Raw genomic sequence first — 49757 nt, forward strand, 5'->3', positions numbered from 1 at the left:
GCGACCACCCCCCCCACAAGAGCCCCCCTCCCCCCCCCCCCCCCCCCCCGCCCCTCCCCCCCCCCCCCCCCCCCCCCCGGGCAGGGCGCTGCGGGCGGACACATGGCTGCCCCCGTCCGGCGGGGGTCCTGGACGGGGGCAGCCGGCTCGGGGTGGCTCAGGCCAGGTCGTCGCGGGAGACCTGGCGGTCCTGCACGAGCCAGCCGTCGCCGTCGCGGACCAGCCGGTCCACGCACAGCGTGCTGACCCGGATCGCGGCCTGACCGCCACGCGGAGTCTCGATCACCAGGGCGTAGCAGCGGGCGTTGGCCGACCGCTCGTCGACCGGCTCGACGGAGACCATGCCGAGCCAGTGCCTGCGCTGTACCCCCTTGGCGGCGTACTCCTCGGTGGCCCGTGCCGCCGCCGCGGTGATGGCGGCGCGGCCCACGACCGGTTCGGGGTGGGCGTTGGCGGCGAACACGCCGTCCTCGGTGAAGGTCCCGGCCCACTCCTCGACCCGGCCGTCGTCCAGGAGCTGCATCTGCTGCGCATAGAACTGCTGGACTTCGTAATAGAGCGTGGCGGCGCTGACTGGGGTCGCCTCGTCCGTCGCGGTCATGGGGTCCTCTCTGCACACGGTGATCTGCACACGGTGAACTCGCTTGTCCTGTACCGATGATGGGCGCTCGGCTTCGTAGCGCTTTCGAGAACCGGTCGACCGGCGGGCGTCCATCGCTCCTCGAACCCGTTTCAAAGGCGTCGCGACATGCTCGGTCTCGATCATTTCTTCGGGAGGAGTACGAGCATGACAGGCACTGAGCAGAGGGTCGCCCTGATCACCGGGGCGACCAGCGGCATCGGCCTTGCGGCGGCGCGTGAGCTGGGCCGGGCCGGTCTGAAGGTCTTCATCTGCGCACGTGGCACCGAGGCCGTGGAGCTCACGGTGAAGGAGCTGCGGGCGGAGGGCTTCGACGCCGACGGCCGCACCGCGGACGTGCGCGATCCGGAGAGTGTGCGGGCCTTGGTGGGCACGGTCGTCGAGCGCCACGGCCGCGTCGATGTGCTGGTCAACAACGCCGGCCGCAGCGGCGGCGGCGTCACGGCCGACATCGAGGACGAGCTGTGGGACGACGTCATCGCCACCAACCTCACCAGCGTCTTCCAGGTCACCCGCGCCGTGCTGAAGCAGGGCGGGATACGGGAGCGCGGCTGGGGCCGGATCATCAACATCGCGTCCACGGCGGGCAAGCAGGGCGTGGTCCTCGGGGCCCCGTACTCCGCGTCGAAGCACGGCGTCGTGGGCTTCACCAAGGCACTCGGCAATGAGCTGGCCCCCACCGGGATCACCGTCAACGCCGTCTGCCCCGGCTATGTCGAGACACCCATGGCCCAGCGGGTGCGCGCCGGGTACGCGGCCGCGTACGACACGGACGAGGCGGCGATCCTCGAGAAGTTCCAGGCGAAGATCCCGCTCGGCCGCTACTCCACCCCCGAGGAGGTCGCCGGCCTGGTCGGCTACCTCGCCTCCGACACCGCCGCCTCCATCACCTCCCAGGCGCTGAACGTCTGCGGCGGACTTGGCAACTTCTGAGCCGAAGGGAATCACTTCATCATGACCGTTCGTGAGGTCGAGCACGAGATCACCGTGCGCGCACCCGCCGCCGAGGTCTACCGCCTGATAGCCGAGGTGGAGAACTGGCCCCGGATCTTCCCGCCGAGCGTGTACGTCGACCACGTCGAGCGCGGCGAGACCGAGGAGCGCATCCGGATCTGGGCCACCGCCAACGGCACGGCCAAGAACTGGACCTCCCGCCGCACACTGGACCCCGCGGCGCTGCGGATCGTCTTCCGGCAGGAGGTCCCGGCCCCGCCGGTCGCCGCGATGGGCGGGACCTGGATCATCGAGCCGCTGTCCGGGGAGGAGTCCAGGATCCGGCTGCTGCACGACTACCGGGCCGTCGGCGACGACCCGGAGAACCTGCGCTGGATCGACGAGGCCGTGGACCGCAACAGCCGTTCCGAGCTCGCGTCCCTGAAGGAGAACATCGAGCGCGTCACGGAATCGGCCGAGCTCACGTTCTCCTTCGAGGACACCGTGCGCATCGGCGGCTCGGCGAAGGACGTCTACGACTTCCTCAACGAGGCGCAGCTGTGGACCGACCGCCTGCCGCACGTCGGCCGTGTCGTCCTCACCGAGGACACGCCGGGCCTGCAGACCCTGGAGATGGACACCGTCGCCAAGGACGGCTCGCAGCACACCACGAAGTCGGTCCGGGTCTGCTTCCCCCACCGCCGCATCGCCTACAAACAGATCACCCTGCCCGCCCTGATGACCCTCCACACCGGCTACTGGGAGCTGGCCGAGGACGGCGACGACGTCCTGGCCACGTCCCAGCACACCGTCACCCTCAACACGGCGAACATCACGAAGATCCTCGGCGAGGCGGCCGGTGTCGCCGAGGCGCGGGAGTTCGTGCGCGGAGCGCTGAGCACCAACTCCCGGGCCACTCTGGGCCACGCCAAGGCATACGCGGAAGAGCGCCGCGGCTGAGCCCGACGGGTGCCGGCGGAGCGCTCACCGTCCAACGGCCCTCCAACACGCTTTGAACCTCACGGGCGATGCTCGCCCATCACACCCTTCAGTCCGCGAAAGGCGACAGCCATGGCCGACAAGCCCGCTGAGGAGCAGTCTCCCAGCAAGCTCTTCACCGTGATCAACACCTTCACCCTCAAGGACCCCGCAGGCGCACAGGAGTTCGAGCGCCGGTTCCTGGAGCACGTGGAGTGGATGCGCGCGCAGGAGGGCTTCCACGCGCACCAGGCCGTACGCGTCACCGAGCGCCCCGACGTCTATGTCAACCTCGGCTGGTGGCGGGAGCCCGAGGTGTTCCAGCAGGTGCTGCGCAGCGAGGTGTTCCAGTCGCACGCCAAGGAGTTCCACCAGCTCGTCGACGTCGCCGCCGACCCGTCCATGAACGTGCTCCGGATCGGGGCGGGAGACCTCACCGACGCGGTGATCGTCATCGAGCACCTGACCACCGAGGCGGGCGCGGAGGAGTTCGAGCGTACGTACAAGGAGTACGCCGAGGCCGCGCACGCCGCGACCGGCCTCGCCCGCCTCGACCTGGCCCGTGCCCTGACCCGGGCGGGCGCGTACACGGCCATCACCTGGTGGCGGTCGGAGGAGGACCGCCTCAAGGCCCGGGAGAGTGCGGAATTCGCCGCCGTCGGCAGGGTCGCGGAGGTGCGCTCCGAGCGCGCCGCTCACGTGGCACGGAACAGCGCCGCGGGGAAGTAACCGCCACTCACGGTGTCCATGGAAGAGGGCCAGGCGCACCGCCTGGCCCTCTTCCATGTGCGCGCCGGGTGCGGGCCGTCAGCCGCTGACCTCGTCCGCGAGGAAGGCGAACGACTCGGCGCCGTCGAGGGCGGCCGGCGCCGTGGCGAGCGCCGCGCGGAAGGCGTCCTCGTCCCGCCACCAGGTCAGCAGGTAGCGGCCGTCCTCCTCGTCAGGCTGTACGAGCTGGTCCGCCAGGAAGCCGTCCAGGCCGTGCAGGGCCTGGACGGGGTTCTCCTCGGTGGCGGGCAGCTCGGTCAGCGCCACGACCGCGTACGGCACGTCGGGGAGGCCGCCCGCGATCGAGTCGCCATTGACCTTGTCGTGCCGGGCCATGGTGAAGTACTTGATGCCCACGTTCCGGAAGAGGGCGGGGTCGCTCATCATGGCCTGCCGGGCCTCGGAGTCCCGCCACCAGGTCAGCTGGAGGTACCGCCCGGACGAGGCGGTGGAGGAGGCGAGGCCGGTGCGGAGCGTGCCCTCCGCCGCCTTGGCGGCGGCCACGTACGTGGGGAAGAGCGCCGCGAACTCGGCGCCCTTGGCCGCGAACTCGGTCTTGAGCGTGAAGCGGGCGATCGAGACGGCCTGGCCGCCGGTGGGGTGGGACATGATCAGTGGGACCTTTCGTAAGAAGGGGCGGTCTGCTCCGCGTAATTCCGTACGTACTTGTCGAGCACGGCGCGGTGATAGTCGGGGCCGAAGCCGATGTCCTGGACGGACGGCAGGAGCCGGCGGAGTTTGCCGATCGAGACCGGCTGGGCGGCGCCGGCGGCGTCCAGGAACTCGCGCTCGGCACGGACGCCGAGGCAGGTCTCGATGTGGCCGACGATCTCCTCGATCGGCGCCGCGCGGCCGGAGGCGACGTTCACCGCCTCACGGGCGATGCCCGTGCTCAGCAGCCCGTCGACGATGTGCACCACGTCGCTGACGTCGATCAGATCCCGTCTCGCGCCGCGGTGGATCCTGACCTTGCCCGAGGCGACCTGCCGGGTGAGCGACGGCAGGAGCTGGTGAGCCGGCTGGTGCGGACCGACCACGTGGGCGAGGCGCAGGATCAGATAGTCGAGACGTGAGGAGGCGAGGACCGCCTCCAGGGCGAGCTTGTGCCGGCCGTACGCCGTCGCCGGCCGGACCGGTCCGGATTCCCGTCCCGCCTCGCCCTGCAGCGAATACATGCCGGTGGCAGCGGTGGAGAACAGCACCAGCCGTTCGCCGCGCTCCTCGCAGCGGCCGATGGTCTCGTAGAGGAGATCGGCCTCCCGGCCGAACTCGGCCTGCGGGCTGTCCCCTGCCGCCGACACCCCGGCCGCCAGCAGAACAACCCCGGGGTGGGCGTCGGCTATCGGCCGCAGATGCCTGGCGAGGAAGCCACGTCCGATGATCTCCATGCAGTTTCACCTCCGTACTGGGCGCCCGTCACGCGGCGAGCGCTTCGAGGTCGGGAACGAGGTCCGCGGGCGCGGGCATGGCCTCCACCGCGTCCCGCAGCACCCTCGCGGCCTTGCGGTGGCGGTCGTCGCCCAGCAGATCGAGCGCCGCCTGCCGCACCAGGCGCGGATTGTCCTGATCCGCCGCGTCCTCCAGCGCGATCGCCGCCCCGGCCGCCACGATGCGGTCCGCGTGGAAGAACTGGTCGGCGATCTGGGGGAGTATCAGCTGCGGTATCCCCACCGTCGTGGCGGTCATGGCCGTCCCGGCACCGCCGTGGTGGACGAGCAGGTCGCAGTCGGCGAGGAAGAGGGACAGCGGGGCGGGATCCACCAGGCGTACGCTCGCCGGCGGTTCGCCGAGCGCCTCCCGGTACTCGGGGGCGACGGTGACCAGGACCTCCAGGTCGTCGAGGCCGTCGAAGGCATCGATCACGTGCCGGAACAAGGGCACGCCGTTGAGGAGCAGGGTCTGGTTGCCCAGGCTCACGCACACCCGCCGCCGCTCACCCCGTCGGGCCCAGGACGGCAGCCGCCCGTTGCCGTTGAAGGGAACCGGGCGGATCGGCACACCGGCCGCGGCCTCCGGCAGCTGGAGCTCGGGTGGGCAGGGGTCGAGGACCAGCGCCGACTCGGGCAGCCCGCCCAGACCGAGCTTCTCGCACAGGGGACCGAACAACTCCGCGGCCATCCCGCCCAGCGGTCCGCTCAGCGGGTCCACACCCCAGCGGTGCCGGACGTGCGGGACACCCAGCGCCCCGGCGACGACCGTACCGGCGAAGTCGATCTGTTCGGAGACGACGAGGTCCGGACGCCAGCGCCGGGCGAAGTCCAGGTACTCGGGCAGCACCACGAGGTCGTCGAGGAACCACTGCTCGCATCCTTGCTCGATGCGGTCGAAAAGGCCACGCCCGAAGGCCTGGACGGGGCGCATGCCCGCTGGCAGATAGCGGGCGAGCTGTTCGTTGAAGCCGACCGGCTCGCCCATGGTGACGGCGGACAGCCCCGCGGAGAGGGGCGCGGCCGCCATGTCGGGACGCCCCGCACCCAGCACCTCGTGCCCCGCCGCACGCAGCGCCCAGGCGAGGGGCACCATGGCGGCGAAGTGCGAGGCCAGCGGGGAACTCATCATCAGTACACGCACAGGGGGCTCCGTCTATCCGGCCAGGGCCTCGAGGTCGGGCACGAGCTCGGCGGGGGTGGGCAGGGACTTCATCGAATCGGCAAGCCCCATCGCCGCCTTGCGGTAGCCGTCCTCCTCCAGCAGGGCGAGCACCGCTTCCCGTACGAGCAGCGGATTGTCCTGGTCCGCCGCGTTCTCCAGGGTGCGCCCCGCGCCGAGTTCGGCCAGTCGGCTGCCCGTCTCGAAGTGGCCGATCCACTGCGGCAGGATGAGCTGGGGGATCCCCATTCCCAAGGCGGTGAGCATGGTGCCCGGACCGCCGTGGCTGATCAGCAGGTCGCAGCTGTCGAGGAACAGGCTGAGCGGTGTGGGCTCGACGATGCGCACGTGGTGCGGCACGTCGCCGATGGCCTCCAGGTACCGCGACTCGGCCGTGACCAGGACCTCCAGGTGGTCGAGACCCTCGAACGCCTCGATCACGTGCCTCAGCAGCGGAACGCCGTTGAGGAGCAGGGTCTGGTTGCCCAGGCTCACGCACACCCGCCGCCGCTCGCCCCGCCGGGCCCATGACGGCATCAGACCGGCGCCGTTGAACGGCACGTGGCGGACGGAGCGGCCCGGCTTGAGCCCCGGCATCTGCAGCTCCGGCGGACACGGATCGAGGATCAGCGACGCCTCCGGGTAGCCGTCGAGGCCCAGCCGCTCACAGGACATATGGAGGGAGTCGGACGCCGCCGCGAGCCCCGGATCGGTGTAGGCATCGACACCGAACCGGTGGTGGACGGAGGGGATGCCGAGCGCCTTCGCCACGATCGGGCCGGCGAACTCCAGCTTCTCGGACAGGATGAGGTCCGGCTTCCACTGCCGCGCGAACTCCAGGTAGCGGGGCAGCACATACCGGGCGTGCATCTGCCAGGTCTTCGCCGAGTCCTGGAGCGACCGGGGCGTGGTGGGATCGGTCAGCTCCAGGAGCCGTCGGCCGTCGTGCAGGTGGCGCAGCATCAGGTCGTCGGCGTAGTAGTGCCCGCCGACCTGGGCCATGCTCAGCCCGGCCGATGCCACCATCGGGGCGAGGTCCGGCTGGGCGGCGGCGATGACCTCGTGGCCTGAGGCGCGCAGGGCCCAGGCGAGCGGGACCATGTGGGCGAAATGAGAAGGTTTGGGAAAAGATGTCATGAGAACGCGCATTGAGGTCTCGCAATCTCGGAGGCGGAGGGGCTGGAGGGCGGACGACCGATCAGGTGCTGCGGTGTCCCTGCCGCTCAGCGGTCCTTGACCGCGATCAGGACGACGTCGTTGCCGATCGTGACGATGTTGTGGAGCCCGGTGACCCGGAAGCCGGCCTTCTCGACCCAGCTCCGGTATTCGTCGGTGGTGTATTCGGTACCGCCCGTCGTCAGGGCCACCGTGAAGCTGCCCAGCAGGCTGTGCAGGTCGGGGTGGTCGACGTCGAGCATCTGGTCGTAGATCACCAGCGCACCGCCGGGCCGTACGGCCGGGTAGGCCCGCTCGATCAGGGTCTGGGCTCGGTCCGCCGACCAGTCGTGCAGGACGTGCCCGAAGATCAGGACGTCCGCTTCGGGCAGCGGGTCGACGAAGAAGTCCCCGCCGTGGAAGCGGACCGAGGCGTCGGTGCCCAGGTGCTTCATGTGCTCGTCGAAGACCGTCTCCACGGCCGGGAGTTCGAAGACGCCGCCCCGCAGATGCGGGTGGGCCCGGACGATCTGCGCGGCCAGATTGCCCCGCGCGCCGCCCACGTCCACGAAGGACTCGTAGCCCTTCCAGTCGAGCAGGTCGGCGAGCTGGGGTCCCACCATGGCGTGCGCCGAGTCCATGTGGGCCAAGAACTTGCGGGCCAGCTCCGGGTTTTCGTACAGCTTCTTGAACGGATCGGGCCCGACCGCACGATCCGACTTGGGCTCGCCGTCGCGCAGTGCCTCCGTGAGCCGGCCCCACATGGGGTAGTGCCGCATCGCGGCGACCCGGCACAGGTCTCCCATGAAGTCCGGCCCACCCGACACCAGCAGCCGCTGGGCAGCGGTGCTGTTGGTGTAGGAGCCGTCCGACTTCACCAGGAGTCCGAGTGCCACGAGCGCGTCCAGGAACTGGCCGGACAGACGGGGGTGCAGTCCGATCTTGCTCCGGAGCAGCTGCTCGTCGGCCGGGCCCGCCGCGAGAGCCTCGAAGACACCCAGCTCCACAGCGCTGTGCAGAAGTTTGGACTGGGCATAGGCGTTGCTGAGCCGGCCGATCGCCACCGCTTCCGCGATTGCTTCCAGATCCGCTGTCACTTGGGGTGCCTTCCGGTCGATGGATCCTCGTCCACCCATCGTCACCACAATGGTTAGAGGATCCTTCAAGGCCGGATATCGGTCCGCTGGCGCGGCATTACGCCCGCCGCGGGTCGGCCCGTTACTTCTTCTTCCGGATGACGTTCCGATAGAAGCCGATAAGGAAGCAGATGACGCCGATGGCAATGATGAGGGTGTAGATCACTGCGGGGCTCCAAACGTTGATGTCCTTCTCTGGGTAACCATGCTGTCCGAGACGCCCGCACGCCGACAAGGGACATATATGCGGAGCTGGACAGTACAAATGTCTGGCTGACCAGGCGAGGCAAGGGCAACTGCACGGAGGAGAGGTCCCGTTGGCGGCGGTCCATCGCGCCTCGAAGTTCCCTCCAATTCCCGACGGGACGATAACGCAGTTGCTGTTCGGGAGTTGTTTCTTATCGCGAGAGGCGATCGGCCCATGCGGGATAATCGCGACGACATCGATTTCGGGCTCTTCTTCTTCGCCGCGGTCGGTGATGAATCGGCCGATACGTATCGGCTCATGCTGGACGCCGCGCGGGAAGCGGACCGGCTGGGTTTCTCCTTCGTCTCGACACCGGAGCGGCATTTCCACAGGTTCGGCGGCGCGTTCCCCAATCCGGCCGTGACCTGCGCCGCGATCGCCGCGGTGACCGATCGGGTCCAGGTCCGGGCGGGCAGCGTGGTCACCCCACTGCACCCGACCGCCCGGCTGATCGAGGACTTCGCGATGGTCGACGGTATCTCCGGGGGCCGGGTCGGGATCTCGGTCGGCTCCGGTTGGAACGTCAACGACTTCGTACTGGCCAAGGACGAGTACGAGACCCGCAGGGCCCGGATGCTCGACGACATCCACCGGATCCGTGAGGTGTGGTCCACCGGCAAGTGGCGTGCCGAGAACTCCCTCGGCGCCACGGTCGAGTTGGACGTCTACCCCCGCCCGGTCCAGTCCGACCTGGATCTGTGGATCACCGCATCCCGCAGTGAGGAGACCTTCCGGCACGCCGGCGAACTGGGCACCAACCTCCTCACCCACCTGGAGAACCAGGACGTCGAGGCCCTGGGCGCCAAGATCGCCACCTACCGCGAGGCCCGCAAGCTGGCCGGCTGGCCGGACGGGGGCAAGGTGACGCTCATGATGCACACCTTTGTCGCACCGACCGACGAGGAAGCCCGCGACTACGCCACCCCCTGGCTCAAGCGTTACCTGCTCTCCGCGATCGACCTGGAGGCGAAGGCTGTCGACTCCGGTGGACTGATGAGCGGGGGCAAAGAGGGCAGCGAGTTCATGTCGGTGGACCACGCCCGCGGCAGGCTGGCCGAACTCGGCGTCAATCGCTACCTCGACGGGCGGTCCCTCATCGGCTCCGTGGAGCACTGCCGCGAGGTCGTACGGCAGGTGAAGAGCATGGGAGTGGACGAGATTGCCTGCCTGATCGACTTCATCGGAGAACCGTGGCGGGTTCTCGACGGCCTTGCCTCGCTCGCCGAGGTGCGTGAACCGTCAGCCGCCGTCGGCGGCTGACGCCGCCGCTCCCGACCTTCGTCGGCCGACCCGGCGCCGGCTCATCGACAACCGCAGGAAACCCCATGGTGACCTGCGGTTTTTGCCGTTCGGAGCGAAGTCGCCCGAGTCGTCGTGCGGTTGCCGCCCGATCGGTCGCATGAGGGTGGCGCAGCGGGGCATGATAGGGGAGCGATCAGAGAGTCATGAAGGAGGAGAGTGGCCGAAAGAGACATTCGAGTGCGTCGGGAGTAGCAGGAGTGGCAGGCGGCGCGTCGCCCGCATGCTTCCATCGCCGCATCTTCGCCGCCGCCCCTTGAGGCCGAGTGAGGTCTGGACCTAGCGTCGAGCTGATCGAGACACACCGATTCAACAGGGGGAATACACGGTGCATTTCGACATTCTCGGCCCGCTCAAGGTCACGACCGACCAGCGTGACTACACGCCCAGCGCGGCCAAGACCCGACAGGTTCTGGCTCTTCTGCTGCTGCGTTCGGGGCAGACTCTGAGCCTCGACTCGATCGTCGAAGAGCTCTGGGGCGAAAACCCGCCCCGCAGTGCCGTCACCACGTCACAGACCTACATCTACCAGCTGCGCAAGGCCTTCGCCGGGCAGTCCTGGGGCGATTCCGACGGCCAGGTGATCAGCACCGTGTCGCCGGGGTACGTCCTGCGGACCGAGGGGTCCCGCATCGACGTCCGGGAATTCGAGCGGCTGGTCGCCGAGGGCCAGACGCTGCTGTCGCTGGGCCAGGCCACGCAGAGCGTCGAGGCGCTGAACCGCGCCCTCGCCCTGTGGAGGGGGCCCGCTCTGTCCAACGTGGACAAGGGACCTCTCCTGGGGGCGTACGTCGCCCACCTGGAGGAGCGGCGCATCGCCGCCCTGGAGCTCCGGGTGTCCGCCGAGATGGAACGCGGCAATCACCGGGGCGTCATCGCCGATCTCCGGAAGCTGGTGGCGGCGCACCCGTACAACGAGTGGTTCCACTCCCAGCTGATCGCCGCCCTCAACATGGCCGGTCGGCGGGTCGAGGCCCTGCAGGCGTACCAGACGATCCGGCTGCTGCTGAGCGAGGAACTGGGCCTGGACCCGTCCCCCGACCTCCAGCGGATCCACCACGAGGTGCTCTCCGGCAGCGCCGTGATGTCCTCCCGGGCCGCGTGACCCGGCCGCTATGACAGTCCTCGAATAGCGTTCGAACGGCGTCGCGAATCATCGGCATACCGATTCGTGAGGAGACGTCGTTGCGCTGGGACAGCGTCTTTGTCGCAGGGTTGGGCACCTGTCCGGCGGAGCCCACCCCGATCCGCTCGGGCTTGGCTCCCTCGGACTTCTCGCTGCTGTTGCACGGCAGCCTGGTTCCAGGGGCTGGACATCTGGCCGGCCGCGTCCTGCATCTCCGAGCGGACCCTGGGCTCCTACGTGCCCGCTCTCGATGTCCAGCAGCGGCGCACCATCGGCGTCAGTTCACTGGAACTCGCCGCCGCGCACCTGCGGGCCGGGCAGGTGGACGCCGTCGTGATCACGGCAGCGGATCGCTTCGCCCCGCCGAGGGCCGACCGCTGGACCTGCGCCGGGGAACCGCGTACGCCGACGGCGGGACGGCCATGGTGCCGTCCCGCCGGGGCGGGTTCGCGCGGCCGCTCTCCACCGTCACCGTCGCCGACCACTCGCTGGGGCCGTGGCCAGGGGCGATGAGTCCTTTGCCGCGGCCCCCAGGTTCGGGGCCGGGACCATCGACCTGGCCGCCCGTGCCGCGGCGCACCACGCCCGGTCCGACGCCCAGGAGCTCGGCACCCGCACCTTCCGTGTCATGCAGGACGTCATGACCGGCGCCCTCGACGACATCGATGCCGACATCTGCGATGTCGACCGCGTCGTGGTGCCGGCGGTCGGCCGGGGCGAGAACGGCTCTTGCCTGCCCGAGCTGATGGGCGTGGCCGTGGAGCGCACGACGTGGGACTACGCGCGCCGGGTTCACGACGACCACCGCCGTCCCGGAGATCACCAGCATCCCGTAACAAGCCGACAGGAAAGGCCGCCAGATGACTGACGCCCCGACCACCCCGCGCGAGCCGGTCCTCGTGCAGGACCTGCTTGAGGAGGCCGTCGCCGGGCACCCCGACGCGACCGCCGTCACCGACTCCACCGGTTCGTGGACTTATTCGGAACTGGCCGAGCACGCCCGGGCGTTCACCGGCTGGCTGCGAGAGCGCGGGGTCGGGCCGGGGGACCGGGTGTGCGTGCGGCTGGGCAACGTCCGCGAGGTGGTGGCCATGCTCTTCGGCACGCTCCGGAACGGCTCCGTGTTCGTACCCCTGGGTCCGGCGCTCATGCCCTTCCACCTCACCGCCGTCCTCGCCGACTGCGAGCCCGCTCTCACCGTGGCCGCCGGGGACGACGTACCACTGCTCTCCGCGCTCACGGACCGGGTGTTCGACCTGACCGACGTCTGGTCCGCCCTCGACGCGTCCGGGCAGCCGGCCGCGTCATGGACCGTGCGAGACGAGGGCACCGTCACCGGCGACGACCTCGCACTACTCATGTACACCTCCGGCAGCACGGCCGCCCCCAAGGGCGTCATGTGCCCCCACCGGTCGGTGGTGTTCGCGGTGCGGGCGATCGCCGAACGGCTGGCGTACCAGCCCACCGACGTCGTGCTCACCGCGATCCCTCTCTCCTTCGACTACGGGCTGTACCAGGTCTTCCTCGCCGCCCTCGCCGGCGCCGAAGTGGTCCTGTCCCAGCCGGAGGCACACACCCGGCTGATGGGTCTGCTGTCCGGGCACCGGGTCACCGTGGTGCCGGTCGTGCCCTCGCTCGCGGAGATGCTGGTGCGCCTGGCCGACCGGGGACGGCACGAGGAGGCCCCACCGGTCCGGCTCTTCACCAACACGGGCGCCGCACTGGCGGGACCGCTCATCGAGCGGTTGCGCGCCGCCTTCCCCAAGGCCCGGGTCGCTCCGATGTACGGCATCACCGAGTGCAAGCGTGTCACCGTCCTCGAACCGGACGGCGACCTGGACCATCCCGGTTCGGTGGGCAGAGCGCTGACGGGCACCGAGGTGCTCGTACTGGGCGACGACGGAGCGCCACTGCCACCGGGTGACACCGGACAGATCGCCGTCCGCGGCCCTCACCTGATGGCGGGCTACTGGCGGGCGCCGGAGCTGACGGCCGCGCGCTACCACCGTTCGCCCGTCACTGGTGACGTGACCCTGCTCACCGGCGACTACGGCCGGCTGGACGCCGAAGGCCATCTCTACTTCGAGGGCCGCAGGGACGACCTGTTCAAGCGGCACGGCGTACGCACCAGCGTGTCGGAGATCGAGGCGGCGGCGCTGGACATCGAGGGCGTCTCCGAGGTCGCCGTACTGCCCCCCGAGGGCACCCGCGACCTCACCCTCCTCGCCGTCACGACACTCACCCCGGAACAGGTCCTCGGGGAGCTGGGCCGCCGCCTTGAGCAGGTCAAGGTCCCGGCCGTCTGCCACATCCGGGACGGGCTCCCGCTCACCCCCAACGGCAAGACGGACCGCAAACGGCTCCGTGAGGAACTACAGGCCGCCGGAACGGAACCGGGCGGCGACACACGCGAAGAGAGGAACCCCTGATGCTCGACACGGAATTCGAGAAGATCCTGCTCACGGTGTTGCGGACCTCCGCATCGGAGACCCCGCTGGAGCCTGACAGTGACCTCAGAGCGGCCGGGCTCAGCTCTATCGGCACGATCGATCTGCTGATGCGCCTGGAGGAGCGGTACGGCGTCAAGTTCCCGGACAGCGCGTTGAACGGGCGCACGTTCGCCACCCCACGCGCCCTGTGGGACGTGCTCGAAACGTATCGCGCCAAGGCATAGCCGGTGGACGCCCAGCCCTTCCGGGAGTTCTTCGGTTCCTTCCCGACAGCGGTGTCGGTCGTCACGGCCGTCGACGCCGACGGCGAACCCCGCGGCTTCACCTGCAGCGCCATCACCGCCGTGTCCGCCGAACCACCCATGCTGCTGGTCTGCGTGGACAAGCGCTCGCAGACCCTGCGCGCGCTGCGCTCCGCGGGCGCCTTCGTGGTCAACATGCTGGCGGCAGACGGCCAGGAGGCCGCACGCGTCTTCGCGGGGCGCTCCGACCGGAAGTTCACCCACGTCCGCTGGCGTCCTGCGCACGTTGCGGCCGACGCGCCGGTGCTGCTGGACGGCGCGTATGCCCACGCCGAGTGCTCGGTGGTGCGGACCGTGGAGGCGGGTGACCACTGGATCTTCATCGCCACGGTGGACCACTGCGAGGTCTCGTCCCGCCCGCCGCTACTCCACCAGCGCGGGACCTTCCACGCGTGGCCGACCCGCGCGCCGGTGGACGTCCGGTCCTGACAGCACAGCCGACCGCCGACGGCCCTCCCTAGGAGCAGCCTTGAACGGGCCTCCAAGGGAGGGCCGGAGGATCGGCGGCGTACTCGGGAGCGGTGGCACCCGTGCCCAGATCCACCGCCCTGCCCTTCCTTGTTTCCCGATGTCTACTAGAGGTGTCACTGCCATGGTCGACCTAGCGATAGAAACGGCCGGGCTCTCCAAGGTCTACGTCGGGGGCAGTCAGTCCGTCCCAGCGGTGACGAGCCTGGACCTGGAGATCCGGACCGGCGAGCTGTTCGGGCTGCTCGGCCCCAACGGTGCGGGAAAGTCCACGACGATCGGCATGCTCACGACTCTGGTCACCCCGACCGGGGGACGAGCGACCGTCGCGGGCGCGGACGTGATCAAGCGTCCCGTCGACGTCAAGCGCAGGATCTCGGTCGTCACCCAGGACACCGGGCTCGACCGTGGCCTGACCCTCAGCCAGAACCTCGAAATGCGCGGGCGGCTCTTCGGCATGACCGGCAGGGAATCCCGCCGGCGCGCCCTGGAGCTGTTGGAGGTCTTCGGCCTGGCGGAGCGGGCGAAGGCGAAGGTGGGATGGGTCTCCGGCGGCCAGGCGCAGCGCCTGAAGATCGCCCGGTCCCTGATGCACCGGCCCGACGTGCTCTTCCTCGACGAACCCACCACCGGCATCGACACCCAGGCCCGCCTCAACCTCTGGGAAGCGCTGCGGGAGCTCCACGCCTCCGGGCAGACGATCGTGCTCACGAGCCACTATCTGGAGGAAGTCGAGTCGCTCTGCCAGCGGGTGGCAGTGATCGACGACGGTTCCCTGCTGGCCTGCGACACCGTGGCAGGACTGAAGCGGACGGCGGGCGCGGACACCGTCTTCACCATGGACTTCGACGGCCCCGCCGAGCCGGTCGCGGAGACGGCGGGCAAGCTGCCCGGCGTACGCAGGACCGAGACCGACGGCAACCGGCTGCGGGTCTACTCCACCGAGCCCGAGGGCCTGTTCGGCAAGATCGCGGACGCGGGCGCCGACCACGGCCTTTCGGTCAGCAACGCCTTCACCACGCCGCCCAGCCTCGAGACGGCCTTTCTCGCCCTGACCGGAAGGGACTTCCAGGCATGACCGCCTTTGCGTCACTCGACGCCGGCCGGCCCCGGCCGCACGCCACCTACGCCAAGGCGTTCCGCGCGCTGTTCTGGCGCGATCTGCTGGTGTGGCGGCAGGACGCGATCATGTTCCTGATCAAGGTGCTTTCGCAGCCGGTACTGCTCACCTTCACCTTCGCGTTCGTGCTGCCCAAGGTCGGCACCGGCGTGGGCGGCTCGTCGGCGTATGCGACCACCCTGGTGCCCGGGCTCGTCGCCGTCGCCATCGCGAACCAGGGCCTCACGAGCGTGATGATGCCGCTCCTGATGGAGCTGACCTACAAGGACATCGAGGACCGGGCGCTCGCCCCGATCCCTCTGTGGTCGGTGGCGGTCCAGAAGATCATCTCGGCCGGCTTCCAGGGCCTGCTCTCCGGGGTCGTGGTCTTCCCCGTGGTCATGGTGGTGCACGCCAAGGGCCAGGCACCGGACGTCCATGTGCACAACTGGCCGCTGTTCCTCGCCGTGCTGATTCTGTCCTCGATGCTCGCGGCGAGCTGCGGGCTGGTCTGCGGAACGCTCCTTGAGATCCAGAAGGCCAGCACCATGATCGTCCTGATCGTGCTGCCGATGACGATGTTCGGCTGCGTGTACTACTCGTGGTCGGCGCTCCACTCCATCGAATGGCTTCAGTACGCGGTGCTGATCAACCCCGTCGTCTACATGAGCGAGGGGATGCGGGCTTCCCTCACTCCCCAGCTCGGCCACATGCCCATCTGGGCGGTGCTGGGCGTGCTGACCCTCGGGGTCGCCGCCGTCGGGACCTTCGCCTGCCACCGTTTCGTCCGCCGCATCCAGAGTTGAGAGGCCGCTCGCCCATGCGACTTGAGCTGAACGGCGTCCCGCCGTTGGAACTCCCCACCGACCGGCCCCGGCCGGCTCCGCCGGACCCCGGCTGGGACCGGGTCGCCTTCACGGTGCCCGCCGCGTTCGCCGCCACCGCCCGGTACGCGACGCTGCTCACCGCCTTCGCCACTCTGCTGGCTCGCCACAGCGGACAGTGGAGCGTGCCGGTCGGCACCCCGGGCCTCGGCACACCGGCGCTGGTGTGCGAGCTGACCGGCGACCCGGCCTTCGACGAGGCCGTCGAGCGGGTCGGCCGCACGCTGGCGGACTCCACGACCACGCCGTCCGGTGACCTCCCCTGCCGGGTGCTCTTCGACCTGTACGAGGAAGAGGCCACCGCACCCGCCACGGCGACCGGCGCAGACACCGAGCTGGCCATGTGGCTCCGCACGGAGCCGGACGGGTCGATCGCCGGGGTGCTGGAGTACACCACCGCCCTGTTCGACCACGACACCGTCGAGCGGATGGCCGAACGGTTCCTGGCCCTGCTGACGGCCGCGGCACAGCGGCCGCAGACACCCTTGTCCGCCCTGGACCTGCTCCCTGCGGCCGAACGCGACCTGCTGGTACGTCGCTGGAACGACACTGCCGTGCCGCGCGAGTGGCGCCCGGTGCATGAACTCTTCGCCGACCACGTGGGGTCCGCCCCGGACGCGGTTGCCCTGGTCGATGCCGGATCGCCGGACGGCACCCACGTGACGTACCGGGAACTCGACGAACGGGCCGAGTGGTACGCCAGGCGGCTGCTCGCCGCGGGCGTGCAGCCCGAATCCGTGGTCGGCGTGCTGGCCGACCGGAACCCCGAGCTCGTGGCCGCTCTGCTCGGCGTGTGGAAGGCGGGTGCGGCCTACCTGCCGCTCAACCCGGAGCTGCCCGCCGACCGGATCCACTACATGCTCGGGGACTCCGGTGCCTCCGTCGTGATCGCGGAGGCCGGACACCGCAGGCTGCTGCCGGAGGGGTTTCCCGGTGCGGTCCTGGAGCTCGGCACCGGCCCGGCCCCGGCGGTCGCGGCCCCGCCGCAGCCCTCCACGGCCGGCCGGCTCGCCTATCTGATGTACACCTCGGGGTCCACCGGACGCCCCAAGGGCGTGAAGATCGAACACCGGTCTCTGGCCAACCTGCTCCTCTCCATGCGCGACGAGGTCGGCGCCGGCGGCACCTGGCTGGCCGTCACCTCGACGTCCTTCGACATCTCGGGCCTGGAGCTGTACCTCCCGCTCGTCTCCGGCGGCCGGATCGTGCTGGCGGGCACCGAGCAGGCCCGCGACGGCCAGACCCTGGTGAAGGTGATCGAGGCCCACGAGGTGAGCCACGTCCAGGCCACCCCGTCCAGCTGGAAGCTGTTGCTCCAGGCGGGGTTCGACTTCCCTTCGGTCGTTGCCCTGGCCGGCGGCGAAGCGCTCTCCCTCGATCTCGCCCGGCGGCTCCGGCCCCGGGTGCGGCGGCTCGTCAACGTGTACGGGCCAACCGAGACCACCATCTGGTCCACGCTGTGGGAGGTGCCGCGTGACCCCGACCGGGTCGCCATCGGACGGCCTCTGCAGAACACCACCACATACGTACTCGACGAGCGCCAGGCGCTCCTGCCGGTCGGGGTGCCCGGCGAGCTCTGCATCGGCGGCACCGGGCTCGCCCGGGGTTACCGGAACCGGCCCGACGAGACCGCCGCCCGCTTCGTCCGCAACCCCTTCGGGCCGCCGGGGTCCCGGCTCTATCGCACCGGCGACATCGTCAGGACCCGCCCCGACGGCACCCTCGAATACCTCGACCGGGCCGACAACCAGGTGAAGATCCGCGGACATCGCATCGAGCCGGACGAGATCGCCGCCGTACTGCGCACCCACGACGGGGTCGCCGACGCCCTGGTCGTTGCCGCCAAGATCGGGTCCGCGCAGCACCTGGTGGCGTACTGGATCCCGGCGGATCCGGACCGGCGGGCGACCGACACCGAACTCGTCGGGTACTGCCGCCTGCGGCTGCCCGCCTACATGATTCCGATCCGCTTCCTCGCCCTGGACGCCTTCCCGCTCAACCTCAGCGGAAAGGTGGACCGCAAGGCGCTGCCCGCGCCGGACCTCATGGAGCCCGCCGCCGATGATGCCGGAGCGCCCCCGCTGGCGGGGCCGGTCGCGGAACGCCTGGCGGCCCTGTGGAGCGAGCTGTTCGACGGACTGCCGATCCACCACGCCGGGCACCACTTCTTCGAGCTCGGCGGCACATCCTTGCTCGCGGCCCGCCTCACGGCCGGAATCCGCGAACACTTCGGGCTCACGGTCCCCCTGAGCACCGTCTTCACCCACCCCACCCTTGCCCGCCTTGCCGAGGTCGTGGAAGCGGGCACCAAGGCGGAGATCGATCCGCTCGGCGTCACCGACGCGTCCGGAGCGGTACGGCTGCCTCCGCAGCCCGCCAGCTACCTCTCGGGGGAGGAGACACCCAGCACCCGGTACGTGTGCCAGCTCGCCTGGTGGATCGAGGGCGAGGTCGACCGCGGTGCCCTCGCCGCGGCCCTGGCCGATGTGCAACGGCGGCACGAGGCGCTGGGTGCCCGCTACCTCGTGGACGAGGGCCTGGCCGTGCCGGCCGTGGAGGACCGTGAGCCGGAATTCCACGACCTGCCCGACGCCGGAACCGAGGACGAGGCGGTGGCGACGCTCCGGGCGACGCTCTTCCGGCCCCTGGACATCGCGAACGGCCGGGTGTGGCGCACCGCCATCCTGCGGTCCGGGGACACCGGCCGCACCCTGTTCGGGCTGACGGCTCATCATGCCGCCTTCGACGGGCTCTCCGAGGAGCCGTTCGCCGCCGATCTCAGTGTGGCCTACCAGGCCCGCCTGGCCGGAGCGGCACCCGTCTTCCCGGCACCGGCCCCCACACTCGCCGAGCTCGCCACCGCCTACCAGCAGGGACTGGCGCTCGCCGACCTGGCGTCCCAACGACGCTTCTGGAAGCGCGAGATGGACGGGCTCCCGGAGCTCGAACTCCCCCAGCACCTGCCGTCCACGGCGGCGTCCGGCCCCATCGCCAAGGCCCAGGCCCACGTCACCGCCGCCGAGCTCGCGCCCTGGGACGACCACTGCCGCCGGCGCGGCAGCAGCAGGACCGGCGCCCTCGTGGGCGTGTACGGTGCGGCGCTCGCCGGCCTCACCGGCCAGAGCGACTTCGGGATCATGGTGCCGGTCGCCAAACGGACGGCGCTGGGCGGTATCACCTGCCGAATCGACTCCGTGTGCGTACGGCTGCGGTCCGCCTCGGGCGCGGACTGGTTCGACGCGGCCCAGGACGCGGTCGCCGGTGCGCTGGCGGCGCAGGACGTCACCTTCGGCGATGTCGCGCGGATGGCGTTCATGGCGGGCAGCGGACTCTCCCTGCTGAACCTGCCGATGCTGCTCCTGCATGACGAGGGGCTCCCCGTGCTGACGCTGCCCGGCTGCCGGTCCCAGGTGCTGCGCCTTGACGCACCCGCCACGGCCACCGAGATCGAACTGGCCGTCAAACCCGGTGCCGACGATGGCCTGGAACTGACGGTCAGTACCCGGGCCGACCGGCTGCCGGCCGGGTTCGGCCGACGTGTCCTCGACGAGATCGTCCGCATGCTCCGCGCGGCACCGGGGGCCGCGCCGCAGACCTCCGCCACCGCGACCGATCAGGAAATTCAGGAGGTGACGCACTGATGGATCTGGGACTCTCGGGCCGCACCGTGCTCGTCACAGGTGCGACCGGCGACCTGGGAACCGTAGTGGCCAGGGCATTCGCCGAGGCCGGCGCACGGGTCGTGACCGGATACAACACCAACCGGGAAGCCGCCGAGCGGCTCGCCGAAGAGCTCGGCAACGGCTCCTTCGCCATCCGCTACAGCCTCGACGACCCCGATTCCGTCGCCGCTGCGGTGACGGAGATCGAGCGCTCCCACGGCGGCCTCGACGTGCTGGTCCCGCTGGCCGCGCGGCTCTCGGGCCGCCGTCCCGACGCGGACTCCTTCGCGACCGCCCCGCCCGAGGAGTGGGTGCCGTTCGTCGAGGACAACCTCCTGCGGACGCTGCGCACCGTGCAGCTCGCGCTGCCCGCCATGCGGGAACGCGGCTGGGGCCGGATCGTCCTGGTCTCCTCCCACCTCGCCCGGAACGGCCGTGCGGGCATGGAGTTCTACGGTGCCGCCAAGGCGGCGCTGCATGGCTTCACCCGCAGCCTGATGTGGGACGCGGGAGCCTCCGGTGTGCTGGTCAACGTCGTCTGCCCCGGGGTGACTCTCACCGAGCGGGTCCGGGCCAGGATGCCCGAGCAGGCGCGCGAGGCGGAGCGGGCCGTGACGCCCAGCCGCACGCTCACCCGGCCCGAGGACGTGGCCAACCTGATCGTCTTCCTCGCATCGGCGGCCAACGGCAACATCACCGGCGAGACGATCACCGTCGCCGGCGGGCGCTGACGCGTACGTCACCGAGGAGAAGCCTTGCGCGTACTGTTCACAGCCATCTGGCCGACTCATCTCATGCCCATGGTTCCGCTGGCCTGGGCCCTGCGGGCGGCCGGCCACGAGGTCCTGGTGGCGGGCGACGCCGACGTGGCCCTGGCGGGCACGAGGGCAGGCCTGTCGGCGGCGGAGATCGTCGGCGTCCCGCCCGGAGGAACCGGGGCGGCCCCGTCGGTCGCCGACCGGACGCGCCGCCGGGTGGACACCTATCTGGCCGGCTACCGCGAGACGGCCGACACCTGGCGGCCCGACCTGATCGTCACCGATCCGCTGGAGTGGAACGCGCTGATTCTCGGCGGGCTCCTCGACATTCCCGTCGTCCATGTGCGGTTCGGCCCGGGAGACCTGCCCGACACGGCGTTCCGCGTGGCGGCCGAGGCCCTGCGGGACACCTGCGCGGAGCTGGGCCTTGTCGACGGGCTGCCGGAACCCGACCTCATTGCCGACCCCTGCCCTCCCGGCCTGCAGACACCCGGCCTGCGCCCCGCGCGCCAAGTCCGCTACGTGCCCTACAACGGGCCGGGCTCGTTCCACCCGGAGCTGCTCACCTCCCCCGCCCGCCGGCGGGTGCTCGTCCTCTTCAGCGTTGACGGACTGGAAAAGGAACCCGTCCTTGCGCTGATGAAGAACCTGCTGCGCGGCTGCGACCGGCTGCCGGGCACCGAGACGCTGGTGGCGGCTTCGTCGTGGCTCCGCGAGAGCCTGCGCGAGAGCGAGTCGTACGGCTCCGTACGGGTCATCGACCCGGTACCGATCCAGTCGCTCCTGTACGACTGCGACCTCGTGGTGCACCACGGCGGGCACGGCACGGCGAGCACGGCCGCCGCGTACGGCGTGCCGCAGGCCGTCGTCGTGCCCCCGCTTCCCGAAGGCCCAAGGCATTCCCTGCTCGTCGACTGCGCCGAGCGCGTCCGGGCGTTCGGGGCGGGCCGATGGCTCGACGACCCCCAGACCCTCGCCACCCCGGACGGCATCGCCGCCGCCCTGGCCGAGGCACTGGACGAACCGGCATACCGCGACCGGGCGAACCGGCTGTGTACCGGGATCGACGCACTTCCCACGCCCGCCGACCTGGTCGGCACTCTTGAACAGCTCTGCACGGAGGACGCTGGTGCGCATACTCGTCGGGGCCACCTGGCCCACTCACCTGATGCCGATGGTTCCGCTGATCTGGGCGCTGCGCTCGGCAGGGCATGACGTCCTGGTGGCGGGCACGGAAGACGTGGTCCGCGCGGCCGAGACCGCCGGACTGCCCGCCGCGCCGCTCGGCGGAGGCGACAGCGTGCCGCGGAAGCGGAACGTGCCGGGACACCTGGGCGTGGACCGGGCGGGGGAGCATGGCGGGGTATGGGAAGCCGGGTGGGACCGGCTCGCGCGGCGGTGGCTCGGCAGGATCGACACCGTGCTCGACGACTATCTCGCCCTGGCCGCCCGGTGGCGGCCGGATCTCGTGCTCTGCGAGCCGCTCGAGTTCAGCGGGCTGATCGTGGGCGGCGTCCACGATGTGCCGGTGGTGCAGCACCGGTGGGGACCCGATGTCCTCACCACCCAGGCCTGGGGACCGGCCCGGGAAATCCTGCACACCGCCGCGGTGGAGGCCGGATGCGACAGCGGCCTTCCGGCGCCGTCGCTCATCGTCGACCCCTGCCCGCCCAGCCTGCAGCACCCCGAGGCGGCCGCCGCACGGACGGTGCGCTACCTGCCGTACAACGGGCCGGGCAGGCTGCCCGCCGAGGTGCCCGCGCGGAGCGGGCGTCGCGTCCTGGTCTGCCTGGGCACCCGCTCCCTGGCCCTTGACGGCCGCCGGGAGCTGACCATCGCGGCTCTGGAGGCGTGCGCCGGGCTTGAGGCCGTCGTCACCTGTGTCCCGGAGCACCAGGAGGAGCTGCGGGCGCGGGCGCCGGAGTCGGTGACGATCGTCGACCCGGTGCCCCTCAACCTGGTCATGGACGGCTTCGACTGCGCCGTCGTCTACGGCGGGGCGGGAACCACCCACACGGCGCTTCACTTCGGGGTGCCCCAGGTCGTACTCGCTCCCGGACATCCGGTGCTGCAGGTGCTGGGCGAGCGGCTGGAGGCGTGCGAGGCGGGCCGGCTGGTGCCCGAGGCGGAGCAGGGTGATCCGGAGCGGATCCGGGCGGCGCTCCTTGACGTCCTGGACGATCCATGGCACCGGGAGGGCGCGGAGCGGCTCCGGGACGAGATGGCGGCTCAGCCCGCACCGTCCGAGCTGGTCGGGGCCCTGGAGACGCTGGCGCGCTAGGGGGTGTCGTTCGGATCATCCCGGCGTCGCGGGGTCTGGCACGCACATCTGCCGCGTTGTCGTCACTCGCCGACTCCCCCCCCGCTCGACTGGGCTCGCGCGGGGGGACCCCCATCGCGTCGACTCCCTCCTCCGCCTTGCAGCTGCACGCACCAGACCCCGCTCGGGTCGGCCAGTCCGAACTGTTCGTCACGGCCGGCCTGATCCGAACGACACCCCCTAGGCCCTGTCGTCAAATTCCCGTCTGCCCCACGACGCCTGGCACGCACTCTCGCCGCACCGGGCGAAAGCCCAAGTACGTCCAGTACGAGGACTTCCGCCCGGCACGCCGAGAGCACGCACCAGACGCCGCGAGGCCGCCCTTCGGGCGACGACGGGAATTTGACGACAGGACCTAGCCCGCGTCCGCTCCCGTGGCTTCGAGGGCAGCTCTAAGATCCTCTGCCACGATCCTGAACATGTCACAGAACATGGTGATTTTTGGTGGAACGGGGTTCGTGGGCCGGCACATCTGCGCGGCCCTGAACGAGGAGGTCACGGTCGTGGGACGCTCCAGGCCCCACGACCTTCCCATGGGCGCCAAGTTCGTCGCCATGGACGTCGCGAGGAGCGGCCCGGAATCGATAGCGGAACTGCTGCGCGCGGAGTCCCCCCGGATCGTCGTCAACGCGGCGGGAGAGGTGTGGGGCGGTGACGAGGAGCGCATGGTGCGTTCCAATGTCACGCTGGTCGAGCATCTGCTCGCCGCCCTCGCCGCCGTCGGCGGACGGATCCGCCTGGTCCACCTGGGCTCGGTGCACGAGTACGGGGCGATCGCCCAGGGCACCCGGATCGACGAGCACACCGAAACCGTGCCGGCCTCCGCCTACGGGCGGACGAAGCTTCAGGCCACGAACGCCGTCCTCGACGCGACGCGCGGCGGACGGGTGTCGGGGATGGTCCTGCGCGTGTCGAACGTGATCGGGCCGGGCCTGTCCCCGGTGAGCCTCCCCGGCGCGACGACCGCCCGGCTGCGCGCCGCGCTCGGCACGGGGGAGCCCGCGGTCCTCACTCTGGTCAGCAGGCCCGAGCACCGTGACTTCATCGATGTGCGCGATCTGGTGGCCGCGGTCCTGGCGGCCGGCGAATCGGCCGTCGAGGGCGTCGTCAACATCGCCCGGGGTGAATCGGTGGACATACGGACCATGGTCGACGCCCTCGTCGCCATCAGCGGGGTGCCGACCGAGATCGTGACGGACGGCGAACCCGCCTGGCCCGTACGCGGATCGGACGGCCGCCAGCGGTACGACGTCACCGCCGCCCGGACACTGCTCGGCTGGACACCCCGCCGGAACCTGGAGGAGATGCTCCGGTCGCTGTGGGAGGCGGCGCTCACCGCCCACTGAATCACCTCGGTACGACGGACAGCGGCCGGGCTCCCAGGGAGCCCGGCCGCTGTTGTCCGTCTGTCCGTCGTGCGCCCCGCTGTCAGCCGGCGGACGCCTCGCCGTACTTGGCGGCCTTCCACCAGCCGGGATTGTCGCGGTACCAGGCGACGGTGTCAGCCAGGCCCTGCTCGAAGGACGTGAGCGGGGCGTAGCCCAGCTCCTCGCGGATCTTCGTTTCCTCGATGGAGTAGCGCAGATCGTGGCCCTTGCGGTCGGGGACCCTGCGGATCATCGACTCGTCGGCGCCCAGGAGCTCCAGGAGCGCGTGCGTGATCTGTACGTTGGTGCGCTCGTTGCCGCCGCCGATGTTGTAGACCTCGCCGGCCTGGCCCTTGGTCAGGACGAGCTGGATGCCCCGGCAGTGGTCGTCGACGTGCAGCCACTCGCGGATGTTGCGGCCGTCGCCGTACAGCGGCACCCGCTTGCCCTCGAGCAGATTGGTGATGAACAGCGGGATCAGCTTCTCGGGGTGCTGGTGGGGCCCGTAGTTGTTCGAGCACCGGGTGATCGACAGATCCAGGCCGTGCGTCTTCCAGTACGAGCGCGCCACCAGGTCCGAGCCCGCCTTCGACGCCGCGTACGGCGTATTGGGCTCCAGCGGCCACCTCTCCGTCCACGACCCCTCGGCGATCGACCCGTAGACCTCGTCCGTGGAGACGTGCACGACGCGCTCCACACCACTGCGCAGCGCCGCCTCAAGGACGTTCTGGGTGCCGCCGACGTTGGTGCGGACGAATTCGTGAGCCGCCTCGATGGAACGGTCGACATGCGACTCGGCGGCGAAGTGGATCACCGCATCGTGTCCGGGGAACACGTCGAGCAGCGCCGGCAGATCGCAGATGTCCTCGCGCACAAACGTGAGCCGTGGATGGTCCATCGGCAGGTTGGCGGTGTTCCCGGCGTAGGTCAGCTTGTCCACGACCGTGACGTGGACGTCCTCATAGCCGGGGTAGCCGTCGGCGAGCAGGGTCCGGACGTAGTGGGAACCGATGAAACCGGCTCCACCCGTGACGAGGAACCTCATCAGGCGGCCACCTCCACCAGAGTGTCGTCCCCCACGATGAGCCGGTGCTGCTCCTGGTCCTCCGGGGAACGGACCCGAGCCTGCCGCCCCACCAAGGAGCCCTGGATTCCGGCCACCTGGTCGATCGAGGCGCCCTCAAGCACGATGGAATCGCCGATGTCCGTCCCGGTCAGGACGCAGTCACGGCCGATCGCCGTGTACGGCCGCACGGCACAGCCCCGCAGCACGGTACCGGCGCCGATGACGGCGGGGCCGGTGACGCGGGAATCCACGACACGAGCCCCCGCCTCGACGACGACCGGCCCGCTGATCACGCTGGCCGCATCGACCTCTCCGGCGATCTCGTGGGTCAGCCCGTCCAGGAGCTCACGGTTGCACTCCAGGATGTCCTCGACACGACCAGTGTCCTTCCAGTAGCAGCCGTAGTCGCGGGCCCTTACGTCTGCGCCGGAGTCGACCAGCCACTGGATGGCATCGGTGATCTCCAACTCACCGCGCGCGCTGGGCTCGATGGCGGCGACCGCCTGGTGGATGGCCGGGGTGAAGAAGTACACGCCGATCAGAATGAGATCGCTGCGCGGCTCCTTCGGCTTCTCGACGAGCCGCTCCACCCTTCCGTCCGGGCCGACCTCGGCGACACCGAACGCGCTGGGGTCGGCCACCTTGACCACCATTCCGCTCGCGGCCGGCCGGTGGGCGCGGAAGTCCGCCGCGGCCTCGGCGACGCCGCCGACCACCACGTTGTCGCCGAGGTACATCACGAAGTCGTCGTCACCGAGGAAGTCCCGTGCGATGGCGACGGTGTGCGCGAGTCCGCGCGGTGCGTCCTGCTCGATGTAGGTGATCCGCAGCCCGAGCCCTGAGCCGTCGCCGACCGCGGCCTCGATCTGGTCCCGCCGGTCGCCCACGATCAGGCCGACCTCGGTCACCCCGATGTCCCGTATGTTCTCCAGACAGTGCACCAGTACGGGCTTGTTGGCGACCGGGACCAGCTGTTTCGGCATGGAGTGAGTGAAGGGGCGAAGCCTCGTGCCCTTTCCGCCCGAGAGAACCAAAGCCTTCATGTCCGTTCTCTTTCTGCTCAGCGGTGGCTCAGGGTGAATTGCCGGATGGAAGTGACCACGTAGTCGATCATCTCTTCGGTCAGCCCTGGATAGACTCCGACCCAGAACGTCCGCTCGGTGACGATGTCGCTGTTGGCGAGGTCCCCCACGACCCGGAACTTCCGGTCCTGATAGGCCGGGTGCCGGGTGAGGTTGCCGGCGAAGAGCAGTCGCGTGCCGATCTGCCGTGATTCAAGGAAGTCGATGAGTTCGCGACGGCCGAAGGGTGCTTCCGGCAGCACGGTGATCGCGAATCCAAACCAGGACGGATCACTGTCGGGGGCCGCCTCGGGCAGCAGAAGTCCGGGGATCCCTGCGAGCCCGTCGCGCAGTCGGAGCCAATTGCGCCGCCGGGCGACACCGAATTCGGAGAGCTTGCTCAGCTGGGTGAGTCCGAGTGCGGCCTGGAGATCGGTCGACTTCAGGTTGTAACCGACGTGCGAGAACATGTACTTGTGGTCGTAGCCGTAGGGCAGCGACCCCATCTGGTATTCGAAGCGCTTACGGCACTTGTTGTTCTCGCCGGGCTCGCACCAGCAGTCCCGCCCCCAGTCGCGCAGTGACTCGACGACCCTCGCCAGCACGAGGTTGTCGCTGAGCACACAGCCGCCCTCGCCCATCGTGATGTGGTGCGCCGGGTAGAAGCTGAGGGTGGCGAAATCGCCGAACGTGCCGGTCTGCCGTCCCTGGTACAGAGATCCCAGGGCGTCGCAGTTGTCCTCGATGAGGAACAGGTCGCGATCCTCGGCGAGCTGGGCGATTTCCGCCACCGGAAAGGGATTGCCGAGCGCGTGGGCGATCATGATGGCCCGGGTCCGGGGACCGATCGCGGCCTCGACCCGCTCGTATGTCGTGTTGTAAGTGCCGAGTTCGACGTCCACGAAGACGGGTATCAGCCCGTTCTGAATGATGGGATTCACCGTGGTCGGAAAACCTGCCGCGACGGTGATCACCTCATCACCGGGTACGAGCCGGCGGTCTTCGAGCTCGGGTGCCATCAGAGCCGACAGGGCGAGCAGATTCGCGGAGGACCCGGAGTTCGTGAGGTGTGCCTTCCTGCGGCCCAGTGTCTTGGCGAAGGTCCGCTCGAACTTCAGGGAATGGACCCCCGACGCTATCCGCATGTCGAGTGCGGCCCCGACGAGCGCTGCCCTGTCCTCCTCGTCAAGGACGGCACCGGACGGCAGAATGGGCGTGACCCCCGGAATGAACTCCGTTGGGGGCGAGGCATCCTGATGGTATTGGCGAACCTGCTTCAACAGCAGTGCTTTTCCCTCGTTCATTGTCACTGCCTCCAGGCAAGGCGTCGTTGGACCACTCCCACTGTCAAGGTGACGTGATCGGTTCGAGCCGTTATGGAGCGTCGATGGAAGCTCTGAAATCGGCCTCGGCCCGGCATTGAGGCTCGCTCGAACAGGCTCCCGCACGCTGGTATCCGGAACGACCCTTGGAGGCAAGTCGCCCCGGTCCCCGGCCCCTGATCTCACGGCGAAAGGAGTGCCCATGACGATCACTCGTCAGCGGCTGCTGGAGATGATGACGGCCTATCGGTCCACCTATCTGCTCCGCACCGCCGTGGAGCTGCGGCTGTTCGACGCCCTCGCCAACGGGCCGGCCGACGCCGGTGAAGTGGCGGCCACGCTCAAGACCTCACCGCGCGGGACCCGGATCCTGCTGCGGAGCCTCGTCGCCGCCGGGCTCCTTGACGCCGACGGCGAGCGCTTCCGGCTTCCCGACGGCGGTGCCGACCTGCTCGTCACCTCAAGTCCCGGCTATGCGGGTGCGAATGTGAACGTCGCCTCCAGCGACTGGGAGTGGGACACCATGAAGCGGCTCGGCGACATCGTACGGACCGGTGCCCCGCTCACCGAGGAGACGGCCGACTCACCCGGCTGTGGCTACTGGGTGGACTTCGCGGAGAACCTGACGTTCGTCACCAAGGCGGGTGCGGCTCTCGTGGCCGAGACGCTCGGCACCGGCCGGGCGGACATCCTGGACGTCGGCAGTGGCGCGGGCCTGTTCGGCTACGCCGTGGCAGGCGGAGATCCGCTGTCGCGGGTCTGGTGCCTGGACTGGCCGAACGTGCTCGATGTGGCCCGTAAGCACGCCGAACGGCTCGGGCTTGCCGACCGCACCGGATTCATCGCGGGTGACGCCTTCTCCGTGCCGCTCGGCGGCCCCTACGACGTCGTCGTCGTATCGAATCTGCTCTGTCAGTTCTCCAAGGAGCGCTCGAGCGCGCTCCTGCACAGGCTCTCGGGTGTGCTGCGGCCGGGCGGCCGGCTGGTGATCGCCGGCTTCACCACGGGCGATGTACCCCCGGCCCAGGCCCACCACGCCCACATGCTCGAACTGCTCATGCTGGCCTGGACGGCGGGTGGCGAAGTCCATTCCCCGGACGACTACGTGCGGATGCTGGACGCGTGCGGCCTCGTCGGCGCCCGTGTCCACCGGCGCGACGGCCTGCCGCTGCGGGTCGTCGTGGCCGAGAAGCCCGCCGCCGCCGACGAGGAGGAACAGTGACCACCCACGGAACGACTTCCCACAGCGTGACCGTCGGCAGGACGGCGGCGTCCGTCTACGCTCTGCTGGCCGACCCCACCGAGCCGGTCCGGTCCTCGCCCACGGTCGTGCACATCGCCTGCCTGGAGCGGACGGCGACCGGTGACCTGGTCCAGCGCTGGGTGGCCGACGGCGACGCCGTACGCACCTGGACGGCCCGGCGGGAGCTCGACCCCGCGGCCGGAACGGTCGCCTTCGAACACCTGGGGCCTCCGCCGCCGGTCACCTCCCTGCGCGGCGAATGGCGCGTGCGGACCGTGGGCCCGCAGGAGTGCCTCGTCGAACTGTGGCACTCCTGGGAGGCGGCCGACGACGACGGAGCGTTCGCCGCCCGGATGGAACGTGGAATTCCGATGCAGCTCGCCGCCCTCAAGCGGACGGCCGAGCAGGGCGCCGAGGCGGCTGCCCGCACCGTACGGCAGGAGGACACCCTGTTCCTCGACGCCCCGGTCAGCGAGGTACGGGCGTTCCTCCGCGACGCGGGCGCCTGGCCTCGGCGGGTGCCCGGCTGCCGCACCGCCGAGAGCGTTCACACCGGGCCGGAACACCAGATCGTGCTGTACGGGACGGGAGCGGCACCGGCGGCCCGGCGCGCCTTCGTCCACCTGCCGGACCGTACGGCCTGGAAGCAGCTCGGCGAGCTGCCCCCACTGCACACCTCATTGCACGGCACCTTCGCCCTGGAAACGGATGGAACCGGCACCCGGGTCACGGCGGTACGGACCGCCGTCCTCGGCCCCGTCGAGGCGTCCGGGACGGGGTGGGGCCGCGAAGAGCTGACGACACATGTGAACAAGGCGCGTGACGAAGCGGATCCGGCGCTCCTCGACGGCCTGGCGCGAGCCTTCGGCCCGGCCCGAGGTGCCCCGTCCGCTTCGCCCCGCTCGGAGGGAGCGTAACTATGGACCGGCGTGTCGCGATCACCGGTATCGGTGTGGTGGCACCTGGAGATCCCGGGAAGAAGGCCTTCTGGGATCGGATCGTCCAGGGCCGAACGGCCACAAGGGCTGTCACTTTCTTCGATCCGTCGCCATTCCGGTCCCGCATCGCGGCGGAGTGCGACTTCGACCCCGCCATGGAAGGACTGTCGCCGCAGGAGATCCGGCGCATGGACCGGGCCGCGCAGTTCGCCGTCGTCTGCACCCGCGACGCGCTCGCGGACAGCGGCCTGGAGGCCGAGGACGTCGCGCCGGGCCGGATGGGCGTGAGTCTCGGCAACGCCGTCGGCTGCACCACGAAGCTCGACGAGGAGTACAACGTCCTGAGCAACGGCGGCCGTGACTGGGTCGTCGACCCGGCCTACGCCGTCCCGCACCTCTACGACTACTTCGTCCCCAGCTCGCTCGCCGCCGAGGTCGCCTGGAAGGCCGGCGCGGAGGGCCCCGCCGCCCTGATCTCCGCCGGCTGCACCTCCGGCCTGGACTCGGTCGGGCACGCCACCGAGCTGATCCGCGAGGGCTCGGCGGACGTGATGATCGCCGGAGCCGCCGACGCTCCCCTGTCACCCATCACGTTCGCCTGCTTCGACGCCATCCGGGCCACCTCGAACCGCAACGACGACCCGGAACACGCGCTGCGGCCCTTCAACCGCACCCGCAACGGCTTCGTCCTCGCCGAGGGCGCCGCGGTACTGGTGCTGGAGGAGTACGACCGGGCGGTGCGGCGGGGCGCGCGCATCTATGCCGAGATCTCGGGCTTCGCCGCCCGCAGCAACGCCCATCACATGACGGGCCTGCGGCCGGACGGCCGGGAGATGGCCGAGGCCATCGACGCCGCGCTCGGCCAGGCCAAGCTGCCGGCCGAGGCGGTCGACTACATCAACGCGCACGGCACCGGCACCCGGCAGAACGACCGGCACGAGTCCGCGGCCTTCAAACGCAGCCTCGGGGCACACGCGCTCACGACCCCGGTGAGCTCGATCAAGGCGGTCATCGGGCACTCGTTGGGTGCCGTCGGTTCCATAGAGGTCGCGGCCTGCGCCCTGGCGATCGAGCACGGCGTCATCCCGCCGACGGCCAACCTCGACGACCCGGATCCGGAACTCGATCTCGATTACGTCCCCCTCGTGGCGCGCGAGAAGAAGCTCGACACGGTTTTGACGGTCGGCAGCGGCTTCGGCGGCTTCCAGAGCGCCATGCTGCTCACCCGGCCGGGAAAGGCGGCGAAATGACAGCGGTCATCACCGGAATCGGTGTGTGCGCGCCCAATGGGCTGGGCACCGAGGAATTCTGGAAGAGAACGCTCGACGCGACGAACGCGATCGGACTGATCGCACGGTTCGACGCGTCCTCCTACCCCGTCCGGCTCGCTGGTGAGATAAGCGGGTTCGACCCCGCCGCGCACCTTCCCGGGCGACTGCTTCCGCAGACCGACAGGATGACTCAGTTCGCGCTCGCGGCCACGGACTGGGCGATGGAGGACGCCGGCGCCGGCGCCGGTACCGAGGGATTCGACCCGTTCGACCGCGGCGTGGTCACGGCCAGCTCCGCGGGCGGCTTCGAATTCGGCCAGCGCGAGCTGGAGGCGCTCTGGTCGCGCGGCCCCGAGCACGTCAGCGTCTACCAGTCGTTCGCCTGGTTCTACGCGGTGAACACCGGCCAGATCTCCATTCGCCGGAACATGCGCGGCCCGACGGGTGTCATCGTCACCGAGCAGGCCGGCGGGCTCGACGTACTCGGCCAGGCCCGCAGGCATGTGCGCCGGGGTACGGGCATGGTGGTGTCGGGCGGGATGGAGTCACCGCTGTCGCCCTGGGCGGTGGCGGCACAGATCCCGAGCGGCAGGCTCAGCCGGCGGACCGACCCGGACCGGGCGTACCAGCCCTTCGACGAGCGGGCGAGCGGCCATGTGATCGGCGAGGGCGGCGCGATCCTGATCGTCGAGGACGCGGACAAGGCCAGGGAGCGGGGCGCCGCTCAGGTCTACGGAGAGATCGCCGGCTACTGCGCCACCTTCGATCCCGCGCAGGCCACCGGTCGTGGGCCGCGTCTGGAGGCGGCCGTGTCGGGCGCGCTGGCTGACGCGGGGATCCGCGCCGACGAGGTCGATGTCGTCTTCGCCGACGCGGCCGGGGTCCCGGACCTCGACCGGGCCGAGGCCACGGCACTGGCCGCCGTCTTCGGGCCGCGCGGGGTTCCGGTCACCGCGCCCAAGACCATGACCGGACGGCTGAGTTCCGGTGGTGCGCCGCTCGATGTCGCCGCTGCGCTGCTGTCGATCCGCGACGGAATCATCCCGCCGACCATCAACGTGACGCGCGAAGCCTTCCGCCACGAGCTCGATCTGGTCCGGGAGCCCCGGCAGGGCGCGGTGCGCACCGCCTTGATCGTCGCACGCGGCTACGGCGGGTTCAACGCCGCGCTGGTCGTCCGCTCGGTGGCATAGGCGCCAAGTCCCCCACATTGAGGAGAAAATCATGAGTGAGTTCAGCATCGACGACCTGAAGCGGATACTGCGCAAGGCCGCGGGTGAGGACGAGACGACCAGCCTTGACGGCGACATCCTCGAGCTGTCTTTCCAGGACCTCGGCTATGACTCCCTGGCCCGGATGGAGGCGGTCAGTCTCACCGAGCGCGAATACGGCATCTCCCTGTCCGAGGAGGAGATGGACGCGATCGTCACCCCCGGCGAGTTCCTGGCCTTCGTGAACGGCAGGATCTCCGCCGCCGCTTGACCTGATTGCAGAAGCGGGCATGAGCCCCCGTCCGGACCGCAAGGTTCCGTACGGGGGCTCATGCCTTTGCGCTCCGTCGGCGTAGGCAGGACATATCTCCTGCTCAGGAGAGCATCTTTGTCTCTGTTGGCGGGCGAAGCCGGAACCATAGCGTTGTCCCCATGACGCAAACAAGTACGTACTCCAGAGCGCCACAGAGGACGGGCTCTGCGGTGAGCTTCGCAAGCGTGACGAAGACCTATGGGAACGTCCACGCCGTCAACGGGCTCGACCTGGAGATCGAACGCGGGGATACGGTGGCACTCCTCGGCCCGAACGGAGCCGGCAAGTCCACCACCATCAACATGATGCTCGGCCTGCTTCCGCACGACGGCGGCGAGATCCGGCTCTTCGGCAACGAGCCCGGACGCGCCGTCCGGGAGGGGAAGATCGGCGCGATGCTCCAGGAGGGCGGGCTGATCCCCCGGGTCACCATCCAGGAGCTCATCAACTTCGTGCGCGGCACCTACGAGGCCCCGCTGCCCCTGGGTGAGATCCTGGAGACCGCCCAGCTCACCAAGCTCGCCACCCGGCGTGTCGACAAGCTCTCGGGCGGGCAGGCCCAGCGCGTCCGCTTCGCCCTCGCTCTGGCCGGCAACCCCGACCTGATCGTGCTCGACGAGCCCACGGCCGCGCTCGACATCCAGTCGCGCCGGGACCTCTGGACGACGATGGCGGCCTACGCCGCACGCGGCAACACCCTGCTCTTCTCCACCCATTACATGGAGGAGGCCGACGAATACGCCAAGCGCATCGTCGTCATCGCCCAGGGCAAGGTACTGGCCGACGGCACCGGAGCGGAGCTCAAGCGGAGCATGGGCGGCAAGATCGTGAGTATCGACCTCGGCGACGCCGGCGCCGACGGCTTCGCGAGGCTGCCGGGTGTCACCGAGGTGGAGGTCCGCGGCGCGCGGATCCACCTGACGACGTCCGACGCGGACCTCACCGTGACGACCCTTGCGCGAACAGGCCACCTGCGCAACGTAGAAGTGACCGGCGGGGGCCTTGAAGAGGCGTTCCTTGCCCTGACCAGTGGTCTGAACGCGAATCACCAGAGGAGCGGTTCCTGATGTTGCTCGGCTACCTGCGCCTTGAGCTGCGCCGCACCGTCCGCGACAGCGGCTTCCTCATCATGTCCCTGATCGCCCCCGTGGCGCTCTATCTGCTCTTCAGCCACCTGGGCGGCGGTCCTTCCAGCCACGACGAGCAGGTCCGGAACATGGCCGGTATGGCCGGCTTCGGCGCTCTGGGCGCGGTGATGAACAGCCTCGGCGGCGTCTCGGAGGACAAACGGGCCGGCTGGCTGCGCCAGCTCCGGCTCACCCCCCTCCCCCCGGTGACGGTGGTGCTCGGCCGCGCGATCACCTCGATGACCCTGGCCCTGCCGCCCGTCCTCGCCGTCACCCTGCTCGGCGGACTGGTCAACGGCGTGCATCTCAGCGCCGCGGAATGGGTGGGGACCGTCGGTGTCCTGTGGGTGGGCATCGCCCCCATCTCGATGCTGGCGATCGGCTGTGGCTATCTGCTGGACGGCGCCAAGGCACAGTCCATGGGCCTCGTCTCCTACCTGCTCCTGTCGGTGGTCGGCGGCTTGCTCATCGACGTCAAGAACTTCCCGCACTGGCTGGGACAGGTTTCGGGGTGGACACCGATCAACCGCTACAAGCAGTTGGTGTCGGACCTGGCCCTCGGCCACGCGCTGAGCACCACCGCCCTGGCGATCCTGCTCGTCTGGAGCGTGGCCCTGGCCGTCTTCGCCGCCTTCGGCTACCGACGGGGCACCACCGCCTGACCGGGAGGGCTGGCGTATTTTGATCAGTAAGTCCAGCGATGGCCATACATAGTTAGAGGAGGATGGGACCGTGCGGGTCAAGGGGAAAGCCTTAACCCATGAGAGGTTCGGCATGCACAAGGCGCCGACCATCTTCTACCCCGTGCTCGTCATCGCCGCCGGCGCCCTCTCCGACATCGTCGGGGGACGTGACAAACCGACCTGGGAGGCCGCTGCCGGACTCCTGGCGTTCTGCGCCCTCTATCTCTTCTCCCTCTGGGCGGCGTTCAGCGACCGGTGCGGGCGCCTGCTGGTGATCACCCCGGCAGTCGCCCTCACCGCCCTCACTCTGACGCTCGCCCTCCGCTTCGGCGAGGGAATGGTCTGGCTGTTCTCCCTGCTGGCGGTGGTGTGGAGCGCTGTGGCGAGCTGGCGGCATCTGCTGCACCCACCGCTTGTGATCGGCTTGGTCTCCTTCACGGCCGGCATGACCGCCGTCTATGCCGACGCCGAGGTGGGTGACGCGATCGTCATCAGCTACAGCACCCTGCTCTCCGGCGTGATCGTGACCATCATCGTGCGCCTCTTCTCCACGGTGATGGAGCTGCGCCAGGCCCAGGAGGAGCTGGCCCACTCGGCGGTCGCGGAGGAGAGGCTGCGGTTCGCCCGCGACCTGCACGATCTACTCGGACACTCGATCTCGCTCATCGTCGTCAAGGCCGAGGCGGTGCGCAGGTTCGCCGAGTGCGACCCAGCCACCGTCAAGCGTCACGCCCAGGACATCGAGGCCGTGGGCCGCACCTCGCTGGAGGAGATCCGCGAGGCGATATCCGGCTACCGGGAACGGGACCTCAACTCCGAGCTGAAGGGCGCCAAGTTGGCGCTGACCGACGCGGGGATAGAGACGGAGATCGTCCACGACGGTCCGCCGCTGCCGGTTCAGGCCGACGCGTTGCTCGGGTGGGTGGTGAGAGAAGGTGTCACCAACGTCATCCGGCACAGTGAGGCCCGGCACTGCGAGATCTCCGTGCGGCACCGCTCCGAGGGCGTCGAGCTGGAGATACGTAACGACGGCCCCCGTACGAAACCGCCCGCCGCCGAGAACGACGGCGGAACACCCGGCCATGGTCTACTGGGGCTCGCGGAGCGGTTGTCGGCGGCGGGCGGCGCGCTGACCACGGCACCGGGGGTGGACGGGGGATTCCGCCTTACGGCCAGGCTGCCCGTTGCCCGAAGGAGTGAAGTGAGGGTGGGTGCCCAGTGATCCGGGTTCTGCTGGCCGAGGACCAGGGGATGATGCTGGGCGCGATCGCGCAACTGCTCGACCTTGAAGCGGACATCGAGGTCGTGGCCCAGGTGGGCACCGGTGCCGAGGTCGTTGACGCGGCCCGCGCGTCCGACCCGCACATCGCGGTCCTCGACATCGAGATGCCTGTGCGGACCGGCCTGGAAGCCGCCGAAGACCTGCGGCGCCTGGTGCCGGGATGCCGGGTGCTGATCGTCACCACCTTCGCCGGGCCGGGCTACTGCCGGCGAGCCCTGGACGCGGGCGCCCGAGGATTCCTGGCCAAGGACGGGCCCGTGTCGGAGCTGGCCCACGCGATCCGGCGCGTACACGCGGGGGAGCAGGTCGTCGATCCGCTCCTCGCGGCGGCCGCGCTCAGCGCGGGGTCGAGCCCCCTGACCACCCGAGAGCGGGAAGTACTCGCGGCCGCGGCGGACGGCGCTCCCGTCCTGGCCCTCGCGAAGCGCTTGCACCTCTCGGAGAGCACGATCCGTAATCACCTCTCGTCGGCCACTCAGAAGATCGGTGTGCGCAACCGTATGGAGGCCGTGAACAAAGCCAAACAAAACGGTTGGCTGTAAGGCTCTGATAAGCGAGCGGGCCGGCACCTGCCGGCCCGCTCGCTCAGCTCCCGCTATAGCATCCCCGCTTATTAGTTCTCGAGACCTGTCCGTGATAGATTCCGGATTAGGGTGACAAGCTGACCAAATTATCGACCACATTGTCACCCACCTCAATGAGGGGAACAGGCAGCAGACGCAACACACTGACAGCGTCTCGCAGTCGGAGACCACCCAGCAGGCGGGGGCCTGGGATACGATGAACCATGAAGCTGAGTGCATAACCATTCTCATCGCAGAGGACCACACACTCCTGCGGGAGGCGCTCCACGAGAGCCTCGGCGCCGAGGACGACCTGGACGTGGTCGGTGAGGCGGACAACGGTGAGAGCGTCGTCCAGCTCGCCCGGGACCTGAGTCCCGACGTCATCCTCATGGACGTCGAAATGCCGGGTGGAATCATCAGCGAGAGGCTGCTCGCGATCAAGAGAGCCTCACCCGAATCCCGCGTGATCATCCTCACGATGCATGATGATCCGCGGCTCGTTCAATCACTGCTGAATCACGGAGTCCACGGCTATCTGCTGAAGACCATATCCCGTATGGAACTCATCGCCGCCATACGAGGCGTCAACCGCCACCCGGAGCGGAGGGTGCTGTCGGTTTCACAAGGAAGTCTCAATTTCAACAACCGGTCGGCGGAGGGCCTGACAGAGCGCGAGATCGACGTTCTCGGTCACGTCGCCAAGGGCCTCAGCAATGCACAGATAGCAGCCCGGCTCTTCATCGCCGAGGGAACGGTAAAGCGCCATTTGCGCAATATCTTCGACAAACTCGGCGCGACTTCCAGGACGGATGCCGTGAACAAGGCGACCGAGGCGTCCCTGCTCAGCCGGGGCATCGACAGACCCTTCCGCTGCTCGGCCAGCCAGATGTGACCCCCGTGCGGGCCCGCGACCGGCCCGGACCCTCCCTCACGCCCGTTGCCTCAGCCCACCTTCGCCCTCTCCGCCGCGGTCCCACCCGCTCCACTGTGCCCCGAGCCCTGCCCACGGCCGGGCTCGGTCGCTTCCACAGCTCCTCTTCGGGCCCCACCGGGGCGCACTCCTCGCGGCGGACCTCACCCCACTCGGTGACCGGCAGGCTCTTCGAGAAGCTCTGGGCCGGCAACTGAGCCTCTACCGATCGGGGCGGGCCGCCCAGTCGGGGATGCAGAGGATCTCCAGGACGGCTGTTGTGATCGTGTAGCCGGCGCCGCCGCCGTAGAGCAGCACGTGGTCCCCGGGGTTCAGGGCACCGGTGAGCAGCAGGTGCTCAAGGCCCGCGGCCCAGTCGCCGGCGCCGATGTGGCCGCTGGTGCGGGCGAACTCCCAGGTGGTCGCGGACTCGTCGACGCCGAGCAGGTGGTGGATCTGGAAGGGGCCCGGGATCCGTCCGGTGGCGGGGATCACGACGTACGCGATGTCGTCGGTCCCCAGGCCCGCGTCGTCGAGGACGGCCTGCTTGGCCTCGGTCATCACCTTGCCGAAGCGGATGTTGGTGAGGGTCTCGTCGCTGACTGCCTTATGGGCGTCGCCGCGCGCGGTCAGGTCGACCTGCCGCTCCGCGGCCCGCGAGACCGGACCGAACGGCTCGTCGCCGCGCGCCATCGGCTCCAGGCCGTTGTCCGCGACGGTGGCGGTGGCGACAAGGCGGGCGAAGCCGCCCCGGGTGGAGAGCACGGTCGCGGTGCCGCCGTCGGCGTAGGCGTTGCCGTGGCGCAGCCGCCAGCGGTCGGCGCCGGGCCCGCCGAAGCGGTCGGCGGTGGTGACCATGACGGCGCTGCCGTTGCCGTAGCCGGCGGTGAGGTGGGCCGCGGCCAGGTCGAGGGCGCTGATGCCGACGTTGCAGCGCTGCTGCACATCGAGCGCGGGCACCGTCGTGCCGACCGTGTGCCCTGCGATGTAGGACGCGGCGGGCCAGATGTCCAGGCCCTGGTACCAGGTGCTGCCGTGCAGCAGCAGCGAGTACTCCCGCTTCGCGAGACCGGAGCGCTCGTGGGCGGTGCGGGCCGCGGCGACCGCCATGTCCGGCGGCGCGGTCCAGGGCTCTCCCTCACCCTCGCGGGCGATGCGGACGGACTCGTACCCGAAGTCGTCGATCCACTCCTGGCCGCACTCCCCGGCCGCGACGCACTCGCTCACCGGCACCGGCTCGGGCAGCCAGCTGCCCAGGCCCGCGACATAGATCTCGTTCCAGCGCATCCAGTTACTCCTCCGGCTCGGCTCGCATGGGTTTCGGCATACGCCCAAGATGGCTGCCGGCCTTCGAACCGCGTTGGAGTCCGAGAGGGGAACGGGCAGACCGCACGCGGTCGAGCGCGGCTCAAGTGCGGCGCGAGCGAGGTCCGAAGGCCGGTGGCCACGCTGTGGTCCCGACCGACTGGCGGCCCCTGCCCCCCTGCCCCCCCCCGCTGATTCCCCGGAGGTCCGCCGTGCGCATCCTGTTCGCCGCCAAGCGGGCACGTCGCATCTGCGGCTCCTGGTGGATCGAAGTCCCGGTCGTCCTGGACGCGCTGTCCCGGGCCGCCCAGGACGTACACCGGCGCCACCAGGCCCCGAACACCCGGTACTTGATCCGGGACAACGACACCGGATACGCGGTGGTACCGGACGAGTCAGCCGGGGTGACGGCGCTGCGGCTGCCCGGCACACCCGACGAGACGGCGGCCGTCGCCGACCGGCTCGTGGCCGTCTTCACCCCGCTCGACCTCCCGGGCGGCCCGGCGTGGCGGTGCGGCGCGGTGGGCAGCCGGGAGGCCGGGCGCACCCTGTTCGGTCTGGCCGTCCACCACGTGGCCTTCGACGGGGCGTCCGAGGCGGTGCTCGCCGCCGGCCTCGGCCTCGCCCACGCGGCGCGGGCCGCGGCTCAGGAGCCGGACTTCGCCGGGTCCGCCACCGCCGCTCCCGGGCACTCCAGTTCGCGCCCCCTGAGCCGGGCCGACCTCGCCGTGCGGGAGCGGCACGCACGGGAGCTGCCGCGTCGACCTGCTGTACCCGCGGCTCCGGCCACCCCACCCGGCGGACGGCGGCGACCCGCCGCGGCAGGCGGTCGCGAACGGGGACGAAGCGCTCGGCGCCCAGGAGCTGGGCGGTGCGCAGCTCGCACGCACCGTCGTGCTGACCGGCGGCGCACTGGGGCCCATGCCCAGCTTCCTGATACAGGACGGCCCCGACCCCCGTGCTCGAACTCGAAGTCCGCACGGCCGAGTTGGGGTGGATCGGGAAGATCGCCATGTTCACCGAGCTGGAGTTCGACGTCCGGATCACCCCGGACGGGGCCCTGGCCACCGCGACCGTGCGCACCGACCGGCTGCCCGCCGCGTTCGCCGACACCGTCGTGACCACGTTCGCCGAGGCCGTGCGCCGCGGCCCGGAGCACGGGCCGGAGACCGCCGACTCCCCTTCCGACGAGCCCGACGAGGACCCTTCATGCGCGTACTGATCCTGAGCAGCCCCGAGTCCACCCACTTCTCCTGCATGGCGCCGCTGGCCTGGGCACTGCGCGGCGCCGGGCACGAGGTGCTGGTCGCCGGGCAGCCCGACATCGTTCCGATGGCCCGCGCCACGGGCCTGTCCACGGTCACCGTGGGCCGTCAGTTCTTCGGGAAGGACCTGCTGTCCCCGGTGCTGCCACCGGACAAGCGGCTCATCGAAGTGGTGGGCCCGCACACTCCGAAGATGACCCTCATCGGCTCCCGGATCTGGGTACTGCACTCCCGCTACCTGGCCCCGCGCTACCTGGAGGTGGCCCGCCAGTACCGGCCCGACCTGGTCATCTCGGAGATGCTCGACTGGGCGGCGCTGCTCGTCGGCGGCGCCCTGAAGATCCCGGTGGTGTCGCACCGCTGGGGCGTCGACCCGATGAGCCCTCTGATGCGCGGCACCGCCGAGGACCTGCTCGCGGGAGCCTGCGAAAGGCTCGGCATCGAGGGCGGACTGCCGCGGCCGGACGTGGTGCTCGACCCTGCGCCGCCCCAGCTGCTGTGCCCCGGAACCCCGGCGGCCACACCGATCCGGCACATCCCGTTCAACGGGACCGGCGAGGTGCCCGGCTGGCTGCGGCAGCGCGGCGAGCGGCCCCGGGTGTGCGTGTCGATGGGGCGGCAGACCCTCGCGCTCGGCGGCATCCCGTTGTTCCGCGGGATCATCCAGGCCTTCGGGGACATCCCGGAGGCGGAGGCGGTGATGACGGTGCAGGAGGAGTTCCTCGACCGGCTCGGCACCGTCCCGTCCAACGTGCGCCTTGTCCCGCCGACGCCCCTCAACGGCTTCGTCGACCGGATGGACGCGGTCGTCACGCACGGCGGCGCCAACACCCTGCTCACCGTGGCCGGTCGCGGAGTACCGCAGCTGATCCTGCCGCAGCTGGCGGACCAGTTCGAGGGCGGTGAGCTGCTCGCCGCCGCAGACGCCGGGCTCAGCCTCGCCACCGCCGACGAGCAGAACGACCCGGCGGCCGTCGCGGCGGCCGTGCGCACCCTGCTCACCGAGGAGCGCTTCGCCAAGGGCGCAAGGAAGCTCGCCGACACCATGGCCGCCATGCCGAGCCCCGCCGCCGTCGTCCGTGACCTGGAGAACCTGTGATGCGCGTCCTGTTCATCAGCTCCCCCGCCGCCACCCACTTCCTGCCCATGCTGCCGCTCGTCAGGGCGCTTCAGGCGGCCGGCCACGAGGTCCTCGTCACCGGCCAGCCCGATGTGACGGGGCCCGCCGAGGCCGCGGGCCTGGCGACCGTGACCTACGGGGACGCCTTCCACTACGAGGATCTGTGCGGTGGCAAGGGGCCGCGGGGCCCGCGCCCCATCGAGACCGTGGGCCGCCCGCCCGCGCAGCAGATCGACGGCGCCGCCCAGATGTGGCGCAACCACACCTCGTACCACCTGCCCGACTACCTGGAGCTCGCCCGAGACTGGAAGGCCGACCTGGTGGTCTCCGATCACATGGACTTCGCGGCGCCGATCGTCGGCGAGGTACTCGGCATCCCGAGCGTCGAGCACCGCTGGGGCGTGAACCCGACCAGCACGTCCATGCTCAGGATGACCCTGATGTGGCTCGGCCCCCTCTGCGGGCGCCTCGGCCTGGACTCGGTGCCGGGGCCCAGTCTGATCCTCGACCCGGCGCCGCCCGCGCTGCGCAGCACCGACGCCCCGGAGGGCCGCCCGATCCGTCCCCTCCCGCACACGGACGGCCGCGCCCCCTGGGCCTACGCCACATCCCCGGGGGCCCCGGGCTGCCGGGTCGCGGTGGCGCTCGGCGGGCACACCCTCGAACTGGGCGGCGCCCCGCTGGTGCGCATCGTCGTCGACGTACTGGAGCGCACCGGCGGCGTCGAGGCGGTCGTGTCGGCCCCGCCCCGGTTCCGCGAGGCGATCGGGGCACTGCCGAAGACGATGTCGTACACCGATGAGACGGCACCCGGCGTCCTCTTCCCCGGCGCCGACCTGGTGGTCCACCACGGCGGCGCGGGCAGCACGCTCGGCGCGGCCGCGCTCGGCGTACCGCAGCTGGTGCTTCCGCAGGTGGGCGACCAGTTCATCGCGGGCGACAAGGTCGCCGACGCGGGTGCCGGGATCAGCCTCGACTCGGCCGGGCTCCAGAACAACGACACCCATCTCACCGACGCCGTACGCGCGTTGCTCTCCGACCCGGGATACCGGCAGGACGCCGCACGGCTGCGGCAGCAGATCCAGGAGATGCCCGGTGCGGCCGAAGCGGTCGGCGTCCTGGAGGACCTGGTCTCCCATCAGACGGTGCGGGCGTGAGTACGACGGAGATGACAGAGGAGGCGAAAGAGAAGCAGCCGAATCCGCATGGCATGCGCGGCCGTCGCCAGGCTCGGCCTCACCGTCGCCGACGCCTCCCTCTGGCGGCTCGACGTCCTGCTCCTGCCGCTCGGCGCGGGCCTCGGCGGGTCACTCGGATCGCCCTGTACATGGCCCGGCCGGCCGCCTCCCCGGACCAGTTGGGCGTGGTCACCACAACCTCCCGGTTCGCCCTCCTGATGAACGACGTGCACGTCGACGAGACCCAGCCCCAGACACCCCCCGAGGAGACAGAGGACCATGCGCGTACTGATGCTGAGCACCCCGTTCCCCACCCACTTCACCCCCATGGTGCCGCTGGCCTGGGCGTTGAAGGGAGCCGGACACGAGGTGACGGTCGCCGCGCAGCCTGACGTCACGGACGCGGCCCGCGCGGCGGGGATATCCGCCGTCGACATCGGAGACCGCTTCCACGGCCTGGACCTGCTGCAGCGCCACCTCCCGCCCGGGGTACGGCCATTGGAGCTGATGGGGCCGACCCCGCCGGAGAAGATGGCGGGCGCCACCAAGCTGTGGGAGATCCACGCCCGCTATCTGCTCGACGCCTACCTGGAGTTCGCCCGCGACTGGCGCCCCGACCTGATCGTGTCCGAGCAGATGGAGCTCACCGGCGCGGTCATCGGCAAAGTGCTCGGAGTGCCGTCGGTGCAACACCGCTGGGGCGTCGACCCGCTCAGCGGCCCGTCCCGCGCCTCGGCCCGCAAGTTCCTGTACACAGCGGCACACCGGCTCGGCCTCGACGGGCTGCCCGACCCCGATCTGCTGCTCGACCCGTGCCCACCGGCGCTGCGCCACCCGAGCGCCGCGCCGGGCGCGCCGATCGGCTACGTGCCCTTCAACGGCGTCGGCACCGTGCCCGAGTGGCTGCGGGTACCGGCTCCGGAGGGGCTGCGCCGGGTGGCGGTCTGCCTGGGCCACCAGACGCTGGTGCTCAACGGCACCGGCCTGTTCCAGACGATCATCGAGTCCTTCGCCGGACTTGAGGACGTCGAGGCCGTGGTGACCGCGGCCCCGGAGTTCCACGAGCGCTTCGGCGAACTGCCCGACAACGTACGGGTGGTGGAGCCGGTGCCGCTCAACCTGTTCCTGCGCGACTGTGATGCGGTGGTGCACCACGGCGGCGCCAACACCACGATGACGGCCTGCGTGTTCGGGCTTCCGCAGGTCGTCCTGCCGCAGCTGGTGGACCAGTTTGCGTCGGCCGAGCTCCTTGCCGCGGCCGGGGCGGCCCGGGTGCTCCCGGAGGCGGCCCCGCAGAACGACCCGGCGCAGGTCCGTGCGGCGATCGCCGACGTCCTCGGGGACGACGGGTATCTGAAGGGCGCGCGGAAGCTGTACGACGACATGGCGGCGATGCCGAGTCCGGCCCGGGTGGTGGCGGACCTGGAACTGCTCGCCGCCTGAGGCACCAGGTGAGGGGCCCCGAACGGATTCCGGATGCTGTCGGTCAACCCGGGGCTCGCCTGACGTCGGCCTTCAAGACCTGGTTGTGGTCCCGGAGGCCGACGTTGTCGTCTGGGCGGGTACAGGTGTCGATGAGGCGTCCCCCGGGTGAGTCTGTGGTGGTGAGTGCGGGGTATCCGGGTTTCCCCGTGTCCGGCTGCTGTTCTGGCGGGGTTGATCGGGGTGCCGCGCATGCGCGGCATGTCGAGCATGACGGTGCGGTGGCGGCGGACGGTGGTGACAGCGTCGTGGCTCGCCCGCGTCGCGGCCGAGTGCCAGTGCTGCCTGCACGGCTGCGTGCGGAACGTCGCCCAGCTCGTACAGGTCCCTACGCCCTCGTACGACACCGGCAAGGGGCTCAGCGTCGCGGACGCCCGGCTGTTGCTCCGCGCGTCCGAGGAGGACCGGCTGCACGCCCTCTACGTGCTGGCCTTGGTCCTGGGGATGCGGCGCGGCGACCTGTTGGGGCTCCGTTGGGACGCGATCGACCTGGACCGCGAGACGCTGACCGTGGAGCGTGCGCTGCAGCGCGTCGAGGGAGAGCTGCGGTTGGTCAAGCCCAGGACTCTGGCGTCGGTCCGCACCGTTCCGCTCCCGCCCCTCGTGGTGAAGGCGCTCACCGACCACCGCGAGCGGCAAGCCCAGGAGCGCGCCGCCGCTGGCACGGGATGGAAGGAACGAGGGCTGGTCTTCACGTCCCGCATCGGCACCCCGGTGGAGCCGGACAACCTCCGGCGGAGCTGGGACCCGCTCCGGAAGCGTCTCGGTCTGGAGATCCGGTTCCACGATCTCCGGCACTCCGCCGTGTCGCTCCTGTTGGATCTCGGTGTTCCGCCTCACATCGTCCGGCAGATCGTCGGCCACAGCGACATCGGGGTAACCATGAAGGTCCCCGAGGTGTCCCGAGCCGGTCACCCGGGTGGCGGCTTGCAGTCGTGAGCCGCGTGTCCCCACCTGAGGGTGAGGACACCACCGCCGAAAGTGATGAAGAGGATGAGAGCCCAGGGGAATGATGAACCGGTCTCGCGTGACACGGCTGCCCGGGTGATCCTCCTCAGGAGCCGTTGGCGTACCCCTTGGTAGCCGACACGAAAACACCCCCTCCGTAAGATCCCGGAGGGGGTGTTTGCCCTGATGAGGGCTGCGGTGGCTGGGGCCGGGGTCGAACCGGCGACCTATCGCTTTTCAGGCGATCGCTCGTACCAACTGAGCTACCCAGCCACGAGGCTTCCGAGGAAACCTCAGCGGTCCTGACGGGATTTGAACCCGCGGCCTCCACCTTGACAGGGTGGCGAGCACTCCAAACTGCTCCACAGGACCAAGCGTTTGTGTGCAACAGTGTCGCACACGATCTTGCGTGCCCCCAACGGGATTCGAACCCGTGCTACCGCCTTGAAAGGGCGGCGTCCTAGGCCGCTAGACGATGAGGGCTATCGGCCCGCCTGGGCGCTTCTCAGCGCGTCGGGGACGTGAGAAGCATATGGGATGGCGGGGAGGATCGCCAAAACGGTTTTTACGACCCCGATGGCGACGGCGTGGCCGGGGACGGTTTCCCGCCCGAGGGCCCGCGGTGGAGTCGCTGATCGAACACTTCCTCGGGCAGGTGGCGGCTGACCTCGGCCGTCGTCAGGCCCAGGCCGCCCAGCCTGATCTCGTCCCAGGCCTGGAGGCGGCGGGTGTCGCGGTCGAAGTAGAGGATCGAGGCCTCGATCGGGTCGGGGTACTTGCGCTCCACGGCACGCAGGCCGCTGCCGCCGGTCGAGCCCTCGATGCGCAGACGTGTGCCGTACTTCATGACCTCCGTTCCCTCGTGGTGGAGGTGGCCCGCCAGGACCAGCGCGACCGCGCCGTCCGTCTCGCGCGCGGCGGCCGGCTCGTGTGCGATCGCCACGTCGACCGGGGTGCCCGCCGCCCGCTGGTCGCGCAGGGCGGCGGCCAGGCGGTCGCCCGCCAGCACCTCGGCCGCGTCCCCGCCGGGCGACACCGAGCGGTCGGGGGTGAACTGGGGGTCGCCGATGCCCGCGAACCGCAGGCCGGCGATCGTCTCCGCCCGGCCGTCGTCCAGGACGTGCACGTTCCGCATGTGCTGCAGGTAGCGCTGGGTGGTCCTGGAGTCGTGGTTGCCCCGGACCCAGACGTACGGCACGCCCAGGTCCGCCACCGGGTCCAGGAAGCCGTTCTCCGCCGCGGTGCCGTGGTCCATCGTGTCGCCCGAGTCCACGATCACGTTCACCTTGTACTGCTCCACCAGCGAGGCGATGATCTTCCAGCTCGCCGGGTTGAGGTGGATGTCGGAGACGTGCAGGACCCGCAGGCCGGCCGGGTCCGGCTGGTAGGCGGGGAGGGTGGACGTGACGTCGTACAGCTTCGTCACGTTCGTCACCAGGCGTGCCAACTCCTTCTGGTAGACGTCGAATTCGGTGACGATGCTGCGCGCGTTGCCGACCAGGGAGGGTGCGGAGGAGAGCAGGCCGGAGAACTTCGGCTCCAGGACCGACTTGGGGTTCCAGGTGGCGTACGCGGTCGCCCCGGAGGCGGCGAGGAGGGCCAGTGCCAGGCCGCCGGCCGTCAGGGCGCGGCGCGGGCGGCGGTAGACCGCGAGGCCCAGGGCGGTCGCGCCGGAGACCACGGCGACGCAGGATCGTACGGCCAGGTCGAGCGTGCCGTGCTCGACGTCCCGGGCCACCTCGTCCTGGAGCCCGGAGAGCCGCTCGGGGTGGTCGACGAGGGCCTGGGAGCGGAGCGGGTCCAGCTGGTCGACGTTGACGTCCAGGCGGACCGGGGCGACATGGCTGTCCAGGGTGAGCGCGCCCAGCGGGGAGACGTTGATCTTCGTGCCGCCGGTGAGGGACGGGCGCAGTGCCATCGTCGTGTCCATCGGGCCGACCGGGACCCGTACGTTCCCGACGATCAGCAGGCCCAGCCAGGCGCCGACCAGGACCACCGTGGTGAGCCCCAGGGCGCGCAGCCAGGGGTTGGGGCGGGCCGCCAGTTCCAGGGCCGGGAGGGCGGCGGCTTTGCGGGCGCGACGGGTGCGCGGGGTGCGGAGGGCTGCGACGGTGGCTCGGGCGCTGGCCATTGGGGGCGTATGCCCACGGCCGGGCGTGGATATGCGAGGGATATGCGACGGTTCGCCTGCCTCGTACGGGCCTCCCGTACCGGACAATGACCGTGTGCTGGAGATGACGCGCGAGGAGTTCGAAGAGCTGGTCGCCGAGGCGCTCGACCGGATCCCGCCGGAGCTGACGCGGCTGATGGACAACGTCGCGGTGTTCGTCGAGGACGAACCGCCCGCGGACGATCCCGAGCTGCTCGGGCTGTACGAGGGGACACCGCTGACCGAGCGGGGCGAGTGGTACGCGGGGGTGCTGCCGGACCGGATCACGGTCTACCGGGGGCCGACGCTGCGGATGTGCGACAGCCGTGCGGACGTCGTCGCCGAGACCGAGGTCACCGTGGTGCACGAGATCGCCCACCACTTCGGCATCGACGACGCCCGGCTGCACGCGCTCGGGTACGGGTGACCGGCGGGGCACGCCGATAGGAGCGGGGCGCGTGTCCTCTTGCGGGCGGCGGGAGTTGGTCAGGTTGACTCCCATCCTCGCCTCCGGAGGTGGCCGCCGTGCGCCCCTTGTACGTACCCGTCCGTCTGGTCGTCACGGTGCTGGCCCTCACGGCCGCCGCCGGCTGTGTGAGCGTGGGTGACGACGCCGGCCGGGCCAGGCCCTCGCACTCGGCGGGGCAGCGGGGCGGCGAGGCGCCCGACGGGGGTCCGGTGGAGGGCGGCGGCGGCCTCGGCTACGGCGGTGGCGGCTCCGGTGACGGCAAGCACGAGCACGGGGGCAAGAAGAAGCGGGGGGAGTCGGCCTCGCCCTCGGTCACGCCGTCCGTGCCGGGCAGTGTCTCTGCGGCGCCGCCGCAGCCCGGGAAGACCGTGGATCCGGACCCCGCGCACACGATCGAGCCGACCCCCACGCAGACGGCCGAGCCGCAGCCGACGCCCACCGAGGAGCCGGCGCCCGCCTCGACCCCGCCGCCACCGTCGGCCGAGCCGTCCTCCTCGGCCCACGAGGAGACGGGACCCCAGCTGGTCCAGCGGGAGCCGGCGCCCGCGGCGGGGACTCCGGCCTAGGACGTGACCAGCGTCTCCTGGCATCGGTTTGCCTCGAGGGGCGTTGGGTGCGTATGGTGGTAGATCGTTTGATCCCATTTGCCCGGCGCCACTGCAGAGCGCGCCGTGTGGCGCGTACTCTCCCTTACCGTGGCGGACCGCATTGAGGCGGTCGTGAGCGATTCACGGAGTTGACGGGCGCGTGCCGAAGAGACTCCGGAAGGTTTCGCATTCGCATGTCCGTGTCCAGTACTGATCAGATCGTCATGCCCGAGAACGACAACGAGCTCGTGGACGTGACGACCGAGGTCACCGAGGCCGTCGAGGCCGCTGACACCACCCCCCAGATCACCTTTGCCGACCTCGGCCTCCCCGAGGGCATCGTGCGCAAGCTCGCACAGAACGGCGTCACCACCCCCTTCCCGATCCAGGCCGCGACCATCCCGGACGCCCTGGACCGCAAGGACATCCTCGGCCGTGGCCGCACCGGCTCCGGCAAGACCCTCTCCTTCGGTCTGCCGACCCTGGCCACGCTGGCCGGCGGCCGCACCGAGAAGAAGCGGCCGCGTGCCGTCATCCTCACGCCGACCCGTGAGCTGGCCATGCAGGTGGCCGACGCCCTGCAGCCCTACGGCGACGTCCTCGGCCTGAAGATGAAGGTCGTCTGCGGCGGTACGTCCATGGGCAACCAGATCTACGCCCTGGAGCGCGGCGTCGACATCCTCGTCGCCACGCCCGGCCGCCTCCGCGACATCATCAACCGCGGTGCCTGCTCCCTCGAGGACGTGCAGATCACGGTCCTGGACGAGGCCGACCAGATGTCCGACCTGGGCTTCCTGCCCGAGGTCACCGAGCTGCTCGACCAGGTCCCGGCCGGCGGCCAGCGGATGCTGTTCTCCGCGACCATGGAGAACGAGATCCAGACCCTCGTCGACCGCTACCTGAACAACCCCGTCTCCCACGAGGTGGACGCGGCCCAGGGCGCGGTGACGACCATGTCGCACCACATCCTCATCGTGAAGCCCAAGGACAAGGCGCCGGTCACCGCCGCGATCGCCTCCCGCAAGGGCCGCACGATCATCTTCGTCCGCACCCAGCTGGGCGCCGACCGCGTCGCCGAGCAGCTGCGTGAGGCCGGCGCGAAGGCCGACGCACTGCACGGCGGCATGACCCAGGGCGCCCGCACCCGGACGCTGGCCGACTTCAAGGACGGCTACGTCAACGTGCTCGTCGCGACCGACGTCGCCGCGCGCGGTATCCACGTCGACGGCATCGACCTGGTCCTGAACGTGGACCCGGCCGGCGACCACAAGGACTACCTGCACCGTGCGGGCCGTACCGCGCGTGCCGGTCGTACGGGCACGGTCGTCTCGCTGTCCCTGCCGCACCAGCGCCGCCAGATCTTCCGCCTGATGGAGGACGCCGGCGTCGACGCCGCGCGCCACATCATCCAGGGCGCCGGCGCCTTCGACCCGGAGGTCGCCGAGATCACCGGCGCCCGCTCCATGACCGAGGTCCAGGCCGAGTCCGCGGGCAATGCCGCCCAGCAGGCCGAGCGCGATGTCGCCCAGCTCACCAAGCAGCTGGAGCGCGCCCAGCGCCGGGCCACCGAGCTGCGCGAGGAGGCCGACCGGCTGGTCGCCCGCGTCGCCCGCGAGCGCGGCGAGGACCCGGAGACCGCGGTGGCCGAGGCCCAGGCGGCCGCGGCGGAGGCCGTGGTCGAGGCGGCCGCGGCCCAGGAGCCGGCGGAGCGCGAGACCGAGCGCGAGGAGCGTCCGGCGGGTTCGGCGCCGTACGAGCGCCGGGAGCGCCGTTCCTTCGACCGTGGCGAGCGCGGCGAGCGTGGCTTCGAGCGTCGCGACGACCGGGGTGACCGCGGTGGCTTCCGCCGTGACCGTGACGAGCGTCGTCCCTTCGACCGTGACCGTGGCGAGCGTGGCTTCGAGCGTCGTGACGACCGGGGTGACCGTGGCGGTCGTTCCTTCGAGCGCCGTGACGAGCGCCGGCCGTTCGACCGTGACCGTGGCGAGCGTCGTCCCTTCGACCGTGACCGTGGCGAGCGTGGCTTCGAGCGTCGTGACGACCGGGGTGACCGTGGCGGTCGTTCCTTCGAGCGCCGTGA

The 49757-nt window shown here is 70.4% G+C and carries 46 protein-coding genes and 3 tRNA genes; 34 read left to right on the forward strand and 15 right to left on the reverse strand.

Annotated features, from left to right (window positions below):
- Positions 1 to 157: 157 nt before the first annotated feature.
- Positions 158 to 601 carry a nuclear transport factor 2 family protein gene (locus tag AC07DS_RS40950; RefSeq protein WP_385167693.1) on the reverse strand — a complete coding sequence of 148 codons (444 nt, stop codon included), beginning with the start codon at positions 599 to 601 and terminating at the stop codon, positions 158 to 160.
- 186 nt (positions 602 to 787) lie between these two features.
- Here AC07DS_RS40950 and fabG point away from each other — a divergent pair, with 186 nt between their 5' ends.
- The 3 genes from fabG (at position 788) to AC07DS_RS40965 (ending at position 3280) form a co-directional block, all read left to right on the forward strand.
- A complete protein-coding gene (fabG, locus tag AC07DS_RS40955) occupies positions 788 to 1573 on the forward strand; it encodes a 3-oxoacyl-ACP reductase FabG (RefSeq protein WP_479153834.1) in 786 nt (261 codons plus the stop codon).
- Between the two features lie 21 nt (positions 1574 to 1594).
- Positions 1595 to 2533 carry an aromatase/cyclase gene (locus AC07DS_RS40960; RefSeq protein ID WP_145885200.1) on the forward strand — a complete coding sequence of 313 codons (939 nt, stop codon included), beginning with the start codon at positions 1595 to 1597 and terminating at the stop codon, positions 2531 to 2533.
- A 111-nt stretch (positions 2534 to 2644) separates the two neighbouring features.
- The gene (locus AC07DS_RS40965) at positions 2645 to 3280 is read left to right on the forward strand and encodes an antibiotic biosynthesis monooxygenase family protein (RefSeq protein ID WP_479153835.1); all 636 of its coding nucleotides are present in this window, start codon (positions 2645 to 2647) and stop codon (positions 3278 to 3280) included.
- A gap of 78 nt (positions 3281 to 3358) precedes the next feature.
- On the opposite strand, the gene AC07DS_RS40970 is transcribed toward AC07DS_RS40965, so the two are convergent.
- The 5 genes from AC07DS_RS40970 to AC07DS_RS40990 all read right to left on the reverse strand — a co-directional run bounded on the left by AC07DS_RS40970 (position 3359) and on the right by AC07DS_RS40990 (position 8160).
- Positions 3359 to 3928, reverse strand: coding sequence for an antibiotic biosynthesis monooxygenase (locus AC07DS_RS40970; protein ID WP_479153836.1), 570 nt, complete (start codon positions 3926 to 3928; stop codon positions 3359 to 3361).
- Positions 3929 to 3930: 2 nt separating this feature from the next.
- Positions 3931 to 4707 carry an NAD-dependent epimerase/dehydratase family protein gene (locus AC07DS_RS40975; RefSeq protein ID WP_479153837.1) on the reverse strand — a complete coding sequence of 259 codons (777 nt, stop codon included), beginning with the start codon at positions 4705 to 4707 and terminating at the stop codon, positions 3931 to 3933.
- A gap of 28 nt (positions 4708 to 4735) precedes the next feature.
- Positions 4736 to 5890 (reverse strand): nucleotide disphospho-sugar-binding domain-containing protein, encoded by a 1155-nt coding sequence (locus AC07DS_RS40980; RefSeq protein ID WP_479153838.1) that lies wholly within the window; start codon positions 5888 to 5890, stop codon positions 4736 to 4738.
- A gap of 12 nt (positions 5891 to 5902) precedes the next feature.
- Complete coding sequence (locus AC07DS_RS40985; protein ID WP_479153839.1) at positions 5903 to 7009, reverse strand: nucleotide disphospho-sugar-binding domain-containing protein; 1107 nt, start codon at positions 7007 to 7009, stop codon at positions 5903 to 5905.
- 122 nt (positions 7010 to 7131) lie between these two features.
- Positions 7132 to 8160, reverse strand: coding sequence for a methyltransferase (locus AC07DS_RS40990; RefSeq protein WP_479153840.1), 1029 nt, complete (start codon positions 8158 to 8160; stop codon positions 7132 to 7134).
- A 460-nt stretch (positions 8161 to 8620) separates the two neighbouring features.
- Here AC07DS_RS40990 and AC07DS_RS40995 point away from each other — a divergent pair, with 460 nt between their 5' ends.
- The 13 genes from AC07DS_RS40995 to AC07DS_RS41055 all read left to right on the forward strand — a co-directional run bounded on the left by AC07DS_RS40995 (position 8621) and on the right by AC07DS_RS41055 (position 24160).
- Entirely contained in the window at positions 8621 to 9706 is a 1086-nt protein-coding gene (locus AC07DS_RS40995) for a MupA/Atu3671 family FMN-dependent luciferase-like monooxygenase (protein ID WP_479153841.1), read from the forward strand.
- Between the two features lie 367 nt (positions 9707 to 10073).
- Positions 10074 to 10850 carry an AfsR/SARP family transcriptional regulator gene (locus tag AC07DS_RS41000; RefSeq protein ID WP_145885192.1) on the forward strand — a complete coding sequence of 259 codons (777 nt, stop codon included), beginning with the start codon at positions 10074 to 10076 and terminating at the stop codon, positions 10848 to 10850.
- Between the two features lie 517 nt (positions 10851 to 11367).
- Positions 11368 to 11739: a hypothetical protein gene (locus tag AC07DS_RS41005; RefSeq protein ID WP_479153842.1), complete on the forward strand. Its 372-nt coding sequence runs from the start codon at positions 11368 to 11370 to the stop codon at positions 11737 to 11739.
- Positions 11732 to 13300: a class I adenylate-forming enzyme family protein gene (locus AC07DS_RS41010; protein WP_479153843.1), complete on the forward strand. Its 1569-nt coding sequence runs from the start codon at positions 11732 to 11734 to the stop codon at positions 13298 to 13300. The genes AC07DS_RS41005 and AC07DS_RS41010 overlap by 8 nt, the downstream gene beginning before the upstream one ends.
- Positions 13300 to 13545: a phosphopantetheine-binding protein gene (locus AC07DS_RS41015; protein ID WP_479153844.1), complete on the forward strand. Its 246-nt coding sequence runs from the start codon at positions 13300 to 13302 to the stop codon at positions 13543 to 13545. The genes AC07DS_RS41010 and AC07DS_RS41015 overlap by 1 nt, the downstream gene beginning before the upstream one ends.
- A gap of 3 nt (positions 13546 to 13548) precedes the next feature.
- The gene (locus AC07DS_RS41020) at positions 13549 to 14052 is read left to right on the forward strand and encodes a flavin reductase family protein (protein ID WP_479153845.1); all 504 of its coding nucleotides are present in this window, start codon (positions 13549 to 13551) and stop codon (positions 14050 to 14052) included.
- Between the two features lie 163 nt (positions 14053 to 14215).
- Positions 14216 to 15169: an ABC transporter ATP-binding protein gene (locus AC07DS_RS41025; protein ID WP_261386786.1), complete on the forward strand. Its 954-nt coding sequence runs from the start codon at positions 14216 to 14218 to the stop codon at positions 15167 to 15169.
- Entirely contained in the window at positions 15166 to 15996 is an 831-nt protein-coding gene (locus tag AC07DS_RS41030) for an ABC transporter permease (protein WP_479153846.1), read from the forward strand. Before AC07DS_RS41025 ends, AC07DS_RS41030 begins: the two co-directional genes overlap by 4 nt.
- 14 nt (positions 15997 to 16010) lie before the next feature.
- On the forward strand, positions 16011 to 19715 hold the full coding sequence (locus AC07DS_RS41035; RefSeq protein ID WP_479153847.1) for a non-ribosomal peptide synthetase: 3705 nt from the start codon (positions 16011 to 16013) through the stop codon (positions 19713 to 19715).
- Entirely contained in the window at positions 19715 to 20467 is a 753-nt protein-coding gene (locus AC07DS_RS41040) for an SDR family NAD(P)-dependent oxidoreductase (protein ID WP_479153848.1), read from the forward strand. Before AC07DS_RS41035 ends, AC07DS_RS41040 begins: the two co-directional genes overlap by 1 nt.
- Positions 20468 to 20491: 24 nt before the next feature.
- The gene (locus AC07DS_RS41045; RefSeq protein WP_479153849.1) at positions 20492 to 21709 is read left to right on the forward strand and encodes a nucleotide disphospho-sugar-binding domain-containing protein; all 1218 of its coding nucleotides are present in this window, start codon (positions 20492 to 20494) and stop codon (positions 21707 to 21709) included.
- Entirely contained in the window at positions 21663 to 22775 is a 1113-nt protein-coding gene (locus AC07DS_RS41050) for a nucleotide disphospho-sugar-binding domain-containing protein (protein ID WP_479153850.1), read from the forward strand. Before AC07DS_RS41045 ends, AC07DS_RS41050 begins: the two co-directional genes overlap by 47 nt.
- A 458-nt stretch (positions 22776 to 23233) precedes the next feature.
- On the forward strand, positions 23234 to 24160 hold the full coding sequence (locus AC07DS_RS41055; protein ID WP_479153851.1) for an NAD-dependent epimerase/dehydratase family protein: 927 nt from the start codon (positions 23234 to 23236) through the stop codon (positions 24158 to 24160).
- 82 nt (positions 24161 to 24242) lie between these two features.
- Here AC07DS_RS41055 and rfbB read toward each other — a convergent pair whose 3' ends face one another.
- From rfbB to rfbH, 3 genes are read right to left on the reverse strand one after another with little or no spacing between them, the layout of a single operon-like run.
- On the reverse strand, positions 24243 to 25226 hold the full coding sequence (rfbB, locus tag AC07DS_RS41060; protein ID WP_479153852.1) for a dTDP-glucose 4,6-dehydratase: 984 nt from the start codon (positions 25224 to 25226) through the stop codon (positions 24243 to 24245).
- Positions 25226 to 26290, reverse strand: a complete 1065-nt coding sequence (locus AC07DS_RS41065; protein WP_479153853.1) for a glucose-1-phosphate thymidylyltransferase — start codon at positions 26288 to 26290, stop codon at positions 25226 to 25228. The genes rfbB and AC07DS_RS41065 overlap by 1 nt, the downstream gene beginning before the upstream one ends.
- Before the next feature lie 17 nt (positions 26291 to 26307).
- A complete protein-coding gene (gene rfbH, locus AC07DS_RS41070) occupies positions 26308 to 27612 on the reverse strand; it encodes a lipopolysaccharide biosynthesis protein RfbH (RefSeq protein WP_479153854.1) in 1305 nt (434 codons plus the stop codon).
- Positions 27613 to 27832: 220 nt separating this feature from the next.
- Between rfbH and AC07DS_RS41075 the strand changes: the two genes are divergently transcribed.
- The 10 genes from AC07DS_RS41075 to AC07DS_RS41120 all read left to right on the forward strand — a co-directional run bounded on the left by AC07DS_RS41075 (position 27833) and on the right by AC07DS_RS41120 (position 37156).
- Complete coding sequence (locus AC07DS_RS41075) at positions 27833 to 28852, forward strand: class I SAM-dependent methyltransferase (RefSeq protein ID WP_479153855.1); 1020 nt, start codon at positions 27833 to 27835, stop codon at positions 28850 to 28852.
- The gene (locus AC07DS_RS41080; RefSeq protein WP_186581864.1) at positions 28849 to 29790 is read left to right on the forward strand and encodes an SRPBCC family protein; all 942 of its coding nucleotides are present in this window, start codon (positions 28849 to 28851) and stop codon (positions 29788 to 29790) included. Before AC07DS_RS41075 ends, AC07DS_RS41080 begins: the two co-directional genes overlap by 4 nt.
- A 2-nt stretch (positions 29791 to 29792) precedes the next feature.
- The gene (locus AC07DS_RS41085; protein WP_145885175.1) at positions 29793 to 31061 is read left to right on the forward strand and encodes a beta-ketoacyl-[acyl-carrier-protein] synthase family protein; all 1269 of its coding nucleotides are present in this window, start codon (positions 29793 to 29795) and stop codon (positions 31059 to 31061) included.
- Complete coding sequence (locus AC07DS_RS41090; protein WP_479153856.1) at positions 31058 to 32275, forward strand: ketosynthase chain-length factor; 1218 nt, start codon at positions 31058 to 31060, stop codon at positions 32273 to 32275. The genes AC07DS_RS41085 and AC07DS_RS41090 overlap by 4 nt, the downstream gene beginning before the upstream one ends.
- 31 nt (positions 32276 to 32306) lie before the next feature.
- The gene (locus AC07DS_RS41095; protein ID WP_145885173.1) at positions 32307 to 32564 is read left to right on the forward strand and encodes an acyl carrier protein; all 258 of its coding nucleotides are present in this window, start codon (positions 32307 to 32309) and stop codon (positions 32562 to 32564) included.
- A gap of 227 nt (positions 32565 to 32791) precedes the next feature.
- Positions 32792 to 33673 carry an ABC transporter ATP-binding protein gene (locus AC07DS_RS41100; RefSeq protein WP_479153857.1) on the forward strand — a complete coding sequence of 294 codons (882 nt, stop codon included), beginning with the start codon at positions 32792 to 32794 and terminating at the stop codon, positions 33671 to 33673.
- Positions 33673 to 34395: an ABC transporter permease gene (locus AC07DS_RS41105; protein ID WP_145885171.1), complete on the forward strand. Its 723-nt coding sequence runs from the start codon at positions 33673 to 33675 to the stop codon at positions 34393 to 34395. Before AC07DS_RS41100 ends, AC07DS_RS41105 begins: the two co-directional genes overlap by 1 nt.
- Positions 34396 to 34507: 112 nt before the next feature.
- Positions 34508 to 35638: a sensor histidine kinase gene (locus tag AC07DS_RS41110; protein WP_479153858.1), complete on the forward strand. Its 1131-nt coding sequence runs from the start codon at positions 34508 to 34510 to the stop codon at positions 35636 to 35638.
- Positions 35635 to 36240 (forward strand): response regulator transcription factor, encoded by a 606-nt coding sequence (locus AC07DS_RS41115; RefSeq protein WP_145885169.1) that lies wholly within the window; start codon positions 35635 to 35637, stop codon positions 36238 to 36240. Before AC07DS_RS41110 ends, AC07DS_RS41115 begins: the two co-directional genes overlap by 4 nt.
- Positions 36241 to 36478: 238 nt before the next feature.
- The gene (locus tag AC07DS_RS41120) at positions 36479 to 37156 is read left to right on the forward strand and encodes a response regulator (protein WP_145885168.1); all 678 of its coding nucleotides are present in this window, start codon (positions 36479 to 36481) and stop codon (positions 37154 to 37156) included.
- 240 nt (positions 37157 to 37396) lie between these two features.
- On the opposite strand, the gene AC07DS_RS41125 is transcribed toward AC07DS_RS41120, so the two are convergent.
- The gene (locus AC07DS_RS41125; RefSeq protein ID WP_479153859.1) at positions 37397 to 38461 is read right to left on the reverse strand and encodes a ketoacyl-ACP synthase III family protein; all 1065 of its coding nucleotides are present in this window, start codon (positions 38459 to 38461) and stop codon (positions 37397 to 37399) included.
- Between the two features lie 413 nt (positions 38462 to 38874).
- Complete coding sequence (locus AC07DS_RS41130; protein ID WP_186581863.1) at positions 38875 to 39171, reverse strand: hypothetical protein; 297 nt, start codon at positions 39169 to 39171, stop codon at positions 38875 to 38877.
- 266 nt (positions 39172 to 39437) lie between these two features.
- Between AC07DS_RS41130 and AC07DS_RS41135 the strand changes: the two genes are divergently transcribed.
- The 5 genes from AC07DS_RS41135 to AC07DS_RS41155 all read left to right on the forward strand — a co-directional run bounded on the left by AC07DS_RS41135 (position 39438) and on the right by AC07DS_RS41155 (position 44463).
- Positions 39438 to 39701: a hypothetical protein gene (locus AC07DS_RS41135; RefSeq protein WP_479153860.1), complete on the forward strand. Its 264-nt coding sequence runs from the start codon at positions 39438 to 39440 to the stop codon at positions 39699 to 39701.
- On the forward strand, positions 39689 to 40843 hold the full coding sequence (locus AC07DS_RS41140; RefSeq protein ID WP_479153861.1) for a nucleotide disphospho-sugar-binding domain-containing protein: 1155 nt from the start codon (positions 39689 to 39691) through the stop codon (positions 40841 to 40843). The genes AC07DS_RS41135 and AC07DS_RS41140 overlap by 13 nt, the downstream gene beginning before the upstream one ends.
- A complete protein-coding gene (locus tag AC07DS_RS41145; RefSeq protein ID WP_479153862.1) occupies positions 40843 to 42021 on the forward strand; it encodes a nucleotide disphospho-sugar-binding domain-containing protein in 1179 nt (392 codons plus the stop codon). Before AC07DS_RS41140 ends, AC07DS_RS41145 begins: the two co-directional genes overlap by 1 nt.
- Before the next feature lie 300 nt (positions 42022 to 42321).
- Complete coding sequence (locus AC07DS_RS41150; RefSeq protein WP_479153863.1) at positions 42322 to 43485, forward strand: nucleotide disphospho-sugar-binding domain-containing protein; 1164 nt, start codon at positions 42322 to 42324, stop codon at positions 43483 to 43485.
- Positions 43486 to 43716: 231 nt separating this feature from the next.
- On the forward strand, positions 43717 to 44463 hold the full coding sequence (locus AC07DS_RS41155) for a site-specific integrase (RefSeq protein ID WP_479153864.1): 747 nt from the start codon (positions 43717 to 43719) through the stop codon (positions 44461 to 44463).
- Between the two features lie 208 nt (positions 44464 to 44671).
- On the opposite strand, the gene AC07DS_RS41160 is transcribed toward AC07DS_RS41155, so the two are convergent.
- From AC07DS_RS41160 to AC07DS_RS41175, 4 genes are all read right to left on the reverse strand, one after another.
- A tRNA-Phe gene (locus tag AC07DS_RS41160) sits at positions 44672 to 44745 on the reverse strand.
- A 24-nt stretch (positions 44746 to 44769) separates the two neighbouring features.
- Positions 44770 to 44844, reverse strand: a tRNA-Asp gene (locus tag AC07DS_RS41165).
- Positions 44845 to 44882: 38 nt separating this feature from the next.
- Positions 44883 to 44955, reverse strand: a tRNA-Glu gene (locus AC07DS_RS41170).
- Positions 44956 to 45037: 82 nt separating this feature from the next.
- A complete protein-coding gene (locus AC07DS_RS41175) occupies positions 45038 to 46603 on the reverse strand; it encodes a metallophosphoesterase family protein (RefSeq protein WP_479153865.1) in 1566 nt (521 codons plus the stop codon).
- A 94-nt stretch (positions 46604 to 46697) separates the two neighbouring features.
- Between AC07DS_RS41175 and AC07DS_RS41180 the strand changes: the two genes are divergently transcribed.
- The 3 genes from AC07DS_RS41180 to AC07DS_RS41190 all read left to right on the forward strand — a co-directional run.
- A complete protein-coding gene (locus tag AC07DS_RS41180; RefSeq protein WP_145885161.1) occupies positions 46698 to 47048 on the forward strand; it encodes a metallopeptidase family protein in 351 nt (116 codons plus the stop codon).
- 98 nt (positions 47049 to 47146) lie between these two features.
- Entirely contained in the window at positions 47147 to 47656 is a 510-nt protein-coding gene (locus AC07DS_RS41185; RefSeq protein ID WP_479153866.1) for a hypothetical protein, read from the forward strand.
- 215 nt (positions 47657 to 47871) lie between these two features.
- Positions 47872 to 49757: DEAD/DEAH box helicase (locus AC07DS_RS41190; protein WP_479153867.1), on the forward strand; the 1886-nt coding region annotated here is incomplete at its 3' end.

Source organism: Streptomyces sp. NPDC044064, from assembly GCF_056434245.1.

What these genes read in the sequence shown, in the direction of transcription:
- rfbH (WP_479153854.1), bottom strand. Translation starts at nt 27,612, where the DNA reads ATGAACGAGGGAAAAGCACTGCTGTTGAAGCAGGTTCGCCAATACCAT.
- AC07DS_RS41025 (WP_261386786.1), top strand. Translation starts at nt 14,216, where the DNA reads ATGGTCGACCTAGCGATAGAAACGGCCGGGCTCTCCAAGGTCTACGTC.
- AC07DS_RS40985 (WP_479153839.1), bottom strand. Translation starts at nt 7,009, where the DNA reads ATGGTCCCGCTCGCCTGGGCCCTGCGCGCCTCAGGCCACGAGGTCATC.
- AC07DS_RS41030 (WP_479153846.1), top strand. Translation starts at nt 15,166, where the DNA reads ATGACCGCCTTTGCGTCACTCGACGCCGGCCGGCCCCGGCCGCACGCC.
- fabG (WP_479153834.1), top strand. Translation starts at nt 788, where the DNA reads ATGACAGGCACTGAGCAGAGGGTCGCCCTGATCACCGGGGCGACCAGC.
- AC07DS_RS41055 (WP_479153851.1), top strand. Translation starts at nt 23,234, where the DNA reads ATGTCACAGAACATGGTGATTTTTGGTGGAACGGGGTTCGTGGGCCGG.
- rfbB (WP_479153852.1), bottom strand. Translation starts at nt 25,226, where the DNA reads ATGAGGTTCCTCGTCACGGGTGGAGCCGGTTTCATCGGTTCCCACTAC.
- AC07DS_RS41015 (WP_479153844.1), top strand. Translation starts at nt 13,300, where the DNA reads ATGCTCGACACGGAATTCGAGAAGATCCTGCTCACGGTGTTGCGGACC.
- AC07DS_RS41065 (WP_479153853.1), bottom strand. Translation starts at nt 26,290, where the DNA reads ATGAAGGCTTTGGTTCTCTCGGGCGGAAAGGGCACGAGGCTTCGCCCC.
- AC07DS_RS41125 (WP_479153859.1), bottom strand. Translation starts at nt 38,461, where the DNA reads ATGCGCTGGAACGAGATCTATGTCGCGGGCCTGGGCAGCTGGCTGCCC.
- AC07DS_RS41120 (WP_145885168.1), top strand. Translation starts at nt 36,479, where the DNA reads ATGAACCATGAAGCTGAGTGCATAACCATTCTCATCGCAGAGGACCAC.
- AC07DS_RS41050 (WP_479153850.1), top strand. Translation starts at nt 21,663, where the DNA reads ATGCCGATGGTTCCGCTGATCTGGGCGCTGCGCTCGGCAGGGCATGAC.
- AC07DS_RS41110 (WP_479153858.1), top strand. Translation starts at nt 34,508, where the DNA reads ATGCACAAGGCGCCGACCATCTTCTACCCCGTGCTCGTCATCGCCGCC.
- AC07DS_RS40995 (WP_479153841.1), top strand. Translation starts at nt 8,621, where the DNA reads ATGCGGGATAATCGCGACGACATCGATTTCGGGCTCTTCTTCTTCGCC.
- AC07DS_RS41075 (WP_479153855.1), top strand. Translation starts at nt 27,833, where the DNA reads ATGACGATCACTCGTCAGCGGCTGCTGGAGATGATGACGGCCTATCGG.
- AC07DS_RS41095 (WP_145885173.1), top strand. Translation starts at nt 32,307, where the DNA reads ATGAGTGAGTTCAGCATCGACGACCTGAAGCGGATACTGCGCAAGGCC.
- AC07DS_RS40950 (WP_385167693.1), bottom strand. Translation starts at nt 601, where the DNA reads ATGACCGCGACGGACGAGGCGACCCCAGTCAGCGCCGCCACGCTCTAT.
- AC07DS_RS41085 (WP_145885175.1), top strand. Translation starts at nt 29,793, where the DNA reads ATGGACCGGCGTGTCGCGATCACCGGTATCGGTGTGGTGGCACCTGGA.
- AC07DS_RS40970 (WP_479153836.1), bottom strand. Translation starts at nt 3,928, where the DNA reads ATGTCCCACCCCACCGGCGGCCAGGCCGTCTCGATCGCCCGCTTCACG.
- AC07DS_RS41175 (WP_479153865.1), bottom strand. Translation starts at nt 46,603, where the DNA reads ATGGCCAGCGCCCGAGCCACCGTCGCAGCCCTCCGCACCCCGCGCACC.
- AC07DS_RS40975 (WP_479153837.1), bottom strand. Translation starts at nt 4,707, where the DNA reads ATGGAGATCATCGGACGTGGCTTCCTCGCCAGGCATCTGCGGCCGATA.
- AC07DS_RS40965 (WP_479153835.1), top strand. Translation starts at nt 2,645, where the DNA reads ATGGCCGACAAGCCCGCTGAGGAGCAGTCTCCCAGCAAGCTCTTCACC.
- AC07DS_RS41035 (WP_479153847.1), top strand. Translation starts at nt 16,011, where the DNA reads ATGCGACTTGAGCTGAACGGCGTCCCGCCGTTGGAACTCCCCACCGAC.
- AC07DS_RS41090 (WP_479153856.1), top strand. Translation starts at nt 31,058, where the DNA reads ATGACAGCGGTCATCACCGGAATCGGTGTGTGCGCGCCCAATGGGCTG.
- AC07DS_RS41150 (WP_479153863.1), top strand. Translation starts at nt 42,322, where the DNA reads ATGCGCGTACTGATGCTGAGCACCCCGTTCCCCACCCACTTCACCCCC.
- AC07DS_RS41145 (WP_479153862.1), top strand. Translation starts at nt 40,843, where the DNA reads ATGCGCGTCCTGTTCATCAGCTCCCCCGCCGCCACCCACTTCCTGCCC.
- AC07DS_RS41040 (WP_479153848.1), top strand. Translation starts at nt 19,715, where the DNA reads ATGGATCTGGGACTCTCGGGCCGCACCGTGCTCGTCACAGGTGCGACC.
- AC07DS_RS41010 (WP_479153843.1), top strand. Translation starts at nt 11,732, where the DNA reads ATGACTGACGCCCCGACCACCCCGCGCGAGCCGGTCCTCGTGCAGGAC.
- AC07DS_RS41140 (WP_479153861.1), top strand. Translation starts at nt 39,689, where the DNA reads ATGCGCGTACTGATCCTGAGCAGCCCCGAGTCCACCCACTTCTCCTGC.
- AC07DS_RS40960 (WP_145885200.1), top strand. Translation starts at nt 1,595, where the DNA reads ATGACCGTTCGTGAGGTCGAGCACGAGATCACCGTGCGCGCACCCGCC.
- AC07DS_RS41105 (WP_145885171.1), top strand. Translation starts at nt 33,673, where the DNA reads ATGTTGCTCGGCTACCTGCGCCTTGAGCTGCGCCGCACCGTCCGCGAC.
- AC07DS_RS41155 (WP_479153864.1), top strand. Translation starts at nt 43,717, where the DNA reads ATGCGCGGCATGTCGAGCATGACGGTGCGGTGGCGGCGGACGGTGGTG.